Raw genomic sequence first — 57,266 nt, forward strand, 5'->3', positions numbered from 1 at the left:
TCCACCCCGAGGCGCTCGCCGCGGGCACCGAACGCATGCGCGTCGATTTCGGCCTCGAAACCAACCCCGGCCGCCGCTTTGCCTTGTGGGCGTTGATGCACATGCTCGGCGTCGCGCCCGACCTCGATGTCGCGTTCAAGGACGCGGGCGAGCGCGATCTGGCCCGCGATTTCATGGATATGGTCGACCGGGCGGGTGAGGATGACGGCTGACCACCGGTTGCGGGCATAAATCCTCCCTGCGGCGAAGCCGTGGGGAGGGGGACCGCCGCGAAGCGGTGGTGGAGGGGCCGCGGCCGCGCGCCAGTCTTTGACGGCGTCGGCCCCTCCGTCAGCCCTACGGGCTGCCACCTCCCCATCGCTGCGCGACAGGGAGGATCGGCAAGGTCCGCTTCCCACCCCAATCCCCAACGCCGCGTTAACCATATTCCAACCCCGATCTGCGCAAATTCGTGGCACCGACCGCTTTTCCCTTGCAGGCTGGCGGCGGCGTCGCCACCTTGTGTCTATCGGGCGGGCCTCTCCCCGGCTTGTCCCCAAGGAGATAAGCCTATGCCGTCCTTTTCGGAGAGCCTCGAAAAGACCCTGCACAATGCGCTGAAGGCGGCTTCCGAGCGCCATCACGAATATGCGACGCTCGAGCATCTGCTCTACGCGCTGATCGACGACGATCATGCCGCCGAAGTGATGCGCGCCTGCGGCGTCGCGCTCGACGACCTGCAATCGGCGGTCGTCCATTATCTCGACACCGAACTCGACAGCCTGAAGGTCGAAGGACACAGCGACCCGTCGCCGACGAGCGGATTCCAGCGCGTCGTCCAGCGCGCGATCCTGCACGTCCAGTCGTCGGGCAAGGATGAGGTGACCGGCGCCAACGTCCTCGTCGCGCTCTTCTCCGAACGCGAAAGCTATGCCGTCTATTTCCTGCAGCAGCAGGATTTGACGCGCCTCGACGCGGTCTCCTACCTCAGCCACGGCGTCGGCAAGGGCGGCAAGCCCTCGCCGCAGGCCGAGCCCGAGGAAAAGGAAGAAACGAAGGACAAGGCAGACGCGAAGAACAAAAAAGAGACCGCGCTCGACCAGTTCACCGTCAACCTCAACGAAAAGGCCAAGGTCGGCAAGGTCGATCCGCTGATCGGCCGCACCGCCGAGGTCGATCGCACGATCCAGATCCTTTGCCGCCGGTCGAAGAACAACCCGCTTTATGTGGGTGATCCCGGCGTCGGCAAGACCGCGATCGCCGAAGGTCTCGCGCGCAAGATCATCGAAGGCGACGTGCCCGAGGTGCTGCTGCCCGCGGTCATCTATTCGCTCGACATGGGCGCCTTGCTCGCGGGCACGCGCTACCGCGGCGATTTCGAGGAACGGCTGAAACAGGTCGTGACCGAACTCGAAGGGCTGCCGCACGCGATCCTGTTCATCGACGAGATCCACACGGTGATCGGTGCAGGTGCCACTTCGGGTGGCGCGATGGATGCGTCGAACCTCTTGAAGCCTGCCCTCTCGGGCGGCGTGATCCGCTGCATCGGCTCGACGACCTACAAGGAGTTCCGCAATCACTTCGAAAAGGATCGCGCGCTGCTGCGCCGCTTCCAGAAGATCGACGTGATCGAGCCGAGCCTCGAGGATACCAAGAAGATCCTCGCCGGGCTGCGCAGCGCGTTCGAGGCGCATCACCAGGTGCGTTATACGCAAGATGCGATCAACGCCGCGGTCGACCTGTCGGCGCGCTACATCAACGACCGCAAATTGCCCGACAAGGCGATCGACGTGATCGACGAGGTCGGCGCGATGCAGATGCTCGTCGCTCCGTCGAAGCGCAAAAAGACGATTACGGCGAAGGAGATCGAGCAGGTCATCGCGACGATGGCGCGCATCCCGCCCAAATCGGTGTCGAGCGACGACAAGGCGACGCTCGCCAATCTCGAAACCGACCTGAAGCGCGTCGTCTTCGGTCAGAACACCGCGATCGAGGTGCTGTCGTCGGCGATCAAGCTGAGCCGCGCGGGCCTGCGCGATCCCGAAAAGCCGATCGGCAACTATCTGTTCAGCGGCCCCACCGGCGTCGGCAAGACCGAGGTCGCCAAGCAGCTCGCATCGATCATGGGCATCCCGCTCCAGCGTTTCGACATGTCCGAATATATGGAGCGCCACAGTGTGTCGCGCCTGATCGGTGCGCCCCCGGGCTATGTCGGTTATGATCAGGGCGGGCTGCTCACCGATGCGATCGACCAGAACCCGCATTGCGTGCTGCTGCTCGACGAGATCGAAAAGGCGCATCCCGACCTGTTCAACATATTGTTGCAGGTGATGGATCATGGCCGGCTGACCGATCACCACGGGAAGACCGTCGACTTCCGCAACGTCATCCTGATCATGACGACCAATGCGGGCGCCAGCGACATGGCGCGCGAAGGCATCGGCTTCGGCGCCTTCACCCGCGAGGATGTCCAGGAGGAAGCGGTGAAGAATCTCTTCACTCCCGAATTCCGCAACCGCCTCGATGCGATCGTGCCGTTCGGCTATCTGCCGCCCGAAGTGGTCGCGCGCGTCGTCGACAAGTTCATCCTCCAGCTCGAAATGCAGCTCGCCGACCGCAACGTCCATATCCAGCTCGACGAAGCGGCGCGCGAATGGCTGACCGGCAAGGGCTATGACAAGCTGTACGGCGCGCGTCCGATGGGCCGCCTGATCCAGGAAAAGATCAAGCAGCCGCTCGCCGAGGAGCTATTGTTCGGCAAGCTCGTCCATGGCGGCGAGGTCAAGGTGAAGATGAAGACCGGCGACGATGCCAAGGTCGGCAACCCGCTGACCTTCGAAATCGTCTCGGCGCCCCCCAAGGCGAGCAAGGCGAAAGCCAAGCCTAAAGCCGACAAGGCGAAGAAGGAAGCCGAATAGCGACCGAAAACGCCCTCCCCTCAGGGGAGGGCAGCGAGACTTGGACCGGCGTAGCCGGGCCGTAGTAGCAGTGAGTGGGGGCCATCGACCTTGCACAAGGCCGCTGGCCTCCACCCCAACCCCTCCCCTGCAGGGGAGGCGCTTGATGCTTGGTTCGCGTTAAACGGATCGCAACCCCCTGCTGCTATGCCCGCCGCTCCTGACAATGGGGGACCGGGGCAGACGATGACGACACAATTGCAGCAATGGCTGGGCGAAGCGAATATGCTCCGCGAATTCGACCGCTGGTTCGACAGCGTGATGCGCAGCGGCAATTTCGACGAGCTCGACGCCTTCCTGACCGAAGAGCTGCTCGCGCATGTCCATCCGATCACCTCGCTCTGCCTCGCGCGGCCGCTGTCGGCGGTGCGGGTCACCGGCTGGGACGAACTCGCCGCCGATGTGCTGCGCGACGAGGAACGCCACGCCGCCGCCGGCCCCGTCACCGCGATCGGTGTCGACCTGTCGGCGCACTGCGAACCCGACGACGACGCCTGGCCGCTCGAAGTCAATTTCTACGACGATGAGGCCTTCCCGTTCGGCGACGGCGACCTTACCGACATCAACGCCGCCGCCGCCGACACCAGCACGCCCTGGCAGGGCGAGTTTCGCGACATCGTCAACAGCCTGACCGTCGTCGGGCTCGGCCGCATCTATCGCGCGATCTCGGCCAATGCCCCCGGCCGCATCCCCTTCGGCGAACCCGCGCCGGTCGATGTCGTCGCCGATCGCCTCGGCCGCTATTTCATCACCCTGCGTTTCCATCAGGCGCTCGTCCGCGACGCGACGAACGAGGGCCTGCCCCGCCCGATGGTGCTGCTCGGCGGCGCGCACGACGTCGATCCCTGGTATGAGGCCGGCTATTGGTGCGAAACCGCGCACGCCGGCGACGACAAGATCGCCTCGATCCTCGACGCGCGCGACGAGGCGAACCGGGCGCGCTTCCAAGCCGAAACCGAAATGAAAATCGCCGAATGGCGCGACCGCCGCAACGTGATCACGCGCCGCCAGCTCCGCGCCGACAAGCAGCAGGCGTTCATCGATCTCAGCATCGCGCAGGACGCGATGTTCCACAGCATGACCGGCCTCGGCGACGGCCGCCCGTCGCACGAACTGTCGGACCATGAATATGAGATGCTGCTCTATGCCTGGCAGCGCCAGCGCGCCGAAAAGATCGGCGACGACCCCGACGCGATCGCAATTCCGGAAGCACCGCGCGGCGGACTGTTCGGGCTGTTCAGCCGGGCGTCTTGACGCGGGGAGGCGGCTCTCGCATTTCGGCGCCGCATCGCCTATATCGCTCCCATGTACGACTATGTCTCCGTGACCACCCGCGAGCCCGGCGCGACCACCCCCGTGCGCGACGGCACGATCAAGCTGCACGATGCGGCGGGCTTCGACGGGATGCGCAAGGCGGGGCGGCTGTCGGCCGAAATCCTCGACGCGCTCGTCCCCTTCGTCCAGCCCGGGGTGACCACCGGTGCGATCGACGACCTCGTTCGCACGATGATGCTCGACGGTGGCGGTATTCCGGCGACGCTCGGATACCGCGGCTTCACCCACAGCTGCTGCACCAGCATCAACCATGTTGTCTGCCACGGCATCCCCGACGACAAGCCGGTGCGCGACGGCGACATCGTCAACATCGACGTCACCAGCATCATCGACGGCTGGCACGGCGACACCAGCCGCATGTATCTGGTCGGCGATGTCCCGATCAAGGCGAAGCGGCTGGTCGAGGTCACCTATGAATGCCTGATGCTCGGCATCGAGCAGGCGAAGCCCGGCAACCGCATGGGCGACGTCGCGCACGCGATCCAGACCCACGCCGAAAAGCATCGCTATTCGGTCGTCCGCGATTTCTGCGGCCATGGGCTGGGACAGATGTTCCACGACGCGCCCGAAGTCGTCCACGCCGGCCGCCCCGGCACCGGCCCCGAACTGCGCCCCGGCATGTTCTTCACCATCGAACCGATGATCAACACCGGCAAATATGCGGTGAAGATGCTCGCCGACGGCTGGACCGCGGTGACCCGCGACCGCTCGCTGTCGGCACAGTTCGAGCACAGCATCGGGATTACCGAGACGGGGTGCGAGATTTTCACCGCCAGCCCGACGGGCCTGAACGCCCCGCCCTGGCAAAGCTGAACAGCCCGGCGATCTGTATTTCGTCATCCCGGACTTGATCCGCGATCCATGACTTCCAGCGTCGCTCCGGCCTTCGTGGACCCCGGATCAAGCCCGGGGTGACGACAAGAGGCCGCCCACCCCCTCCGCCCCCCATTTTCCCGCTTGCACGCTACGCCCTTCGGGCGCAGTCTTGACGTTAACGTCAAGCATAGGCGTCGAACGGGAGAGCATGGGATGGCGAAACGGGTCTTTTCGGTCGCGCTGCTGGGCAGCGCGCTGCTGGCACTGGCGGCATGCAACGCATCGAAGAATGAGAGCGCAAGCGGCGGCGGATCGCTCGACGCGGCGGAACAGGCCAGCGAGACCCTGCTCAAAACCGGCGGCAATGGCGACGACTGGGGCGCCATCGGCTTCAGCTACGACGAACAGCGCTTCAGCCCGCTCACCGACATCAACGACAAGAATGTCGGCCAGCTCGGCGTCGCCTGGACCGCCGACCTCGACGATGCGCGCGGGCAGGAAGCCACGCCGGTCGTCGTCGATGGCGTGATGTATGTGACCCACGCCTGGTCGAAGGTGAGCGCCTGGGACGCCGCGACCGGAAAATTGCTGTGGAAATTCGACCCCAAGGTTCCCGGCGAACGCGCGGTTTCGGCCTGCTGCGACGTCGTCAATCGCGGCGTCGCGGTCTGGGGCGACAAGCTGTTCGTCGGCGCGCTCGACGGCCGCCTGATCGCGCTCGACCGCAAGACCGGCAAGGAATTATGGTCGACGCAGACCTTCGACACGTCAAAGCCTTACACCATCACCGGCGCCCCTCGCGTCGTGAAGGACATGGTACTGATCGGCAACGGCGGCGCCGAATTCGGGGTGCGCGGCTATGTCACCGCTTATGACGCCGACACCGGCAAGGAACGCTGGCGCTTCTACACCGCACCGAACCCCGAGAAGAAGGCGGACGGCGCGGTCAGCGACGACATTTTCGCGAGCAAGGCCAACGCGACCTGGCCCGACAAGGGCGAGTGGAAGGTGTCGGGCGGCGGCGGCACCGTGTGGGACGCGATCGTCTACGACAAGGATCTCGACCAGATCTACCTCGGCGTCGGCAACGGCAATCCATGGAACCACGGCGAGCGCTCGAACGGCGAAGGCGACAACTGGTTCCTCTCCTCGGTCGTCGCGCTCGACGCCTCGACCGGCAAATATAAATGGCATTATCAGGAAACCCCGGCCGAAACCTGGGACTATACCGCGACCCAGCCGATCATCCTCGCCGAGCAGGCGGTGGGCGGCAAACCGACCAAGGTGCTGTACCATGCGCCGAAGAACGGCTTTTTCTTCACCATCGACCGCACCAGCGGCAAGCTGATCGATGCGAAGCCTTTCGTCGACGGGATCAACTGGGCGACCGGCTACGACATGGCGACGGGCCGCCCGATCGAGAATCCCGAGGCGCGCTTCTACAAGACCGGCAAGCCCTTCATCGCGATCCCCGGGGCGCTCGGCGCGCACAACTGGCACCCGATGAGCTACAACCCGGCGACGGGTCTCGTCTACATCCCGGCGCAGCAGATTCCGCAGGGCTATCTCCAGGACATGGACGAGCTCGACAAGCGCAAGGTGCTCGGCTTCAACGTCGGCACCTCGCTCAACAAGACGATGCTGCCCGACGACAAGGCCGCCTTCCGCGCCGCAATCGCCGCGACCACCGGCCGCCTCGTCGCCTTCGACCCGCGCACCGGCAAGGTCGCCTGGGCGGTCGATTATCCGGCGGCGTGGAACGGCGGCACGATGACCACCGCGGGCAACCTCGTCTTCCAGGGCACCAGCACCGGCCGCTTCCGCGCCTACACCGCCGACACCGGCAAGCAGTTGCTCGACCTCGACATGCAGTCGGGGATCGTCAGCGCGCCTTCGACCTTCCGCGTCGGCGGCGTCCAATATGTGGCGTTCATGACCAGCAAGGGCGGCGCCTTCCCGCTCGTCGCCGGGGTTGCCGGCGGCGTCACGCGCAAGGTGCCGAACATCCCGCGCCTCGTCGTCATGAAGATCGGCGGCACCGCAAAGCTCCCCGCCCTGCCCGCGGCGGCGGCGCTCGCCTGGAACCCGCCGGCGCAGTTCGGCACCGCGGCGCAGGTCGCGGCGGGCAAGGCGCATTTCGGGCGCTATTGCATGGTCTGCCATGGCGACAGCGCGATCGGCAACGGCTTCACCCCCGACCTGCGCGTCTCGGGCCTGCTGGGCAATGCCGATGCGTGGAAGGGCGTGATCATCGACGGGGCGCTCAAGGACAACGGCATGGTCAGCTTCGCCAAGGTGCTCACGCCCGCCGATGCCGAGGCGATCCGCGCCTATGTCGTCGACCGCTCGATCTGGACCAAGGCCAACCTCGCCGACACCGCGGCGCCGATGGGACGCTGATCTGCCGCTTTTTTAGGCAGCAAGATTGCGCCGCTGCCCACCCCTTGGGCAGCGGCGCAATATGCTTTCAAAATTCTTGCTGAAACCCTGCGATTCGCCAATTGGCACGGCTTTTGATTGGTGCAAGATGGCGGGACACCGCACCGACTCGACGGCGAACCGGACAGGCCGACCTGATCCGGCTCGATGCGCAAGGGGCGGCGGCCAGCCCAAAGGGGGACGAGAAGCGTGAAGAAGATTGAGGCGATCATCAAGCCGTTCAAGCTCGACGAAGTGAAGGAAGCGCTGCACGAAGTCGGTGTCAGCGGCATCACCGTCACCGAGGCCAAGGGCTTCGGTCGGCAGAAGGGTCACACCGAGCTGTATCGCGGCGCCGAATATGTCGTCGACTTTCTGCCCAAGGTGAAGCTCGAGGTCATCGTCGAGGATTCGATGGCCGAACGCGTGGTGGAGGCGATCGCCGCCGCCGCGCAGACCGGCCGCATCGGCGATGGCAAAATCTTCGTCATCCCGGTCGAGACCGCGCTGCGGATCCGGACCGGCGAACGCAACGAGGACGCGCTCTAAATTCTCCGCACTTTTCGAAAACCCGAAAACCCCCGGCACGCCGGACCATTTCGCAAGAAGGAAGCATAGACGATGGCTACGAAGCCCAAGGATATCATCGCGCGGATCAAGGAAAACGACATCGAGTGGGTCGACCTGCGCTTCACCGACCCCAAGGGCAAGTGGCAGCACCTCACCATGGTCGCCTCGGTCCTCGGCGAGGACGAACTCGAAGACGGGCTGATGTTCGACGGCTCGTCGATCGAAGGCTGGAAGGCGATCAACGAATCCGACATGATCCTGATGCCCGACCTCGACGCGGTCTATGACGATCCCTTTTCGGCGACCCCGATGCTCGTGATCTTCTGCGACATCGTCGAGCCGTCGACCGGCGAAGGCTATGCCCGCGACCCGCGCACCACCGCGAAGCGCGCCGAGGCCTATGTCGCCTCGACCGGCATCGGCGACACCGTCTATGTCGGCCCCGAAGCCGAATTCTTCATGTTCGACGACGTCCGTTTCGAAACCGGCTACAACAAGTCGGGCTTCGAGATCGACGACATCGAACTGCCGACCAACACCGGCCGCAGCTATGAAGGCGGCAACCTCGGCCACCGTCCGCGCGCCAAGGGCGGCTATTTCCCCGTCGCGCCGGTCGACAGCGCCGTCGACATCCGCGCCGAGATGGTCTCGACCATGCTCGAACTCGGCCTGCCGTGCGACAAGCATCACCATGAGGTCGCCGCGGCGCAGCACGAACTCGGCCTGACCTTCGGCACGCTGACCGAAACCGCCGACCGCATGCAGATTTACAAATATGTCGTCCACCAGGTCGCCCATGCCTATGGCAAGACCGCAACCTTCATGCCCAAGCCGATCAAGGACGACAATGGCAGCGGCATGCACACCCACATCTCGATCTGGGAAAAGGGCAAGCCGCTCTTCGCCGGCAACGGCTATGCGGGCCTCAGCGACATGTGCCTCTATTTCATCGGCGGCGTCGTCAAGCACGCCAAGGCCTTGAACGCCTTCACCAACCCGACGACGAACAGCTACAAACGCCTCGTCCCCGGCTTCGAAGCCCCGGTGCTGCTCGCTTATTCGAGCCGCAACCGTTCGGCCTCGTGCCGCATCCCCTATGGTGCGGGCGCCAAGTCGAAGCGCGTCGAATTCCGCTTCCCCGACGCGATGGCCAACCCCTATCTCTGCTATTCGGCGCTGCTGATGGCGGGCCTCGACGGCATCCAGAACAAGATCCACCCGGGCGACCCGATGGACAAGAATCTCTACGACCTGCCGCCCGAGGAACTGGCCGAAGTCCCGACCGTCTGCGGAAGCTTGCGCGAAGCGCTCGACGCGCTGCTCGCCGACCATGACTTCCTGCTCAAGGGCGACGTCTTCACCAAGGACCAGATCGAAGCCTATGTCGAACTGAAGTGGGACGAGGTCTATCGCGTCGAACAGACCCCGAGCCCGGTCGAGTTCGACATGTACTACAGCGCCTGATCCACGCGATCAGCGTTGCCAAGGGGGGCGCCCGGTTCGGGGGGACCGGGCGCCCTTATTGTTCGTGGTGCGAGCGGCGCAACGGAGAATGTCGGCGTTGGGGTGGGAAGCGGACATTGCAGCTTTCTTACTTTGTCATCCCCGCGAAAGCGGGGACCCAGAGCGTCCGTTAGCTGGCCCATCCCTGGCTTCCCGCTTTCGCGGGAATGACAATGTGAGAGATGAGGCAGCAATCGATCGCTCGCTACCGTTCCAAAAGGGCCAAGCCGACAGCCCCGACCTTATTTGGTTCACCTAAAGGCGCAAAGGCACGAAGAGGCTGGCCCGCGGCCGCCCGCTCCCCGAAATCCTATTTCGTCACGCAACCCGCCCTACCCCCTTTCCTAATTTACCCCGCCATGCTTCAAACTGGCAGATGACCGACCCGACTCGCCCAACCACCATTCTCGAGGGCACTATCCTCGCCTTCGCCCCCGTGCCGCAGCAACGGCGCCGCGCCGATGGCTGGACCCCGCTGACGCAGGAACGCTTCATCCGCGCGCTCGAGGCGATGGGGTCCATCGGCGCCGCCGCGAAAGCCGTCGGGATGAGCCGCCGTTCGGCCTATAAATTGCGTGATCGCGACGGTGCCGACGGCTTCGCGCACGCCTGGGACCAGGCGCTCGATCTCGGGCGCGGGCGGATGTTCGACTATGCGATGGACCGCGCGCTGAACGGCATCACCACGGTACGCATCCTTCGCGGCGGCGCCGTCGATGTGACCGGCGGCCCCGACATGGCGCTCGTCCACGCCGCGCTGCGCGAACCCGCCGCACCCGTTAAGGGCACAAAGGGCACAGAATGAAGCCGCCGACCGGGGGCCTTTGTGACCTTAAGGAGGCGCAGAGTTCATCCCGCCGTTTCTTTTCCCGCCGCCCGTCATTGCAAAGACATTGGTAACCGCCATGATCCAAGCTAGATGAACGCGATCAGGGGGAGTATTGTTCGTGCGTTCGATTGCCGTTTTTCTTGCTGGGACCTGTCTGGCGCTCGCCGCGCCCGCTTTCGCGGCGGACGCGCCGCTCTATTCGGCGCCCGCCGAATGGGTGGTGCAAAACGGCGGACCGTTGCCCGCGGGCGATGCCGCGACGCCCTGGCTGCTCAGCGACCAGCAGATATTGATCGAGGCCGACAAGCGCTCGACCTTCAGCGACCATGCCTTTCGCATCCAGTCGGCCGACGCGCTGCGCAACTGGAATGACCTGCAGTTCGTCTGGCACCCCGACCGCGACGACCTGATCGTCCACAGGCTCCAGATCGTGCGTGGCGGCGCGACGATCGACCTGCTCGCGCAGGGCCTCAAGCTCACCGTGCTGCGCCGCGAAAAGGATTTCGAGCAGAAGACGATCGACGGGCTGCTGACCGGCACCGCGGCGATCGAGGATCTGCGCGTCGGCGACATCGTCCGTTTCTCGGCGACGATCGTCGAGCGCAGCGACGTGCTGGCCGGCAACAGCGAGGCGATGGTCGACGTCGAGGCGAAGCCGGCGTCGATCGCGCAAGGGTCGGTGCGCGTACTGTGGCCGCAGGGCCTGCCGATCAAATGGAAGGCGTTCGGCAAGGGCATCGCCCCGGTCGAACAGGACCAGGGCGGCTATCATAGCCTCACCCAGGCGCAGCCGGTGATCAAGCAGGACGAGATGCCCGAAGATGCGCCGCTGCGCTTCAAACGGTCGCCGGGCCTGGAATTTTCGACCTTCGCCACGTGGAACGACCTGTCGCGCACCACCGCGCCGCTCTATGCGACAAAGGGCACGATCAAGGAGGGCGGCACGCTCGCCGCCGAGATCGACAAGATCGCCCGGGCGAACCGCGACCCGAAGGCGCGGACCGCCGCCGCGCTCGCTTTCGTCCAGAACGAAATCCGCTATCTCTACAACGGCCTCGCCAACGGCAATTATGTGCCACAGACGCCCGAGCAGACCTGGACGCTGCGCTACGGCGACTGCAAGGCCAAGACGCTGCTGCTGCTCGCAGTTCTCGACCGGCTCGGCATCGACGCGCAGCCCGCGTTCGTCAGTTCGCAGCTCGGCAACCTCCTACCCACCCGCCTGCCCGCGCTCGGCGCCTTCGACCATGTCGTCGTCCAGGCGCGGATCGACGGCACCGACTATTGGCTCGACGGCACGACCGCTGGCGTCCATATCGACGACCTCGCCGACGTGCCGCCCTTCGGCTACGTCCTGCCGGTCGCGGCGGCGGGGCACGACCTGCTGCCCTTGCCTGTGCGGAAACCGGCGCGGCCCGATTTTTCGTTGAGCCTGACCTATGACCAGTCGGCGGGCCTCGCCTTTCCGCCGCTTTTCGACCTCTCCTTCACGATGCGCGGCGAACTCGCGGCGCGGATCGGCGGCATGAAGGATCAGACGACGCCGGAACAACTGCGCAGCCTTACCCGCCGGGCGCTCGGCAGCTTCATCGAGGGCGGCACCATCCATACCCGGTCGATCGAATTCGACGAGGCGCGGGGGATCGCGACCATCCGAGCGTCGGGTATCGGCAGCCAGCCATGGTCCCGCGACGAGCCGCGCGCCTATGTCAATCTCGACGGGCTGGTCGCCGATTTCGAGATCAAGGCCGACCGCACCCGCGCCGCATGGCGCGACATCCCGCTCGCCGGGGCCGCGCCGAGCCTCATCGTGCAGAAACTCACGCTAAAGCTGCCGCCGCGCCCCGGCTATACGATCGAAGGCGATACCGCCGCCGACCTGACGATCGCCGGCATCGGCATGCGGCGCGAGGCGAAGCTGGCCGGCAACCGGCTCGATCAGACCGAGACGATCTGGAACAGCGGTGCCGAGATCGCGGCGAACCAGTTGCCCGCCGCACGCGCGCAGGTCGCCGCCGCCAAGCAGCGCGAATTCATCCTCCGCGCCCCCGCAGGCTTCCCTTCGCCCGCCGAGGAAATCGCCGCCGCCAAGAAGGACAAGCGCCTCGGGCCGCTGCTCGCCGCCTATCAAAAGGCGATCGACGACGATCCCGACGCGGTCGCCGGCTATCTGAATCGCGCCACCTTCAACATCGACATTTTCGAACCGCGCGCCGCGCTGGCCGACCTTGACGAGGCGATCCGGCGCGAGGGCGACGCGAGTGCCTATCTCAGCCGCTCGAGCGTTCATTTCCAGCTCGGCGAATTCGAAAAGGCGCTCGTCGACGTCGACGAGGCGCTGGCACTCGACCCGGCGTCCGAAGACGCGCTGGGGTGGAAGGTGGCGACTTTGGGGGAGATGGAGCGCTTCGACGAAGCCATCGCGCTCGCCGATGATCAGATGTCGCTCGCCAAGGACAAACGCGGCTGGACGACGACCAAGGCCGACCTGCTCGGCAAGGCCGGCCGCGCCGAGGAGGGGATATCGCTGCTCACCGCCGCGCTCGCCGACCGGCCCGGCGATTCGAGCCTGCTCAACCAGATGTGCTGGCTCAAGGGCACGCGGTCGATCCAGCTCGACACCGCGCTCAAGGATTGCACACGTGCGATCGAACTCACCGACACGCCGGCATCGGTGCTCGATAGCCGCGCGATGGTCTTCTATCGCCTCGGGCGGATGGAGGAGGCGCGCGCCGACCTCGATGCCGCGCTCAAGATCAGCCCCGACCTGCCCGCCTCGCTGTTCATGCGCGCGATTGTCCGGTTGCGGGACAACGACCGCGAAGGCGCGCAGGCGGATCTGGCGCTGGCCCGGCTACAGCATGTGCGGATCGACGCCGAATATGCGGGCTATGGGATCAAGCCCTGACGGAGCGCGCCTCAGCGGACCATCATCCCCCGCCGCCCGATCGCGACGAACGATCCGAGCAACAGCGCGGCGGCGGGTATGGTCACCACGTCGACCGACGTCAGCCGCACGCCGAGACCCAGGAAATCAGCGGCGCCCCACAGCGACAGGACGATCCAGCTCAGATAAAAGGCCCAGGATGCACCCTCGAGCCCGAGTTGACGGCCGAGTTCGTCGAACCGGTCGCGCCACAGCCAGCTGACCAGCGCGCCGCCCGCCAGCATCAGCGCCAGCACCGCGAAGGCGACGCCGGCGGGGACGAGGCCGGCCGCGAAATCGGGGCCGCGGGCGACCGCGAGCAGCACCAGCGTCGCGCCGAGCAGCGCCATGACGATGGTCGAAAAGAGCAGGTTGGTGCGATCGTCGTGCAGCTCGTCGGCATCGGCGACATTGAGCACTTTGGCCCCGGCGCGCGGCGCCGCGACGCCGAACCCCACCATCGCCGCCATCAGCAAATAGACGAGCCCGACCCCGGCGAGCGCGATTCGCGACGGCCCCATCGCGTCGAGCAGGTCGGTGCCCGCCAGCGCCAGCACGCCCGACATCGCCGCCGCGCCGACCAGCGCGCCCATCGCCGTGCTCATGGCCGTCTTGCGCCACTTGCCGTGTCCATCCTTTGCCAGGGCCATCGTCATCATTCCTTCTCCGGCGTCCAGTGATCGATAAACAACACCCGCACCTCGACCCCGAACAGGGTCGCCATGCGCAGCGCGAGCGGCAGGCTGGGGTCATATTTGTCGGTCTCGACCGCGTTGATCGTCTGCCGCGAAACCTGCAGCCGGCGTGCCAGCTCGCCCTGGCTCCACCCCGCCGCTTCGCGATGATCGCGCACCCGATTTTCCAACGACCATCCTCTCGCCTGTCAAGAGCTCTTTACAGCGATCAACACCAGCCTGTCAAACACTCTTTACAGGCCACGCTTACGCTTTCCTAACCCGCCGCTGCTACATCGGGCGCAGGGCGAACAGGGGGCACAGGCCATGATGCGGAAAATCACGGTGATCGCGGCGATGCTGCTGCTCGCGGGCTGCGGCAAGGCGCTCGAGCTGGTCAACCAGACACGAGTCGTCGCGGCGCCGCGCGAAGAAGTGTTCAAGAAGATGTTCGGCGACGGCACCGACACCGGGCTGCCGCTGGTCACCAATGGCGGTTCGACCAAGCTCTACGAGCTGGTGGTCGAAAAGGGCGATCCCGAATGGTCGGCGGTCGTCCCCAAACAGCGCCCCGACGCCTATAAGATCAAATATGCGGTCGCGATGGAAATCCCACGCGAAATGCACATCCTCTACAGCATCGACGACGGTGCAGTGACCACCGGCCTCAAATTCACCCTTGAGGAACTGGCGCCCGACAAGACGCGGGTCGTCTTCCACGTCGACGAGCTGAAGGGCCATGATACCGAGGGCCTCGCGGTCAACACCGCAAAGCTGCACGCGATCGCCTATGAGGCGCTGAAAAAGCTCAAGGATTTCGACGAGGTCAAGGAACCCGCCTGACGCGGACTTGCGGCGCGGGACATCGCACGCCACTATGCGGCTCCCCCCTCAGGAGCCTCCTTCATGAAATCCTTGCCGCTTGCCGCCTTCCTCGCCGCGTCGCTCGTGCTCGCCCCTGCGGCACAGGCGAAATTGTCGAAGGCCGAAGCGGCCATGGCGAAGACGGTCACCGCCGAGCAGGAACGCTCGATCGCGTTGCTCGAAATGCTCGTCAACCAGAACAGCGGCTCGCTGAACCTCGAAGGCGTCGAGAAAGTCGGCGTCATGATGCGCGCCGAACTCGAGCCGCTGGGTTTCACCGTCACCTGGAAACCGACGCCGGAGACCAAGCGCGCCGGCCATCTGATCGCGGTCCACAAGGGCAAGGAAGGCAATAAGCGCCTGCTGCTCATCGCGCATCTCGATACCGTGTTCGAACCCGATTCGCCGTTCCAAACCTTCACCCGCAAGGGCGACAAGGGAGAGGGGCCCGGCGCGGGCGACGACAAGGGCGGCATGGTCGTCATCGTCGCGGCGCTGCGCGCGATGAAGGCGGCGGGGACGCTGAAGGACGCGAATATCGAAATCCATATGACCGGCGACGAGGAAGACGCCGGCGATCCGATCGAGAAGGCGCGCGCCGACCTGATCGAGGCGGGCAAGCGCAGCGACGTCGCGCTCGATTTCGAGGGGCTGGCGCGCGACAATGGTGCCGACATGGGATCGGTCGCGCGGCGCTCTTCGGAAAGCTGGACCGTCACCGCTACCGGCAAGTCGGCGCACAGCTCGGGCATTTTCAGCGCCGGGGCGGGCGACGGCGCCATCTATGAACTCGCCCGGATCATCGCACGCTTCCGCGCGGAGCTGCCCGAACCCAATCTGACCTTCAACGTCGGCTTGATCGCGGGCGGGCAGGACGCGACCCTCGACGCGGGCGGCATCCGCGCCACCGCCAGCGGCAAGACCAACATCATTCCGCCAATCGCTATCGCGCGCGGCGACCTACGCACGCTGTCGGGCGAACAGGCGGCGCGCGTGAAAGCAAAGATGGCGGCGATCGTCGCCGAACATGCGCCGCTGACCGACGCCAAGCTCGCCTTCGACCCCGGCGGCTATCCGCCGATGGCGCCGACCGAAGGCAACCGCGTACTGCTGACCAAGCTCAACACCGTGAACCGCGATCTCGGACTTGCCGAAATGGCGGCGCTCGATCCGCTGAAGCGCGGCGCCGGCGACATCAGCTTCGTCGCCGCCGATGTCGACGGGCTCGCGGGCCTCGGCCCCTATTCGACCGGCGACCATGCGCCGGGCGAGGCCGTCGACCTGCCGAGCATCGAGCGGCAGGCGACCCGCGCCGCGATCCTGATGTCGCGCCTCGCCGCCGAAAAGCGCTGACCGCGCCAAATTTAGCGCCAGACCGCGCTTGATTCATTCGCCGCCGTCATTAGGTAGCAATCCGATACGTATCCGGAACCGCCGATGGGAGAGAGAAAATGAGCAACTTCGAAACGCACCTGAAACAAAATTACATCGGCGGCCAGTGGGTCGACAGCCAGGGCGGCAAGGAACATCAGGTCATCAGCCCTTCGACCGAGGAAGCCACGACGACGATCGTGCTCGGCACCGCCGCCGACGTCGACGCCGCGGTCGAAGCCGCGAAAAAGGCCTTCGTCAGCTTCTCGCAGACCAGCCGCGAGGAACGGCTCGAGCTGCTCGGCCGCATCGTCGAGGAATATAAGAAGCGCATCCCCGACCTCGCCAAGTCGATGGCCGCCGAAATGGGCGCCCCGGTCAGCTTCGCCGCCGCCGCGCAGGCGCCCGCCGGGCTCGGCGGTTTCCTCGGCACCATCGCGGCGCTCAAGGACTTCCAGTTCAAGGAACAGCATGGCGCCAACACCGTCGTCTATGAACCGATGGGCGTCGTCGGCATGATCACCCCGTGGAACTGGCCGCTCAACCAGATCGCGCTCAAGGTCGCCCCGGCGCTCGCCGGCGGCAACTGCATGGTGCTCAAGCCCTCGGAAGAATGCCCGGGCAATGCCACCATCTTCGCCGAAATCCTCGACGCCGCGGGCGTGCCGCCGGGCGTGTTCAACCTGGTGCAGGGTGACGGCCCGACCGTGGGCAATGCGATCTCGTCGCACCCCGGCATCGAAATGGTCAGCTTCACCGGCTCGACCCGCGCCGGCATCCTCGTGGCGAAGGCAGCCGCCGACACCGTCAAGCGCGTCCATCAGGAACTCGGCGGCAAGTCGCCGAACCTCGTCCTGCCCGACGCCGACCTCGCCGCCGTGCTGCCCCCGACGGTGCAGGGCGTGCTGATCAACACCGGCCAGAGCTGCATCGCCCCGACTCGCATCCTCGTCCAGAAGGAGCGCGAGGCCGAAGCGATCGGGGTCATCAAGGCGATGTTCGACGGCACCTCGGTCGGCGATCCGATGACCGAAGGCGGTCACATCGGCCCCGTCGTCAACAAGGCGCAATTCGACAAGATCCAGGGCCTGATCCAGTCGGCGATCGACGAGGGCGCGACGCTCGAAACCGGTGGCACCGGCCTGCCCGCCAACGTCAACCGCGGCTATTATATCAAGCCCACTGTCTTCTCGGGCGTCACCCCGAACATGCGCATCGCCAACGAGGAAGTGTTCGGCCCCGTCGCCACCGTCATGGCCTATGACACGCTCGACGAAGCGATCGCGGTCGCCAACGACACCGAATATGGCCTGTCGGCGGTGATCTCGGGCGACCCGGCCAAAGCCGCCGACGTCGCACCGAAGCTGCGCGCCGGCATGGTCGCGGTGAACAATTGGGGGCCCGCGCCGGGCGCGCCGTTCGGCGGTTACAAGGCTTCCGGCAACGGCCGCGAAGGCGGGCTGTTCGGCCTCAAGGATTTCATGGAAATCAAGGCGATCAGCGGCATTCCGGCGTAAGTCGAAAAATCCTCCCTGCGGCGAAGCCGTGGGGAGGGGGGACCGCCGCGAAGCGGTGGTGGAGGGGCCAGCGACGCCTGCGCCAAGGCCCCTCCGTCAGCCGCTACGCGACTGCCACCTCCCCATCGCTTCGCGACAGGGAGGATTGAAGACCCCTCCCTGTCAGGGAGGGGTTTTTCTTTGCCTCCCGGAAAGCTACACGCACCCCCATCATGACCACCCGCTCCCCGCTCGCCCCCGCCGCCTTTCCCGCGCTCCCCGACATCGCCGGCGTCACCCTTCGCGTCGCGCGCGCGCAGTACAAGAATTGGGACCGCTGCGACCTCACTTATGTCGAACTCACGCCGGGCACGACCGTCGCGGGCGTCTTCACGCGCAATGTCTGCTGCTCGTCCGAAGTCGAACTCGGCCGCGAACAGGTCAAGGATGGTTCGGCCCGCGCCCTTATCGTCAACGCCGGCAACAGCAACGCCTTCACCGGCTATCGCGGGCGCGAGGCGGTTGAACAGATCATGGGCCAGGTCGCCGACCATCTCGGCTGCGCACCGACCGACGTCTTCGTCAGCTCGACCGGCGTCATCGGCGTCCCGCTCCCCAAGGACAAGGCGCGCACCGGGGTCGCGGCCGCGCTCACCGCCGAACCCTGTTCGTGGGAAGCCGCCGCCGAGACCATCGGCACCACCGACACCTTCGCCAAGGGATCGGCCGCGAGCGCGGTGATCGGCGAGCGCACCGTACAGGTCGCGGGCATCGTCAAGGGATCGGGGATGATCGCCCCCGACATGGCGACGATGCTCGGTTACATCTTCACCGACGCCGCGGTCGCGCCGTCGCTGCTGCAGGCGATGCTGAGCGAGGCGACCAGCCCCAGCTTCAACAGCATCACCGTCGACAGCGACACCTCGACCAGCGACACCGTGCTGCTCTTCGCCACCGGCCAGGCGGGCAACGCCCCGCTCGAATCGTGGGACGACACCGGCGCCGACGCGCTCTACGCGGCGATCCGACAGGTTTCACTCGACCTCGCGCACCAGGTCGTGCGCGACGGCGAGGGCGCATCGAAATTCATCGAGATCGAGGTCAGCGGCGCGGCCGACGACCACAGCGCGAAGCGCGTTGCGCTCGCCATCGCCAATTCGCCTTTGGTCAAGACCGCGATCGCGGGCGAGGACGCGAACTGGGGCCGCGTCGTCATGGCAGTGGGCAAGGCGGGTGAACCCGCCGACCGCGACCGCCTCGCGATCCGCTTCGGCGACCATTGGGTCGCGAAGCAGGGCCTGCCTGTCGACGGCTATGACGAGGCGCCCGTCGCGGCGCATCTGAAGGGGCTGGAAGTGCGCATCGGCGCCGACCTCGGCCTCGGCGACGGCCGCGCCACGGTGTGGACCTGCGACCTGACGCACGGCTACATCAGCATCAACGCTGATTACCGGAGCTGAGGCCATGCTGGCGATCTGGGGCCGTCTCAATTCGCACAATGTGAAAAAGGTCGCCTGGTTCGCGGTCGAACTCGGCATCGATTTCGTTCGCCACGATGTCGGCGGCGCGTTCGGCATGGACGCAGCCTATCGCGCCAAAAATCCCAACGCGCTGATCCCGACGATCAACGACGGCGAGATGACGCTGTGGGAATCGAACGCGATCCTGCGCTACCTCGCGGCAAAGCATGGCGGGACGCGCTTCTGGCCGGCCGATCCTGCCGCCCGCGCGGTGGGCGACAAATGGATGGACTGGCAGATCGGCTATGCCGACGCCCAGCGTGACGCCTTCTTCAATCTTGTCCGCCGCACGCCTGCCGAGCGTGACGCCGCAGCCATTGCCGCAAGCGCCGCTCGCTGCGCGAAACAGATGGCGATATTGGAGGATGCGCTGGCGCGGTCGCCTTGGCTGTCCGGCGACGACTTCGGCGTCGGCGACATTCCGATGGGCGTCTACACCCACACCTGGTTTTCGCTCGCCATCGAGCGGCCCTCGCTACCGCATGTCGAGGACTGGTACGCGCGCATCAGGGAACGCCCGGGCTATGCCGAACAGGTGATGATTCCGCTGACCTGAGGATATTTACACTCGTCATTGCGAGCGACGCGAAGCAATCCAGGGCGATTTACGCCGACTCTGGATTGCCGCGTCGCTTCGCTCCTCGCAATGACGGAAAAGGTCTAGAGCGCGCTTTCGAGCCAGCCCTTGAGGGCGCTCTTCGGCGCCGCGCCGACCTTCGTGTCGGCGATCTCGCCATTCTTGAACAGGATCATCGTCGGGATGCCGCGCACGCCATATTTGCCCGGCGCATCGGGATGATCGTCGATGTTGAGCTTGGCGATCACCACCTTGCCCGCGAGTTCGTCCGAAATTTCTTCGAGCGAAGGGCCGATCATCTTGCACGGGCCGCACCATTCGGCCCAGAAATCGACGAGCACGGGGGTGTCGCTGTCGAGGACGTCGGCCTGGAAGCTCGCGTCGGTAATCGCTTTGGTACCCATCTAAGGTCTCCTGAAAATCTGCTTGGTCCCAAGCTAGGCAGTCGGCGCGTCCGGCTCAAGTCCTCAACCCGGCAAATTCGCCTTGGTTGCCAGCAAGCCCGGCTTGTGTGGCGCCAGCACCGCCTCGTCGAGCGAGATCAGCGTCGGCCCCGCGGTGTAGAGCAGGGCCGCCGCAACCCGCCGCCCAGGGAAGATCACCGCGAGCGCATCGCGATAGGCCGCCATCTGCCGAAGGTACGCCGGCGCGACCTCGCCCGCCGACGCCGGCACATGCCGCCCGGTCTTGTAATCGACAACCGTCACCAGATCGCCCGTCACCAGCAGCCGGTCGACGATCCCCGCCACCACCGCTCCGTCGACCACCGCCGACAGCGGCACTTCGGCGAGCGATCCGGTTCCGAAGATCGCGGCATGCTCCGGATCCTCAATCACCGCCAGCACCTCGTCGATCAGCGCCTCATGCGCCGCCGCATCGAGGTCGGGCGCCTGCACGCCCAGCCAGTGCAGCGCCGCCGCGCGCCGCCGCGCCGGCGTCACCGGTGGCAACCGCTCGAACAGCGCGTGGAGCAATAGCCCGCGCGACACCGCATCGGCGCGCGCCGTTCCCTGCGGCGGCACTGCGACATCGTCGTCGCCCAGCGCCGACGGCGCCAGCGGCCGCGGCGGCCGCGCCTCCTCGGGGGCGGGCTTATGCGCCCACTCGGGCACGACCACCGGCGCCGCGACCGGCCCCTTCGCCTTTGCCGCGCGCGCCCATTTCTTCGCATGCACCGCATGGACACGCTTCTGCCCCCATCGCGGCCCGGCGTCCTCCCAGCCGAGCCCCATATCCGCCATCACCGCATCGACCGCGCCGTGCCAATTGTCGGCGGGCAGCGTCCGGTCGGCGGTCTTGGTGATGCCCGCGACGATCAGCAATTCCTCGGCGCGCGTCATCGCGACATACAGCAGCCGCCAATGTTCCTGCAGCTCGGCGCGCGCCTTGGCGTCATGCGCCTCGGCGACCTTGCCGTGGCGCTCCTCCTTGCCCAGCGCGAAGGCAGGCAATTTGTCCCAGCCGCCGAGCGACAGGTCGAAGCTCGACCGCTTCGACGCCGGATCGTCGGTCGCATCTGCAAGGATGACGATCGGCGCCTGCAAGCCCTTCGACCCATGCACCGTCATCACGCGCACGACATCGCTGCGCGCCTCGGTCTGGCGCTTGATGTCGGCGGTGCTCGCGTCGATCCGCGTCAGGAAGCCGAGCAGCGACGGCACCTCGAGCCGCTCGAAGGCCAGCGTCTGCGCGAGCAGTTCGTCGATCGGGTCGCGCGCCTCGCGCCCCAGCCGCGCATAGAGTTTGCGCCGCCCGTCGATCGGCCCCGACAGGACCCGATCGAGGAAGCGGAAGGGCGTGGTGAAATCGGCCATGCCGAGCAGCTCGCCAAGCGCCGTCATCGTTTCTGCCGGAACCTCGTCGCGGCGGTCCCGCAAGGCCGCCAATAAAGACGACGTCCGCCCATGGGCAAAACCGAACAAGGCCTCCTGCGACCAGCCAAACAAAGGCGAGACGAGCAAAGCCGAAAGGTTGAGGTCGTCGAGCGGCTGTACCGCAAAGCGCATCGCCGCGAGCAGGTCCTGCACGGCGAGCGGCTGGGTCAGCGCGAAGCGGTCGACGCCCGCCACCGGCACATGGCGCGACTGGAGCCGCGCGACGATCCGCGCCGCAAGGTCGCGCCGCCGCCGCACGAGGATCAGCACATCGCCCGGCGCGACGCTGCGCCCGTCCTTGCCATTGGCGATCCAGTCCCGCACCTCGTCGGCGATCGCGCGGGACAGCCGCAGGCTGGCGGGATCGCTCGCGGCGGCAAGGCTGTCGCTGGGCGGCGCGCCCTCGCCGTCCTCACTCTCGGCCTCGACCGCCTCCTCCTCGTCGGCGATATCGAGCGCCTTGCCCACCGGCAGCGGCTGCCACAGCTCGACCCGCCCCGGATGCGCACTCTTGAAAGGCAGCGGCTGTTTTTCACCGCTGTCGAGCCCCATCAATTCGGTCGCGCCTGCTGCGATCCATTGGTCCACCACGTCGAGCACGGCGGGACTCGATCGGTAATTGGTGACCAGATCAACACCCTTGAAGGGCCGCTCGCCCTCAGCCGCGCGCTGACTGAAGCGCAGCCGCGCCGCCTCGAACGCCGCGGGCTCGGTGCCCTGGAAACCAAAAATCGCCTGCTTGCGGTCGCCGACGGTGAACATCGTGCGGACTCGTTCGTCCTTGGCGCCCTGCCCGGCAAAAAATTCCTCGGCCAATGACAGGATGATCGCCCACTGCCGCGCATTGGTGTCCTGCGCCTCGTCGACCAAAATATGGTCGGTACGCTGGTCGAGCTTGAACCGCACCCAGTCGCCGAAATCGCCGCGCCCGAGCAGGTGCAGCGCGATGCCGATCAGATCGTCGAAATCGGCGAGCCCCGCTGCGCGCTTGGCGAGCGCATAGGCCTCGGCAAAGCGGCTCCCCAAATCCCAGGCGGCGGTGAGGTCGTCGGCGACCTCCATGGCGAGCTTTGTAGCGCTCAGCCGACTGATCGTGTCAAATAACCGTTCGGCGCTAGCCTGCGCGCCGCCGATTTCCTTCTCATTGGAGAAACAGGCTCGAAGAAGCCACGCCGACTTATTTTTCGTGGCAATACTCGCCCACAGCTCACTCAACATCTGACTGGGGTTTGCCAGATCACTACCCAGCCAGCCATTCATCGCCGCCAATATTGGCTCCGCGCGGCTGTGCAACGTCCCCTTTTTCGTGATCCAACCCGCCGCAGAATCTCTAATCGCCACCACATCTCGATGATCGATTATCCCATCCGAGAGTGCGCTAGCCAACCAAGCATCAGGATCACCCTGCGGCAGACCCAACGCGTCGCGTACGTCGCCCGGCTTGGGCGATATCCGCGGCTGGTCGGCGCCGCCGAAGCGCCCCGCGCAGCGGACGAGGAAGGCGATCGCCGCATCCTGCCCCATCCGCCGCGACAGCATCGCCGCGACTCTGCGCATGGCGTCGCCGTCGGCATCCTTCTGCCCGAGCAATTTGCCCAGCACCTCGCGCTGCAACGCGCTTGCTTCGCTGTCCTCCAGCGGACGGAAGCCCGGCAATATCTTGGCTTCGAGCGGAAAGCTCGCGAGCAGGGTCTGGCAGAAGCTGTGGATCGTCTGGACGCGGATCGCGCCGCCCGGGCTGTCGATCACGGTGGCGAACAGCGACCGGGCGCGGTCGATGATGCCGGGGGTGTCCCAGTCGGCGCCCAAAGCACGCAGGTCGAGCCGCAAATCGCCGTCGTCCATCCGCACCCACAGGGCGAGGCGCTCGTGGATGCGGTGCGCCATTTCGGCCGCGCCCGCCTTGGTGAAGGTGATGCAGAGGATCGCCTCGGGCGAGACCCCGCCGAGCATCAGCCGCAGCACGCGCGCCGACAGCACCTGCGTCTTGCCCGTGCCCGCCGACGCGCCGAGCCAGACATGGTCGTCGGGGTTTGCCGCCGCGCTCTGCCCGGGGTCGAGATCGAACAGCCGCGTCATGCCGCGCCGCCGTCGTCGAGCGCAACGCCGTCGCCGCGCCCGAACCATTCGTCGCGACGCATCAACTGGTCGAAGTCGGTGTAGCGCCGCGCCGCATCGCCCGGCACGAAGGGCTCCTGCCCGAGCAGGAAGCGCGCGCTCAAATCGGCAAGCGCCTCGGCCGCGCGTTCGACCGCTTCCTCGGCACTCTTCAGCTCGCGCCGCGAACCATGCGTCGCCGACACCTTGCCCTCTTCGCCCTTCGCGCGGTCGCGCTTCAGGCTCCAATATTCAAGGGCTCCGACCGGCGCCGCGTCGAGTCCGTCGGCCTGCCCCGCCTCGGCGATCAGCCCGAGCAGGCCGAGCTGGTTGTCGAGCCCCGCCGCCGCCGCGGTGCCCGACGGCGCCGAACCGCTCTTATAATCGACAATCGCGAGGCTGCCGTCGGCGAGCTGGTCGATGCGGTCGGCCTTGCCGTGCAGCCGGATGCCATCGACGACAATCGCGCCCTTCACCTCGCTTGCGACCGGCCAGCGCTTGTCGCGTTCGGCCCAGACGCGCTCCGCCGCCCAGCGCAGCGACGGTATTATGCGCGGCAACCAGAAGGCGCGCGCCAGCGCGTCGAGCGCGGGGTCGGCGGCGAGCGCCGCCAGTTCGGTCTCCAGCGCGGCCTCGGTCATCCCGGCGCGCTGCCAATCCTCGAGCAGCTTGTGCACCCGCGTCCCGAACCATTTGGCGTCGGGGCCCTGGCTCAGCGCATCGAGCGCGCTCAGCCGCAGGATTTTCGCCGCGTAAAAGGCAAAGGGATCGCGCGCGAGCTGGTCGACCCCGGTGACGCTGATCTTATCGGGCCGCGCCTCGGGCGGCGGCGCGACCGCGGGGCGCGGCGCGGGCAGCGGATCGCCCGGTGGGACGTCGAGCAGCGCGGCCAGTCCCGCGACCGGCTGGCCGCCGATTTGCGCGGCGGGCAATTCGCCCGCCAGCGCGCTCAACCGCAGCCAGAAACGCGACGCGACCGCGGGGTCGCCGCCGCTGCGCAAAGCGCGCGTCACCACCACCTTGGCCGCGGCGAGCGCCCCGGCGAAATCGTGCGCCGCCATGCCCTGCTGCCGCTCGGGCGCCCCGAGGCCGAGCAGACGGCGGATGCCCGGCGCGAGCCAGGGATCGGGGGTGACCGCCGGCGGCCAGCGCCCTTCGTCGAGCCCGCCCAATATCATCACATCGGCGCGCTGCAGCCGCGCCTCGAGCAGCCCCCAGATAAACAGCCGGGGATGCCCGCCATAGGGCGGCCTTACGCTCTCGCCGCCGAGCAGGTCGGCGAGCATCGCGGGAAAATCGCTCGGCGCGACGAGCGCCAGCCCCGCTCCTTTTGCCAGCACCCACCGGTCGAACAGGTCGGCGAGCTGACGCCCCGCCGGACCCGCCCACACCGCGTCGCCGGTCAGCCAGCCGAGCGCCGCCTGCAGCGCAGCGAGCAGGGTCGTCGGCGGCACCGCGGTTCCGGCGCTGAGCGGTGCAAGATGCACACCCAGCCCCGCGACCAGTTCGCCCCACCAGTCGTGCAGCGCCGCCGCCGCGCCATGCCCGCGCGCCTTGCTGTCGGCGGCGAGCAGCGCGAGGCGCACCGACACCCCGTCCCAGCCCGGGGTCAGCCCCGGCTCGCGCAGCAGCAGGTCGAGCCGCCGCACCTGGTCGAGCCAGGCCAAGCGCGCCTCGCCCTTGCGCACCAGCGGGTGGCCGAGCACCGTGAGCAGCCGCACGGGGTCGAAGCGCGCCGCCAGCTCGGCGAGCCCGAGCAGCAAGGTTCCCGGCGGCAGCTTCGCCAGCGGCCGCCCCGCGCTGTCGTCGACCGCAATGTCCCAGCGCGCCAGCGCGCTCGCGACGCGTTCGGCCAGCGCGCGGTCGGGGGTGACCAGCGCCGCGGTGCGCCCCGGCGTCTCGACCGCGGCGCGCATCATCAGCGCGATGCCCTGCGCCTCCTGCCCGTCGTCGGCGAACACCGCGCCCGACAGCCCAGCGATCTCGGCGCCAAGGTCGGTCTTGTCCTGCCAGCGCGCGGTGTAGGCGGCGGGCGCGAAGAGCAAGGACACGAAACCGGCGCGCGCCTCGGGTCCGTCGAACGCCGACACGCCCTCCCATGTCCGCACCTCGCCGCGCGCGACGCCCATGCGCCCGAGCAGCAGTTTCAGATGATATTGCGGATGCGTCTCGAGCGGCCGCGCCGGATTTTCGGGGTCGGCGGCGACGGGCCCCAGCGCCTCCCATTCCTCCTCCGCCATGCCGAGGTCGAGCCCCGGCAGCACGACCATGCCGCGCTCCATATCGGCGACCGTGCGTAGCAGCCGCGCGATTGCGGGCGCGGCGGTGGTGACCCCCGCCGCGACGACGAAGCGCGCCGGCGGCACCACGCGCCAGCCTTGGCTCACCCGGTCGAGCAAGCGGTTGCGCCGCTCGGCGCGGTCGATCATCCCCGCGCGCTTAAGCTCGGCGGGCCAATGCTCGACGAGCAGGCGCAGCCGCGCCCACGACGCCTGCCAATGCTGCGCGAGGTCACCCAGCACCGCTTCGATCTCGCCCAGCCGCGCAGGCGCGACCTCCTCATAATGAAGCTGGTCGATCACCCGCCCCAGCCCTTCGGCGAGCTGGAACGCCGCCGCGCCGGTGATCGCCTCCTCGCCCGCCGGCTGGTGCTTCTCGATCAGCGCCGCGAGCATCAGTCGCCGTCGCAGCGGGTCGATCGCGGGCGGCAGGATCCCGCTCTCGTCGATCGGGTCGAGCGCCAGCGCAACCTCTTCGTCGAGGTCGGCATCGCCGATCACGACAAGCCGCGGCATCAGCAGGCCTTGCCCGCCCGCGCGCACGAACGCCGCCTGCACCGCGCTGCGCGCGCGATTGCTCGGCAGCAGGACCAACCCCTCGGCGAGACCCAGCGCTCCATCGGCGAAACGCGCGATCAGCCCGGCGGCGAGCGCATCGGCGAACGCCCGGTGGACCGGGATCGAGAAGATGGTGGGCTTGGCATCAGCCATCAGAGTCAAAACCCGTCATTGCGCACGCAGCGAAGCAATCCAGAGCGGTTTATGCAACTCTGGATTGCTTCGCCGTGCGCGCTATGACGAAAGCGGGAACGGACGGTGGTCAAACCTCCGTCAGCGCGGCTTCGGTCGGCGCGATGCTCGCCGGGGTGCCGACGTCGAACCATCGGCCCATGTGCGACAGGCCGAACAGGCGCCCCGCCGCGATTGCGCGGTCCCAGAAAATGTTGGTCGAAAACGGCCCCACAGGGGCATCGACGAGCAGCCGCCGCGACACCAGTTGGATGCCGGTATAGACGAAGGGCGCAATCCGCGCCGGCCTGCGCCGCGACAGCATGCCATTGGGGTCCATATGGAAATCACCGCGCCCGCCATGCCCCGTCGCGCTCGCCTGCCGGATCACCAGCAACAGCGCGTCCATCCGCGCCTCGTCCCAGTGGCGCGCGAGTTGCGCAATGCTGTCCTGCGGCCCGTCGGTCCAGATATTGTCGCTGTTGACGATCAGGATCGGGTCGCCGGTCAGTTGCGGCAGCGCCTTCATCATGCCGCCACCGGTTTCGAGCAGCCGGTCGCGTTCGTCCGAAATCGCGATGGTGAACTTGCGCTTCTGCGCCGCGAGATGCGCTTCGAGGGCGTCGGCTAGATAATGGACGTTGACCACTACGTGGGGAATCCCGGCGGCTTCGATCCGGTCGAGGCTGTGGTCGATCAGCGGCTTGCCCGCGACGCGCACCAGCGGCTTGGGCCGGGTGGCGGTGAGGGGGCGCATGCGTTTGCCCAACCCCGCCGCCATCACCATCGCGCTCTCGATTTTCGTGGTCATGCCTCGAATTCTTCCCACGCCGCCGCGCGCTTGTCGGCGGGGATATTCTCGTCGAACCATGCCCGCACCGGGGCGAGCGCCGGGTGCGCGAGGTCGCGTTCGAGCAGCCCCCACATGCGCGGCTGGAACTGGCGATACCCCGGCTTGCCGTCGCGTTTCCACAGCCGCACGAACACCCCCAGGATGCGCGTGTTGCGCTGCGCAGCGAGCGCCCAATAGGCGCTTTCGATGCCCGTCCCGGTGGCGCCCTGGTAGTGCGCGAGCATCGCCGCCTCGACCGCCGGGCTCACGTCGCGACGCGCATCCTCCAGCACCGACGCCAGATCATAGGCGGGATGACCGATCAGCGCGTCCTGGAAATCGAGCAGGCCATAATGTTCGACCCCCGTCTTGCCGCCGACCAGCATGATATTCTCGGCATGGAAATCGCGCAGCACGGTAACACGCGGCAGGCCGTCGTTCTCGACCGGCAGCAGTGCGGCTTCCCACGCCGCGCGAAACGCGTCGCGGTCGACGTCGAGGTCCAGCGCCGGGCAATACCAGTCGGCGAACAGCATGACCTCGTCGAGCCATTGATCGAGCCCATGCACCGGCAGGCCCGCCATCGGCGGCCGCGCGTGCAAATGGACGAGCAAATCGGTCACCCCGGCATAATGCGCCATCTCGTCCTGCGGCGCGGCGTCGATCGTCTCGCGCAGCCGGACGTCGCCGAAATCCTCGATCAGCAGCAATCCCTGCTCCAGGTCGCGCGCGATGATCGTCGGCGCACTCAACCCCTGCTCACACAGATATTCGGCGATCGCGATGAACGGGCGCGAGTCTTCCTGTTGTGGCGGCGCGTCCATCAGCACCGCTTGGCGGCCTTCGCCGACGACGCGGAAATAGCGCCGGAACGACGCATCGCCCGCAAGCGGCAATATCTGCGCGTCGCCCCAGCCATGCGCGGCGAGGAAGGCGGGCGCATGGGGGGGCGGAATCATCGGAGCGGCCATCGGCTCCCCCAAGACGTCGGCACCGCGGCTGTCAAGACGCGCGCGTCGCCGCTTCCGGAAATCGTCAGTGCCAGCGCACCGGCCCAGCCCGTTTGGCCCAGCCGGTCGGGCCATTCGATCAGCAACGCGCCGTCATGAACATAGTCGTCGAGGCCGAGTTCGATCAGCTCGTCCTCGTCCTCGATCCGGTAGAGATCGACATGCGCGATCGGCAAGTCGACCTCGGGCGGCGCATAGGGCTGGACGATCGCAAAGGTCGGGCTCGGCGCCTCGCCAGCCAGCCCGCGCGCCTTGAGCATCGCGCGCGCCAGCGTCGTCTTGCCCGCGCCGAGATCGCCCGACAACAGCACGACGTCGCCGGGGATCAGCGCCAATCCGATCGCCGCACCGATCCGCTCGGCTTCGGCGAGGCTGTAGTCGGTACGGAAGCTCATGCGCCGCGCGGCAGACTTACGCGGACCAGCGTCCCCTGGCCCTTTTCGCTCACGACCTCCATCGTGCCGCCGTGCGCGGCGACGAGTTGGCGTGCGAGCGCGAGCCCGATGCCGCCGCTCTGGGTCCCCGCCTGCTGGCCCTTGGTCACCGCCGCGACCGCATCGGGCATGCCCGGACCATTGTCGGAGACGATGATATCGACACCCTTCGCATCGCCATCGGCGTGAAGGAGTACGCGTCCGCCCTTCTTGCGGCTCGGCGCGGTATAGCGCACCGCATTGTCGAGCAGCCCCGCGACGAGCCGCGACAGCCGCGCGGCGTCGCCTTCGATGCTGCCGAGCGCCGCCGAGATATTGCCGACCAGTTCGACCCCTTCGGCCGCGGCAAAGGGTTTGGCCTCAGCCAGCGCGCCAGCGAGCAGCGCCGCGACGTCGACCGGCGCGCGCTCGACCGCGAGCGTGCCCGCCTCACCTTGCGCGAGGTCGAGCACATTGTCGATCTGGCGCCCGAGAACGCCAACCGATTCCATGATCGCATCGACATAGGCCTGCTGCCCTTCGGCGAGCTTGCCGGCATAACCCGCCTGCAACATCTCGCCAAAGCCGCCGATCGAGGTCAGCGGCGTGCGCAGCTCGTAACTCATCCGCGACAGGAAGGCGGTCTTGACCTTGTCGGCGGCCTCGAGCGCTTCATTGCGTTCGCGCAGCGCCGATTCCATCTTCCGGTTGTCGCTGACGTCGAGCATGATCAGCAAGGCATTGCCGTCGGGCAGCGGGATCGCCGCGAAGTCGAAATGGCGCCCGTCCTTGAACCGGATCTCACCGACGCGCTGCGTCCGCTCCAGCGTCGCGGCACGGATCACCTCCTGCACGATGCTGATCTGGTTCGGCTTGGCCAGCCGGTCGGCCAGTCCACCCATCAGCGTATCGACGCGCGGATGCGCCGCCAGCGTCGGCTCGTCGACCCCCCACAGGCGGCGGAATCGTTGGTTCCACAGGTGCAGCCGCCCATCAGGGGCGAACACCGCCACCGCCTCGAACAGATTGTCGAAGGTCGCGGTGCGCACGCGCAGCAAGGTGTCGCGCGCCCCGGCGAGCTGGACCTGCTCGGTGCGGTCCTCGGCGATCAGCAACAACCCGCCATCGGGGGTCGGCTGGGCGACGACGCGCAGATGCGTCCCGTCGCGCAGCAGCCACTCCTCTTCGCTCGCCTCCGCCTGCGCGAACCAGTCGACATGCGCCTGCCGCCATTCGGGATAATCGCGCACCTCGGGGGTCCGCCCGGCGTCGCGCCAGGCGTCGAGCAGCCGCGCGAGGGCCGGCGTTTCGGCGATCGCGTCGGCGTCGAGGTCGAACATGCGGCGGAACGGCTGGTTCGCGAAGATCAGGCCCTGGTCGGGGCCGAACTGCGCGACCGCCGCCGACAACCGATCGAGCAATTCGCGCTGTGTCTCGGCAAAGCGGCGGTGCGCGCCGCGCTCGCTCTCCAGTTCCTGCACGTCGATCGCATAGCCCGCGACCCCGATCGGCTTGCCGCCCGCCGGGGTCAGCGGCACGTCGACGACGCGCATGATCCGCCGCTCGCCCGCGATCGTCACCGGCACGGTGCGCATTTGCGCCGCCCCGGCGGTACGCGCCGCCTGCGCCGCTTCGCCCGCGCTCACCCCGGCGACGGGTTCGAGCAGTTCGATCCCCTGGTCGATCACGACATCGGCGCTCTTCGCCTCGACCGCATTCACATAGGCCTGGTTGACCAGCGCCAGTTCGAGCCGCGGGTCGCGGAACCACATCGGAAAGGGCGCGACCTCGATCAGCCCCGACAGCGCCTCGAAGGCCGCCATCGCCTCGTCGCGTTCGGACTTGAGTGCGATCTGCGACGACAGGCTTTCGGTCGCATCATCGAGCCACAGCAGCACGCTGCCCGACCCGCCGATCGCCGCCGGAGCCGGACCGCCATGGACCAGAATCGTGCGCGAGCCGCCTTGCGGGCGCAGGCTCATCGTGAAGGGTTTGGCGCCGCGCTGCGCACCGAGGATCGCCTGCCGCAGCGCGTCATGGTCGGGGGTTTCGAGGCCCGCGCCCAGCCCGCACAATTCGTCGAAATTGCGGGGGCCGCGTTCGAGCCCCAGCCAGCGGCCGAGCCGCTCGCTCGCCTCGATGCGCCAGTCGCCGCGCACGACGACGGGCAGATAGGGCGAGGCTTCGATCAGGCTCGCCAGCCGTTCGGTCTGCGCCGCGGCAAAGGCCGAGCGTCGCTGCATCGCCAGCCCGCGCCCCGCCGCCCAGATGCCGAGCAACAGCCACAGCGCCGCGAAGCCGCCGAGTGCGAACGTCAGGGTCGGGGACAGCGCGCCGCTCATCCTCCGTCACGCTCCCGCTTTTCCGCCACCGACGCCCTTGCCATGATAGCCAGCCCTAAAGGCGATGGGTGCATGTTTCAATCGCATGTCACAGCGGAACGGCGCGTCCCACCTTCCGATGGGCGCGCCGTCCACAGTTTTCGTCTCATCACGTCGTCATTGCGAGCGGAGCGAAGCGATCCAGGGCGGTTACCGCCCACTCTGGATTGCCGCGTCGCCCCCGGCTCCTCGCAATGACGAGGATTGCCCGAACGGCAGGGCGCATGCCCCGTCTTCGATCAATAGCGATAATGATCGGGCTTGAACGGACCTTCGACCGGCACGCCGATATAGTCGGCCTGCTTCTGGCTCAGCTGGCTGAGCTTCACGCCCAGCTTTTCGAGGTGCAGCGCCGCGACCTTTTCGTCGAGATGCTTGGGCAGGACATAGACGTCGTTCTTATACTGCTCGCTGCGCGTCCACAGTTCGATCTGCGCCAGCGTCTGGTTGGTGAAGCTCGCCGACATCACGAACGACGGGTGGCCGGTCGCATTGCCGAGGTTCACGAGGCGCCCCTTCGACAGGATGATGATCTGCTTGCCGTCGGGGAATTCGACGAGGTCGACCTGCGGCTTGACTTCGGTCCACTTGTAGTTGGCGAGCGCCGCGATCTGGATCTCGCTGTCGAAGTGGCCGATGTTGCAGACGATCGCCATATTCTTCATGCCCGCCATATGCTCGGCGGTGATGACGTCGGCGTTGCCGGTCGCGGTGACGAAGATGTCCGAACGCTTGACGGCTTCGTCCATCGTCACGACCTCGAAACCTTCCATCGCCGCCTGCAGCGCGCAGATCGGGTCGATTTCGGTGACGAGGACGCGCGCGCCGCCGTTGCGGAGCGACTGCGCCGAGCCCTTGCCGACGTCGCCGAAGCCGGCGACGGTCGCGACCTTGCCCGCGAGCATCACGTCGGTGCCGCGACGGATCGCGTCGACCAGCGATTCCTTGCAGCCATAGAGGTTGTCGAACTTCGACTTGGTGACGCTGTCGTTGACGTTGATCGCGGGGAAGGGCAGCTCGCCCTTCTTGGCGATGTGGTACAGGCGATGGACGCCGGTCGTCGTTTCTTCCGACACGCCCTTGATCGCCTTGACCGTCTTCGTCAGGTAGCCCGGGTTGGCGGCAACGAACGCCTTCAGCGCGCGCTGCATTTCAATCTCTTCTTCATTCTCCGGCGCCGGCATCGCCTGCCCGGCTTCGAGCTTCGCGCCCCACAGCGCGAACATCGTGGCGTCGCCGCCATCGTCGAGGATCAGATTGCAGGTCGTGCCGTCTTCCACGCCCCAGTCGAAGATGCGGCCGACATAGTCCCAATAGTCGGCGAGGCTTTCGCCCTTCACCGCGAACACCGGCACGCCCGACGCGGCGATCGCGGCGGCGGCATGGTCCTGGGTCGAGAAGATGTTGCACGTCGCCCAGCGGACCTCGGCGCCGAGCGCGGTCAGCGTCTCGATCAGCACTGCGGTCTGGATCGTCATGTGCAGCGACCCGACGATTTTCGCACCCTTCAGCGGCTGCGACGCGCCGAATTCGCTGCGCAGCGCCATCAGGCCCGGCATTTCGGTTTCGGCGATGTTGATTTCCTTGCGCCCGAAATCGGCAAGGCCGATGTCGGCGACCACATAGTCACGGGTGTCGGCGGCGAGAGTGGCCATGGGTATTTCTCCTGTCAGATGGGGTGCGCCCGCTCGCAAACGACCGCGTAATTATGTTGCGCGCCCTAGCCCAAAGCGCCGCCCGGATCAAATATAAACTTTTCTTTATATCGCAAGTCCGGGGCCATCCACCGGCGACGTGCGGACGCGAATCAGGACGCGCGGAATCGCACGGCCTCGCGAAAAAAATTTCGACCGGCGCAATTGTGACAATCGCCCCGCCGCCTATGTGACAGCGCGTCGCAAAGCCCAAGATTCTGAAAATTCTGACTTATAATGCGCCTTGCGTTCAGCATAATCGGACTTTGTGACAGCTATGTTACAAATGGCTGAAAATATTGACTTTTGTGCGAAGCAGGCAGAAAATCATCCCAAGTTACGGGGAGATACAAAGATGAAAAAAATTCTGCTGCCGCTCGTCGCTCTTGCTTTCGCGACCCCTGCCGCCGCCCAGTCGATCATCGTCGTCACCGGCCCGCAGGCTGATTCGCAAGTCTTGCCGGTAGCCTATGCCGAACTCAAGGCCGGCGACAATCGCGCCGCGGTCGCCAAGCTGACCGACGAAACGACGGTCGATGCGCGCGACCCGTCGCGGCTGATCAATCTCGGCACGGCTTATGCCCGCCTGGGTCGCACCGCAGACGCCTCGACCGCCTATAGCGCGGCGATCGACAGCCCGATCCGTTACGATCTGGAACTCGCCAACGGCCGCTATGTCGATTCGCGCTGGGCCGCCCGCACCGCGCTCGCCAATCTCAACGAAGGGCGCCCGCTGCTCGCGCTGGCACGCTGAAACAAATCCGTCGCCCCCGCGAAGGCGGGGGCCGCTGGCAGCCTTGTGCAATGCCGATAGCGGCCCCGCCTTCGCGGGGGCGACGTGTTTTTGGCGTTGTCGTGTTACGCCTCGCCGCCCTCGGTCGTCAGCAGGCGTGCATCGATCCCGGCCTCCGCAAAGGCCGCCTGCCAGCGCTTTTCGGGCGGCGTGTCGAACAGCAAGGCGTCGCTGCCCGGCGTCACATGCCAGCCGTGGCGCACCATCTCGTCCTCGAGCTGGCCGCCAGCCCATCCGGCATAGCCCAGCGCGACCAGCCAGCGCGACGGACCGCGGCCTTCGCCGATCGCGCGCAAAATGTCGTGCGAGCTCGATATCGTCCAGCGCCCCGCGACCTCGACGGCGCCCTCGCCGCCCCAGTCCTTGCTGTGCAGCACGAAGCCGCGCGACTGTTCGACCGGGCCGCCGAGGAACACCGGCTGGTCGAGCGGGTCGCCGTCGTGCGCGATCTCGAGCTGGTCGAGCACCGCGCCCACCGTCATGCCCGCGATCGGGTCCGATATGCCGATACCCATCGCGCCCTCTTCGTCATGGCTGATCATCGCGATCACCATATGCTCGAAGCGGGGGTCGCCGATACCGGGGAGCGCGAGGAGCAGCTGGCCGGTGAACCAGGGGGGAGCCGTTTCCATGGCCGCACCATGCCCGCCCGCGCCGGCCCGGTCCAGCGCGCGCGTGAATTTATCCGCCGCGCTTGACTCGGGCCGGTCGCCACCCAATGTCTGCGCTCCCGATTCCCCCCGCTGAGAGGACGAAAACATGACGATCCAGACCGGAGACAAGCTGCCCGAAACGACGCTGGTCAAGGTGACCGAAGGCGGACCCGAACGGGTCAGCACCGCCGATTATTTCAAGGGCCGCAAGGTCGCGCTCTTCTCGGTACCCGGCGCCTTCACCCCGACCTGTTCGGCCAAGCACCTGCCGGGCTTCGTCGAAAAGGCCGAGGAACTGAAGGCCAAGGGCATCGACGAGATCGTCTGTACCGCGGTCAACGATGCCTTCGTCATGGGCGCCTGGGGCAAGAATGGCGACGCCGGCGGCTCCGTCACCATGCTCGCCGACGGCAATGGCGATTTCGCCGAAGCGGTCGGCCTCACCATGGACGGCCAGGCCTTTGGCATGGGCAAGCGCGGCCAGCGCTTCTCGATGATCGTCAACGACGGCGTCGTCGAACAGCTCAACGTCGAAGCCCCCGGCGAATTCAAGGTGTCGAGCGCCGACCATATGCTCGAGCAGCTCTGAGAAAATACGGGAGGGCGGCCTGTTCGCGGGCCGCCCCTTCCCTTTTGTCACATTTTCGTGCAACAGCGTCGCGATGACATCCTCATCGCAAAACCAGAACATCGCCGATCCCGCCGCCCTCGTCGAAGGGATCATCGCCGAGCTCCAGGACAAGTTCCGCACCTCGGTCTCCAATCTCAAATCGGCGATCGCCGCCTATGTCCGCGACGGCACACTGCCGCCGGCCGATGCCGCCGCGACCGGGCTGTTCGACTATCCGGCGCTCCGCCTCGTCACGACCGGCGAACAGCGCGAGGGGCAGACCGCCCATAATCTCGCCTTCGGCCAGTTCGAGCGCGCGGGCGAGTTCGTCACCACGGTCACCCGCCCCGACCTGTTCGCCGATTATCTGCGCGACCAGCTCAACCTGCTCGTCCGCCATTATGACGTCGAGTTGTCGGTGACGCGCACCGGGCAGCAAATCCCCTTTCCCTATGTGCTCGACGCCAGCGACGGGTCGGACATGGGGCGCGTCACCCCGCTCGAACTCGCACGTCACTTCCCGACCACCGAGCTCGCCGACATCGGCGACGAGCTTGCCGACGGGCTGTTCGGCAGCGACCCCGCGGCGCCGCAGGCGCTCGCGCTGTTCGACGCGCTACGCACCGACTTCTCCCTCGCGCGCCTCCGCCATTACACCGGCACCGCGCCCGAGCATTTCCAGCGCTACATCCTGTTCACCAACTACCACCGCTATGTCGACGAGTTCGTCTCCTGGGCGGGGGCGCAGGTCGGCCAGGGGCGCTACACCGCGCTCGCCGGCGCCGCGGGCCTCTATGTCGACCAGCCCGGGGTCAACGCGAGCGCGCTCGTCGCCGACAGCGCCTGGCGCCGGCACCAGATGCCCGCCTATCATTTGATCGCGCCCGACGGCGGCGGCATCACCCTCGTCAACATCGGCGTCGGCCCGTCGAACGCCAAGACGATCTGCGACCATCTCGCGGTGCTGCGCCCCGAGGCCTGGCTGATGATCGGCCATTGCGGCGGGCTGCGCCCCAGCCAGCGCATCGGCGACTATGTCCTCGCCCACGCCTATCTGCGCGACGATCATATCCTCGACGCGGTCCTGCCCCCCGAAATCCCGATTCCGCCGATCGCCGAAGTACAGCAAGCGCTCGCCAGCGCCGCCGAAGCCGTATCCGGCACCAGCGGCGCCGACCTGAAAAAACGCATGCGCACCGGCACAGTCGTCACCACCGACGACCGCAACTGGGAGCTGCGCTACACCGACAGCGCGCTGCGCTTTTCGCAGTCGCGCGCGATTGGTATCGACATGGAAAGCGCGACGATCGCGGCGCAGGGCTACCGCTTCCGCGTCCCCTATGGCACCCTGCTGTGCGTCAGCGACAAGCCCCTCCACGGCGAGCTCAAGCTGCCCGGCCAGGCGAACCGCTTCTATGAAGAAGCGATCGCCGCGCATCTCCAGATCGGTATCCGCGCCTGCGAGACGATGCGCGACGAGGGCGCCAAGCTCCACAGCCGCAAACTCCGCGCCTTCAACGAACCGCCCTTCCGGTGAGCGCGGCTCCGAACCGCTCGCGCTCGGTCGCCGGCCGCGTCGCAATCGTTACCGGCGCGGCGAGCGGTATGGGCCGCGCTACCGCGCTGCTGCTCGCGAGCGAAGGCGCCAAGGTCGCGGTCACCGACCTCGATCTCGCCGCGTGCGAGGCGGTGGCGGCCGAGGCGGGCGGGAACGCCAAAGCCTTCGCGCTCGACGTGTCCAATGCCGACGCGATCAGGATCGTCGTCGCCGACATCGCCGCGCATTTCGGCGGCATCGACATCTTGATCAACAATGCCGGCATCTCGGCCTTCTGCCCGCTCGACGCCGACGATTATGACGGCATCTGGCACCGCGCCGTGGCAATCCTGCTCACCGCGCACCAGCGCATGGTTCGCGCCGCCCTGCCCTGGCTGCGCCAGAGCGATGCCGCACGCATCGTCAACATTGCCTCGACCGAAGGCCTCGGCGCGACACCCGGCGACACGCCCTATGTGGCCGCCAAGACCGGCGTCACCGGACTGACGCGCGGCCTCGCGGTCGATCTCGGCAAGGAGGGCATCACGGTCAACTGCATCTGCCCGGGTCCGATCCACACCGGCATGACCGACAAGGTGGCCGAAGCCGACAAGCTGGTCTTCGCCAAACGCCGCACCGCGCTGCGCCGATATGGCGACCCCGAGGAAGTCGCGCATATGACGCTCAGCCTCGTCCTCCCCGCCGCCAGCTACATCACCGGCGCGGTGATCCCGGTCGACGGCGGGCTGATGGCACGCAATGCGTGACAGTCGGCTTTGGAGCAGGAAGCGGACCTTGCCCTTGGCCTTTCAGGGGAAAGGATGGCGCCGCTTGCTCCACAAGGCAGGTTAGCGGAAGAAGCAGTTCATCCCCGCGAACAGCGCGTCGATCTTCGCCGCTTCGCCGGGCGCGGCGAACATACCGCCAACGCTGTCCTGACCCGCGCCAAGGGTGAACTCCTCGCCAAGCGTGCTGTCCTCGATCGCGACGAGCTTGACCGACTCTGCGGCCTTGGCGCGGGTGGTGCCGATGGCGATGCCGCTCATCGTCGAATATAGGTCGGCGCCGGGTTCGTTACCGAGGAACCAGCCGACGAACTTGCCGTCCTGGAAATTGAGGGTCATCGCGTCGTAGCGGGTGAACTCCATCGTGCCGGCGCCGCATTCCTCGTTGGTGCTGCGGTCGTCGAGGGTACCCGCGACGCGCGCCAGTGCTTCTTCAGCCTGCGCGCGTGGCACACCGAAGGCGAGCAGGCTGGTCTTGCCATTATTCTTGTCGATGAAGCGCAGGCCCTCTCCATCGAGGCTGATCGCGGTGGTCGCAGCGTTCGGCCCATCGGCCTTTGCCTCGGGGACCGCAGGCGCGACGGGGTCGGCATCCACCGGCGCCTTGTCGGCGGCGGGTTTGCACGCGGCGAGCAGGCCGATCATGACGAGGGTGGTGACGTTGCGCATCGCTCAATTCCTGCCGCGGGAGGGGATGACGAGAACCAGTATCGCACCGAGGGTGGCGAGCGCCATATCCTTTTGCGCGTCCCAGATGTCGCCCTGTTGCCCGTTGTATCGATCAGCGGTCGCGCCCGCCGCGACGATGGTGAGCAGCCATTCGAACATTTCGTAGAGGCACGAGATGGCGAGCACCCAGCCAAGCACGGCGAGGATGGCTCCGCGCGGGGTCAGTCCGCCCCAGCGGCGAGCGATCTCGGCGACGGGGACGACCGACAGCGCGCCGAAGGCGAGATGGACGAGGCGGTCATAATGGTTGCGGGTCCAGCCGAAGGCGTCCGACAGGGTGGTGCCGGTGAGCGCGCGCGCCCAATCGTCATAGGGAACGTTGCTGTAGGCATAGCGGCCGCCGAGGGTGTGGAGCGCGAGGAAGGCGATGATGCAGGCGAGCGCCGCGGTCGACAGTGGCCAGCGGCGGAGCAGCCAGGGCGACGCGAGCAGGAAGACCAGCGTCGGGATATGCTGGAGCAGCGCGACCTCGGGATAGGGCTGCGCGATCTGGGCAAGGAGGAGCAGCGCAGCGAGAAGGGCCAGGAGCTGTTTCTGGGCGCGCGGGAGGGTAGTGATCATCCCCTTATCCGTTCGCATCGAGCGAAGTCGAGATGCCCATCGTTCGTGCGCGCCTGCGGGGTGTCTCGACTTCGCTCGACACGAACGGAAACTGGTGGGTGGGCCTGGGCCCCATCACCAGCGCAGCGACATGCAGCTGAGGCCCGCGTCGATGCGTGCGATCTGGGTCGTCGGAAGCGGACGGATCGCGTGACCGCGCGCGGCGAGCAGCGCGTGGGTGGCGGTCCAGCGATCGCCGACGAGAATGGTGTCGTTGATGCGGAGAAGGTTCGCCGCCTCCTCCTCGCCCGGCGGGGTCACGACGACCTCCAGTCCCGCGAATTGCGGGCAGTCGGCGAGCGCGGGGACGGCGAGGATGGTACCCGCGTCGATCAGCGAGCAGCCGGTCTTGAAATGCAGGACGCCGGGCGGGGTGTCGGCGATTTCGGCGCTGTAGCCGAGGTCGGCGAGAAGCGTCGCCAGTTCCTCGGCGCCCGCGCGGTCGGTGCGCGCCGAGAGGCCGATGACGACGCGGTCGGCGAGGCGGAGCACGTCGCCGCCATCGACATGACCGGCGGTCATGGAGAGGCGTCGGGGATGATGCGCGGCGAGCGCGTCGCCAATAAACGCGACCTCGCCCGCGCGGGTGGCCGCACCGGGGCGGAGCAGGATCGCGCCCTCGGGGAAGGTCAGCGCGACATCCTCGACGAACAGGGCATCGGGGAAGGCGTCGAGCGCGGGCAGGATGGTGACGGCGAGGCCGAGATCCCGGAGCGTCGCGACATAGGCGTCATGCTCGGCGGCGAGCGCCGGAAAGTCCGGGTCGGGGCCGCCGTCGGCACGGATGCCGTGGATCGCCGAGGGGGCGGGGGTGCGGACAATGGCGTGGGTGAAGCGATAAGGGGTGGTCATGGCAGCGGCATAGCTTGAATGCTTCACCGACGCCAAGTCGATCCTCCCTGTGCCGCAGGCATGGGGAGGTGGCAGCGCGAAGCGCTGACGGAGGGGCTTTAACGTGACGTCGTAGCCCCTCCACCATGCTTCGCATGGTCCCCCTCCCCATCGCTTCGCGACAGGGAGGATTGTCCTTACCCCTTTTTGAGGTGGCGGCGGCCGAGCAGTTCGGCGATCTGCACCGCGTTCAGCGCCGCGCCCTTCCGGAGGTTGTCGCTGACGCACCAGAGGTTCAGGCCGTTATCCACCGTCGGATCATCGCGAACCCGTGACACGAAGGTCGCGAAGTCGCCAACGCATTCGACGGGGGTGATATAGCCGCCGTCCTCGCGCTTGTCGTGAAGGACGACGCCGGGGGCTTCGCGCAGGATGCGCTGGGCATCCTCGGCCGACAGTTCATTCTCCATCTCGATGTTGATCGCCTCGCTGTGGCCGACGAACACCGGCACGCGGACGCAGGTCGCCGTCACCTTGATCTTGGGATCGAGAATCTTCTTGGTCTCGACGACCATCTTCCACTCTTCCTTGGTCTGGCCGTCGTCGAGGAAGCTGTCGATGTGCGGGATGACGTTGAAGGCGATCTGCTTGGTGAACTTCTGGATGTCCTTTTCGTCGCCGACGAAGATCTGGCGCGTCTGGTTCCACAGTTCGTCCATGCCCGCCTTGCCTGCGCCCGATACCGATTGATAGGTCGAGACGACGACGCGCTTGATGGTGGCGGCATCGTGGAGCGGCTTGAGCGCGACGACCATCTGCGCAGTCGAGCAGTTCGGGTTCGCGATGATGTTGCGCTTGGTATAGCCGTCGATCGCGTCCGGATTCACCTCGGGCACGATCAGCGGCACGTCGGGGTCCATGCGATAGAGCGACGAGTTGTCGATCACGACGCAGCCCGCCGCCGCCGCCTTCGGCGCGTGGACCTTGGTCGCGTCGCTGCCGATCGCGAAGATCGCCATGTCCCAGCCGGCCCAGTCGAAATTGTCGATATTCTGGCATTTGGCGGTCTTGCCGGTATCGCCAAGTTCGATGTCGAGGCCCTGACTGCGCGACGAGGCAACCAGCGCCAGTTCGTCGATCGGGAATTCGCGTTCGAACAGGATGGCGAGCACCTCACGCCCGACATTGCCCGTCGCGCCCGCGACAACGATACGATAACCCATGAAAACACTCCTCAGCGTAAAACTCGAAATATGGTCAGACCTTCCAGCGGAAATGGCCGGTCAGCGGGTGGTCGAACAAGGCATCCTCTTCGCGGGCGCCGCGTCCGATATTGTGGATGATCAGCGGGCGGCCCGCTGCGTTAGTTCGGTCGGAAACGATGCCGGTGTGCGGAAAGCGCCCGCCAGTCATCGCGGTAAAGATATCGCCCGGCCGCCAGCCGGCGGGATCGGTCGAGACGGGCAGCCGCGCGCGCTGGCGCGTCCAAAAGGTCGCGAGGTTCGGCACGCGGCGGTGGTCGATGTTGCGGTCGGGACGGCGCAGCCCCCAGTTTTTCGGATAGGCCCCGAAGTCGGCCTTCATGTCGGCGTTTACAAGGGCCTGCAGATCGACCCCCAGCGCGTCGCGATAGGCGCGGATCAGGACGTCGGTGCACACGCCCTTGGCGCGCGCCACGTCGCCGTTCGGGAAGGGCAGCACGGTGTAAGCGGGGTCATAGGCGAGCGTCACGCCAACCTGCTTGCGGGCGGCAGCAACCAGCCGCTCGGCGGTGGTCGCCGCCAGCGCCCCGCCCGACAGTCCGAACGCGCCAAAGCACAGCCCCGCGCCGATAAGAGCGCGCCGTGAAGGCTGAAAGGACGCGGACTGCTGCATGAATTTGCGTTGCCCAAATGAAAAACGACCGGCTCTGCGCTTTGGCGGAACCGGTCGTTTTGGAAAGCTGTTTTCGCTTGGGGTTGGGAAAGTCTCCCTTAGCCCTCGCTGGCTTCCGGCCGGTAATCGCGGCGCTCCGCAATACGCGCCGATTTGCCGGTGCGGCCACGAAGATAGTAAAGCTTCGCACGACGCACGGCACCCTTGCGGATGACGGTAATGCTGTCGATGTTGGGCGAATAGAGCGGGAACACGCGCTCGACACCCTCGCCGAACGACATTTTGCGCACGGTGAAGTTGGAGCCCATGCCCTTGTTCGAGCGTGCGATGCACACGCCTTCGAAATTCTGGACGCGGGTGCGTTCGCCTTCGACCACCTTGACGCCGACTTTCAGCGTGTCGCCGGGACGGAAGGTCGGAATGGTCTTTGCCGCCTTGGCAATTTCTTCGGCTTCGATCGTCTGGATGAGGTTCATGCCTCTATTCCTTCTTCTTCTGCCGCGCGCCAGAGGCAGGTCGGTCCCGAGCATCGACATGACGCTCCCAAAGGTCCGGCCTGCGTAACCGTGTGTGATCCTCCGCCTGTTGTTTCCGCCAGGCAGCGATCTTCGCATGATCCCCCGATCGCAGCACTTCGGGGATCGTGCGCCCTTCCCATTCGACAGGTCGGGTATAGTGGGGATATTCGAGCAAACCGTTCTCGAACGATTCGTCGTCCCCACTGGAAGTCGCGCCCATTACGCCGGGAATCAGGCGAATGCAAGCGTCGAGCAAAAGCAGCGCCGCCATCTCGCCGCCCGACAATATGATGTCGCCCATCGACACCTGTTCGATCGGGCGCGCGTCGAAGATGCGCTCGTCGAATCCCTCGAACCGCCCGCACAGGATGATCGCGCCGGGACCCGCCGCGAGGCTGCGCACCCGCGCCTGGGTGACCGGTGCGCCGCGCGGGGTCATCGCAAGGATCGGCAGGCCCGGGTTCGCCGCCACCGCATGGTCGAGCGCGGCGGCCAATATGTCGGCCTTCAGCACCATGCCGGCGCCGCCACCCGACGGCGTATCGTCGACGGTGCGGTGCCGGTCGGTCGCGAAGTCGCGGATCTGGACGGGCGCACACGACCACACGCCGGCCTCAAGCGCGCGACCCGCCATGCTGTGCCCGAGCGGGCCGGGGAACATGTCGGGATAGAGGGTCAGGGGGACGGCGGCGAAGGTCATGGCAACGGCTGCCATAGCGCCTCGGGCAGCAGGTGGCGATCCATCTCCATCTCTTCGTGCAGCCATTCGCGGAAGCGTTCGATCTTGCGCACCCCGACGCGGTTGTCGCGGTGGACGAGAAAGTTGGCGCCGCCGGGCTGGTAGAGCGTGTCGAACGGCGCGACCATGCGGCCGCTGGCGAGTTCGAGTTGCCACAGCAGCGGGGTCATCAGCGCGATGCCATAGCCGCCCTGCACCGCGCTCGCCTCCTGCAACTGGCTGTCGAGTTCGATACCGCGGCGTTCCTGCGGCGGGGTGCCGACCCCGGCGGCGGCGAGCCAGCCCGCCCACCACGGATCGTTGGGGGCGAGGCGATCGACGCGGAGCAGGTCTTCGGGCGCCGCGATCGCGTTGGTGTCGCGAAACGCCGGCGAGCAGATCGGCGTCACATGGCTTCGGAACAGAAAGTCGGCGCGTAGCCCCGGCCAGGCGCCGCCGCCGACGCGGATCGCGACATCGACGTTCGAAGCGTCGAAATCGACCATTTCGTTGGTCATCGACATACGGACCGCGAGATCGGGGTGGCGAAGCTGGAAGCGGCCGATGCGCGCGCTGAGCCAGGTGCCGCCGAAAGTCGTCGCGGCGCTGATCGTCAGCACCTCGGCCTCGTCGTCATCCAAAGCGGCAAAGGCGTCGCCCATCGCGGCGAAGGCGCCCGAGACAGTGGGGAGCAGTCGCTGCCCTGTTTCGGACAGCCGCACCCGCCCCTTTTCACGCACGAACAGCGCGCGGCCGAGCCGGTCCTCCAATTGGCGGACCTGATAGCTGACCGCGGCCTGCGTCATTCCCAGTTCCTCTGCAGCGCGCGAGAAGTTCTGCAGACGGCCGGCGGCTTCGAAGGTGCGGACGGCGGCGAGGGGCGGCAGCTTGGGCATCGCGTCACATAAGGTGTCCTTATGAGATGATGCAAAGCTTTTGTTGGCGACGGAGCGGCCAAAGGCGCATCTAGAGAACATCGAAACACAGGAGACGAACGATGCAGGACGAACTCTGGATGCGGAACTGGAACGACGCGCAGCCGCGTTTCAGCGCCGATATCGATCGCGGCTTTGCGTCGCTGGCAGGCGCGATCGCGCGGCTGCGCCGGCGCCGCGACGACCGCACTGCGAGCCTTCGCGCCCGGATCGGGATCGGCTGACGGTCCTGTTTTACCAGGCCATGCCCATGAACGCGCCCGGTGGTCCCTCGCCGGGCGCGTTCATGGGCATGGATGGTAGCGGGCGGCTGCCGTCGTAGCGCTCGCAACCCCGTCCCCTCCCTCCGCAAATCACCAAAATCCAACCCTCCGTTAACCAAAAATCAGCGGCTTGACGCCTAATTTCCTCCCACTCGGACCAGGGGGACAAGATGGCGCGATGGGCGCGGGCGTTAGGGGTTGGCGCGGTGCTGTTGGGCACCGCGGTGCCCGCGCACGCGCAATCCTCGTTCGCCGACGCGACGGTGATGACATGGGACGGGGTGCTGACCGGCATCTTCCTCGGGCTTCTGCTGTTCTCACTCGCCTATAATGCCGCTTTCCATGCGCTGCTCCGCGAGCGGTTTCTGATCTGGCAGAGCGTTCGCGCCTTTGCCTATTTCGCGCTCGCGATCGGGCTGTCGCCGCTGGCGATGGGGGGCTTTTTCACCCCCGACAGCTTTGCCCGGCAGGTGTGGATCACTTTGTTCTTCGATCTGGGCGTCGCGGTATCGGGGCCGTTCCTGCGCGCCTATCTGGAGCCGGGGACGATCCCGAAGCGGCTCTATCGGCTGCTGGGATGGCCGCCCTTCCTGATCCTGCTGACGACGCCGGTGACGGTGATGGCCGATCCGCCGGGGCTGTATTTCACGCTGCGCAGCCTGTTGCTGGTGACGATGCTGACGCTCGGCGTCACGACGGTGGCGATCGCGCTGCTGCGCGGCAGCCGCACCGCGCGGTATCAAGCGGCGGCGTGGAGCGGCATCGGCGGCGTCTATGGCGTCAGCCTGTTCCACGACATCGTGCTGCAGACACCGTTCGAATCCTTCCTGTTCCTGCTGTTTCCCGCTTTGGGATTGGAAGTGATGCTCACCGCGCTGGGCATTCTCGACCGGCTGATCCGTCTGCGCCGCGAACGAACCGAAGCGCAGGCCCAGGCCGAAGCGATGCGCGTCATCGCGCACACCGACCCGCTGACCGGTCTGCCCAACCGGCGCGCGATCGAGGAGAGTTACGGACAGGAGACGCCGGTCGCGATCGCGATCGTCGACCTCGACCATTTCAAGGCGATCAACGACCGCCACGGCCATGACGTCGGCGATCGGGTGATCTTTGCCGCCGGGGTGGCGCTGGGGTCGGGCAGCGCGATGGCGGCGCGGATCGGCGGCGAGGAGTTCGCCTTGCTGTTCCGCTGCGAGGCGAGCGCGGTCGCGGGCGAGGCCGAACGGCTGCGCCAGCGCGTCGGCGCCTATATCGCGCAGATGGTGCCGACGCTGAAACGGCCGGTGACCGCATCGATGGGCCTTGTCCATATCGCGCGCGAGACGAGTTTCGGCGCGGCGATGAAGTCGGCCGACATCAACCTGTACGCCGCCAAGGAAAGCGGGCGCGACCGGGTCGTGTTCATCGAGGCGGCCTAACCGGACGTCATTCCGAACGCCGGGCCGGGATTTGGAGCGCCGCGAGAGTCAGCAAGACGACCAGCGCCGCCGCGCCAATCGCGATCTTCTGGAACAGCAACGGATCGGGATCGTCGTTTGCGCCCGCGCTGCCAAGGAGAGCATTTGTGAAGAAGATGGCAGGGGCAACGCCCGTAAGCATGCCGGCCAGCCAGACCAGCGGCGGCGACAACCGGCGCAGCAGCCACCAACTCACGACCGCCCCGGCGATCGGGACCAACACGACAAAGGTCAGGATGAAGATCATGGGTGGTCGCCGGGCACGACCCGCAGACGCCACGCCTGGATCAGGACCGGGCTGGTCGGGGCGAGGAGCAGGGTGCCGTCGAGTTTGCCCTTTTCGCAATTGAGGCGGAAAGCGGTCGACATCGCGCCCAGCGGCGCGAGCGGCTCGGCGGTCGGACAAGCGCCGACCTGATCCTTCAACTTCGCCAGTTCGGCGGTCCAGTTGTCGGCCGAGCGGTCGAGCAGGAAATTCATCGCGAGCTTGCCGTCCAGCGGTTTCAAACTGCCCGCGTCATAGGCAGCGCGCGTCGCGGCGAACATGTCGGCGACCGCGGGCGACACCGGCGTGTCGCGGCGGACGAGCAGTCCCGCCTTGTCCATCGCCACGGCCGTGTCCCACGCCGGACCCGACGGGCCGGCATAGGTGCGGTTGGCGAGCGCGAAAACCCCCGTGCCGGTGTCGGGCATCAGCATCACATGGCTGCCATAGCCGGGATAGCCACCGCCGTGCGCGAGCGTAAGGCCAAGGTCGCAGTCCTGCGCGACGCGCCAGCCCATGCCATAGGCGAGGCTTTGCTTGCACGCATCGGCGCCGCTCGCGCCGATACGATTGACGACCGAAGTGAAGTTCGATCCCTGCGCGATTTCGCGCACCGTCGACCGCCTGACTGGGCCGGTGTCGGGATCGTCGCGCGCGGGCCAGGCCGAGAGCAGGAAGGCGACCCATTTGGCATAGTCGTTGGCGCTGACCTGCAGGCCGCCCATGGCGTTGAAGGCACCATCGACCATTTCGGGTTCGGGCGCCCAGGCGTCATTCTCCCAGCGATAGCCGAGAGCATATTTGTCTTTCGGCGCATGGGGCGCGTCGAAACCGCTCGCGGTCATGCCGAGCGGGGTCAGGATCGTTTTGCGGACATAGTCGGTATAGGCCATGCCCGAGGCCTTGGCCACGATGCGGCCGAGCAGCGCATAGCCGAAGTTCGAATATTCATGTTGGCTCTGCGGCGCGCGGCTGAAAGGCACGCCCGCAGCGATCATTTTGGTGAATTCGGCTTGCGGCAACACCTGTTGCCGGTCGCCCCAGGGATCGTCGGTGACGAAACCACCGACATGCTGGAGCAGGTCGCGGATCCGGATGCGCGGGCTGTCCTTCGTCGGATAGGTCCAGCCCTTCATCTGGGGCACATAGGTTTCGGCGAGGTCGTCGAGGCGGAGTTTGCCATCGTCGCGCAATTTCAGGATCGACAGCGCGGTGAACGCCTTGGTCATCGAGGCGATGCGAAACAGGCTGTCGGGGGTGACCGGGCGCCGCGCGTCGAGATCCTGCACGCCGAGGCCCTTCACATAGACGAGCTTGCCGTTCTGGACGACGCCATAGACGAGCCCGGGAATGTGGGCGTCGGTCTGAAACGTCGCAAAGCGCGCGTCGATGTCGGGAGCGAGTTGCTCGAGGGTCTTTGGGGCGGGGTCCTGCGCGGCGGCGGGCGACGCCACCGCGAACAGGGCGGCAAGGGCGATTCGCGATCTCGAACGCATGGCAGTCTCCCCCGTTTGTCGCGCCAAGCTTGCTTCAATCTCGCTTAAAGTCACAAAAGCCCCGCATGCAGCGCATGATTTTGTGCCCTTTGTGCCCTTTAGCGGGCGGTGCCGAAGGTTGCCGCGAACCGCGTTCCGACACGGCAAAAGCACCGAAAACGACGCTCGCACAGCGCGATAATGTAGGAAAGCGCAAAATGCGCCGCCGGGCCTATTCGACGAAGGCGGCGTCGACGGTCACGTTATCGGCATCCCATGCGGGCACCGCCCGCGCGTTCATCGGGACCATGAAGCGCTGCGGCTTCTTGCCTGCCTCAGCGGGCTTCTCGATCTCGAGAATGTCGCCGGCACCGAAATTATCGACCGCGACGACGGTGCCGATCGCGGCGCCGTCGGTCGAGACGCACGGCAGGCCGATGAGGTCATGATGGTAATATTCGCCCTCACCCAGCGGCGGCAGCGCCGAACGCGCGACCGTCAGCAACGTACCACGCAGCGCTTCGGCGCCGCTGCGGTCGGTGACCTCGGCAAACATCGCGACCGCGCCCTGATTGGCAGGACGGATCGATTTCAGGGTCAGGATGCGCTCGCCCGCGCTGAAGGCGGAAAAGGCGCGGAGGGTCTCCGCGCCTTCGCCGAACAGTTTGAGCCGCACCTCGCCCCGCACCCCATGCGCGCCGGCAATGGCGGCGAGGGTGACGGGGCGGTTCGCGTCAGCCAAGATCAGGCCTTGGCTTCTTCTTCGCCGGCTTCTTCTGCGGGCGCTTCCTCAGCGACCGGAGCAGCCGGAGCTTCTTCGGCCGGTCCGCCTTCGGCGGCCTGTTCGGCCATCGCGGCGGCATCGTCGGCGGTCGCGTCGGCGGGGACATCTTCGGCCACCGCGTCGGCGACGGCTTCGGCGGTCGCTTCGCTCTTCACCGAACCGGTCGCGTCCGATTCAGCAGCCTCGGGAGCGGCGGCTTCTTCAGCGGCGGGCGCTTCTTCAGCAGCCGGAGCGGCTTCTTCGACGACTTCGGGCTCGGGAGCCGGAGCAGCAGCAGCGGCGGCGGCTGCTTCCTCGGCGTCAGCGATCTTCTGAGCCTTTTCCTCGGCGCGTTCCTTGGCCTTTTCGCCCGGGACCGCCTTGTTCGGATTGTTGCGCGCGGCGCGTTCCTGGACACCCGCGGCGTCGAGGAAGCGGGCGACGCGGTCGCTCGGCTGGGCGCCGACGCTCAGCCAATGCTTGGCGCGCTCGGCGTCAAGCTTGACGCGCTCGGGATTGTCCTTGGCGAGCAGCGGGTTGTAGCTGCCGATGCGCTCGATGAAGCGGCCGTCGCGCGGGGCGCGCGAATCGGCGACGACGATCTTGTAATAAGGGCGCTTCTTGGAGCCGCCGCGCGACAGGCGAATGGAGGTAGCCATGATGTAATTCCTTCTTTCTGATTCAAATTCGGTTGTCGGTTAAAATCACTTCTTCTTGTTCATGAGATTGGCGAGTTCGGGCGGGATCGCCCCGCCGCCGAGGCCGGGCAGGCCGCCGAGGCCACCGCCTCCGCCCCCCATGCCGCCACCGCCCATGCCCGGGATGCCGCCCTTGCCGAACAGCGCGCCGAGGCCTTTCAGCCCGCCCATCTTGCGGATCTTCTTCATCGCGGTCGCCATTTCCTGGTGCATCTTGAGCACCTTGTTGACCATCTGGACATTGGTGCCCGAGCCGTTGGCGATGCGGATCTTGCGCTTCGCGGTCAGGATTTCGGGCTTCGCGCGCTCCTTGGGGGTCATCGAGCCCATGATCGCGTCGAAGTGGATGAGCATCTTGTCGTCGGCGCCGCCCTGCGCCATCGCGACCTGCGCCTTCTTGATCCCCGGGATCATCCCGGCGAGCGCGCCGAGGCCGCCCATGCGGCGCATCTGATTGAGCTGGGTCCGCAGGTCGTTGAGGTCGAAGACGCCCTTGGCCATCTTCGCCGCCATCGCCTCGGCCTCTTCGGCCTGGATCGTTTCGGCGGCGCGCTCGACGAGGCTGACGACGTCGCCCATGCCGAGGATGCGGCCGGCGATGCGCGAGGGCTGAAAGAGTTCGAGCCCGTCGAGTTTCTCACCCGTACCAGCGAATTTGATCGGCTTGCCGGTGACCGCGCGCATCGAGAGCGCGGCACCGCCGCGCGCGTCGCCGTCCATACGGGTCAAGACGACGCCGGTGAGCGGCACCTGATCGGTGAAGCGCTGCGCGACCTGCACCGCATCCTGCCCGGTCAGGCTGTCGACGACGAGCAGGGTTTCAGCCGGATTGGCGGTGCGCGACACCGCCTGCATCTCGTCCATCAGCTGCTGATCGACATGGAGGCGGCCCGCCGTATCGAGCATCAGCACGTCGAAACCCTGAAGCTTCGCGGCCTGCAGCGCGCGTTGCGCGATCTCGACCGGCTGCTGCCCCGCGACGATCGGCAGCGTTGCGACGTCGATCTGGGCGCCGAGGACGGCGAGCTGTTCCTGCGCGGCAGGGCGATTGACGTCGAGCGACGCCATCAGCACCTTCTTGCGCTCTTTTTCCTTGAGGCGCTTCGCGATCTTCGCGGTGGTCGTCGTCTTACCCGAACCCTGGAGGCCGACCATCATGATGACCGCGGGCGGCGTGACCGCAAGGTCGAGCTCGGCGGTTTCGGAGCCGAGCATTTCGGTCAGCGCGTCGCTGACGATCTTGACCACCTGCTGGCCCGGAGTGACCGAACGCAGGACATTGTGACCGATCGCGAGGTCGGTGACCTGGTCGACGAAGCTGCGCACGACGGGCAGCGCGACGTCGGCCTCGAGCAGGGCGATTCGCACTTCGCGCATCGCGGCGCGCACGTCGGCCTCGGTCAGCGCACCGCGACCGCGGAGCTTTCCGAAAACATCGCCAAGCCGGTTGCTCAGACTATCGAACACAGCCAAAATCCTTGCTACGACGCCCGCAACGCAAAACACGCCGGTGAGCGAAACCTCGCCAACCAGCGGTATCCGTGGACAGGTTTTCCGTCGCGGATGTCGTGTATGCCCCGCCGCAAAATGCGGTGGAACGGGGCGCCCTTACGGGAAAGGGCGGAGAAAGGCAAGCCAGCTCCTCCCTGTGGCGAAGCGATACCGAGGATTGGAATGACCCACACTTAACGCAAATTTCACCGCTTGGGGCGCAAAAGACCGGCTGTCTGTGGGGAAATGCGAATATGGCGACGGCCGCTGCGCCCAAACAACCCGACCGCGCCGACGGCGCGAAGCGCGATGTCGTCGCGGGCGGCATCGTCGTCGCCGCGATCATCCTGTTCGTCGGCACCGGCAGCAGCGTCATGCAATCGGTCGTTCGCGCGCTGTCGGGCATCGGCGGCGGCGCCGACCAGGTGCTCGCCGCGACCTTGATCCTCAACATCGCGCTGATCCTGTTCGGCTGGCGCCGTTACAACGACCTGCACCGCGAAATCCGCGAACGCACCGAGGCCGAACAGCGCGCCCGCTATCTGGCCGACACCGATCCGCTGACCAATTTCCTCAACCGCCGCGCGATGCTCGAACAGGGGCAGGCGCTGGTCGTCGAGGCCGCGGGCGAGCAGCGCCATGTCGCGCTGTTCCTGCTCGACCTCGACCATTTCAAGACGGTCAACGACATCCATGGCCACGCCGCGGGCGACCGCCTGTTGCAGGTCGCCGCCGAGCGCATCGCCAGCGTGCTGCCGCCGAGCGCGCTGATGGCGCGGCTGGGCGGTGACGAGTTCGTCGCGATGCTGATGTTCGATCCGGCGGGCAAGGCGCATATCGAGGCGCTGGCGGCGCAGCTCGTCACCGTGCTCGAAGAACCGGTGATCCACGATGCGCAGCAGATCCGCATCGGCGCGTCGATCGGGCTCGCGCTCGCGACCGAGGCGAGCGCGACGATGGACACGCTGGTCCGTCAGGCCGACATCGCCATGTATCATTGCAAGGACGAGGGACGGAACCGCTTCTGCTGGTTCGAGGCCGGCATGGAAATGGCGGTACAGGTCCGCAACCAGATCGAGACCGGCATCCGCAGCGGCATGCCGCGCGACGAATTCGTCCCCTTTTTCGAGCCGCAGGTCGACATCGCGACGGGCCGCCTGGTCGGATTCGAGATGCTGATGCGATGGGACTCACCCGAACATGGCATGATCGAGCCCGACCGCTTCATCCCGGTCGCCGAGGACAGCGGGCTGATCGGCGAGCTGTCGTTGCGCGTCGTGCGCCACGCGATGGAGATCGCCAAGGGGTGGGACCCGTCGATCACGCTGGCGGTCAATATCTCGCCGCAGCAATTGAAGGACCCCTGGTTCAGCCAGAAGCTGACCAAGCTGCTGGTCGAGACGGGATTCCCCGCGAGCCAGCTCGAGGTCGAGATCACCGAAAGTTCGCTGTTCGAGAATCTGCCGCTGGTGCGCTCGATCGTCACCAGCCTGAAGAACCAGGGCGTGTCGCTGAGCCTCGACGATTTCGGCACCGGCTACAGCTCGCTGTCGCACCTGCGCGCACTGCCGTTCGACCGGATCAAGATCGACCGCAGCTTTATCGCCGCGATGCAGGGCAGCCCCGATGCGCAGGCGATCGTCGTCGCGATCGTCCGGCTGGGCGAAAGCCTGGCGATGCCGATCACCGCCGAGGGGGTCGAGGACGAGGCGACCGCGATCGAACTGACCCGGCTCGGCTGCGCCAAGGCGCAGGGCTGGCATTATGGCAAGCCGGTGTCGGCAGCGGAAACGGCGAAGCTGCTCGCCGACCGCGGCCTGCTGCGTTCGCCGCTCGTGCCCGAACGGGATGGCGCGAGCGAGGAAGACGAACGGCGGAAGTCGGCGTAACGCCTCCATCACTCCCATCGTCATTGCGAGGAGCCGACGGCGACGCGGCAATCCAGAGTTGCGCAAGGGCGCCGTGGACTGCTTCGCTCCGCTCGCAATGACGAGGCTTTGGAATAGTCCCGCCTCGCTAGACTTCACGCCCCTGCCGCCTTACATGCGCGGGATATGGCGGATCGCTTCACCAAGATGCACGGACTGGGCAACGACTTTGTCGTGATCGACGCGCGCGCGGCGCCCGTCGCGATGACCCCGGCGCGCGCGCATGCGATCGCCGACCGGCGCCACGGCATCGGGTGCGACCAGTTGATCCTGCTCGAACCGTCGACCCATGCCGACGTGAGGATGCGCATCTTCAATGCCGACGGCGGCGAGGTCGAGGCGTGCGGCAATGCGACGCGCTGTGTCGCGACGCTGATCGGCCAACCCGCGGTGATCGAGACCCTGGGCGGCATGCTGCGCGTGACGCCGGCCGACGGCGGCGCCGAGGTGGTGCTGGGCGAACCCGAATTCGACTGGGAGCATATCCCGCTGGCGATGCCGATGGACACGCGCGACATGCCGGTGGCGTGGGACGAGCTGGAGCATGGCGCGGCGGTCAATGTCGGCAACCCGCACATCGTCTTTTTCGTGCCCGAGGCCGATGCGGTGGACCTGGGCGAGCTGGGGCCGCGGATCGAGACCGATCCGCTGTTCCCCGAACGCGTCAACGTCAATGTCGCGAGCCTCGACGGTCCCGACCGGCTGCAACTGCGCGTGTGGGAGCGCGGCGTCGGGCTGACGCAGGCGTGCGGCACCGGCGCCTGCGCAACGGCGGTCGCGGCGATCCGTGCCGGCAAGGTCCAGTCGCCCGTGACGGTGTCGCTGCCCGGCGGCGACCTGATCATCCGCTGGGGCCCCGGCGAGCCGATCGTGATGAGCGGCGCCGCAACGCGGGTGTTCGAGGGCGAGACCGACTGGGCCCAGTTCGGATGAGCACAGCGGTGATCGACGGCCCGACGGTCGTCAATTTCGGGTGCCGGCTGAACATCGCCGAGGGCGAAGCGGTTCGCAGCGCGGCGACGGCGGCCGGCGCGCGCGATACGATCATCTTCAACAGCTGCGCGGTGACCGACGAAGCGGTGCGGCAGGCACGGCAGGCGGTGCGGCGCGCGCTGCGCGAGCGGCCCGAGGCGAATGTGGTGGTGACCGGTTGCGCGGCGGAGCTGGAAGACGAACGCTTTGCGGCACTGGGTGCGCGGGTGGTGCGCAACGACGCCAAGGGGTTGACCGAGAGCTATGGCGCCGGGGCGCCGGTCGCGCGCAGCAAGAGCTATTCCCCTGCCCTGTCGGGCGCCGACCATGCCCGCGCCTTCCTCGGCGTGCAGACGGGTTGTTCGCACAGCTGCACCTTTTGCGCGACGGTGATCGCGCGCGGGGCGGCGCGATCGGCGAGCGTCGATGCCGTGGTCGAAAGCGCGAGCCTCGCGCTGGCGCGCGGGCAACGCGAGATCGTGCTGACCGGGGTCGACCTCGCGAGCTATGGCGACGACAGCGGCACCACGCTCGCCGCGCTGATCGAGGCGTTGCTGGCGCTGCCGATCGAACGGCTGCGGCTGTCGTCGCTCGACCCGAACCGGATCGACGATGCGCTGTTCGCGCTGCTGGGCGGCGAAACGCGGGTTATGCCGCATGTCCACCTGTCGTTGCAGGCGGGCGACGATATGGTGCTGGCACGGATGAAGCGGCGGCATCGGCGGGCCGAGGTCGTCAACCTCGTCGCGCGGCTCAAGGCGGCGCGACGGGAGATCGCGATCGGCGCCGACCTGATCGCGGGCTTCCCGACCGAGGATGACGCGATGTTCGCGAACAGCCTGGCGCTGATCGACGAATGCGACATCGTCTTTGGCCATATCTTTCCCTATAGCGCGCGCGCCGGGACCCCCGCCGCGCGGATGCCGCAGGTCGGACGGACCGTGGCACGCGAACGGGCGGCGATACTGCGCGAAGCCAATGCGCGGCGGCGGCATGACTGGATGGACGGACTGACAGGAATGAGGACGAATATGCTGGTCGAACGCGACGGGCGGAGCGGCCATGGCGAGAATTTTGCGGGGCTGATGCTGGACGCTGACGCGGTGCCGGGGAGCATCGTGCCGGTGCGGATCGGCGCGCGCGACGGCGACCGGCTGGCCGCGGAGATTGCAGCATGAGCGGCGCGAGCTGGAGCGAACGGCTGTTCGGCGGGCTCAAACGCACGTCGGAGAAGCTGGGCGAGAATCTGGCGGGGCTGACCGGCAAGGCGCGGCTCGACGAGGACGATCTCGACCGCATAGAAGAGGCGCTGATCACCGCCGACCTGGGGCCCGCGATGGCGGGACGCATCCGTGAGCGGCTGGCGGCGCGGCGTGACGCGGTCGCGAGCGGGACCGAGGAATTGCGCAAGATCGTCGCCGAAGAAATCGCGGCGGTGCTGCGCCCGGTCGCCGAACCGCTGGAAATCGACGCCTTTCCGCGCCCGCAGGTCATTTTGGTGATCGGGGTCAACGGATCGGGCAAGACCACGACCATCGCCAAGCTGGCGCATCTGTTCCAGGAACAGGATTATGGCGTGATGCTGGTTGCCGGCGACACCTTCCGCGCCGCCGCGATCGGCCAATTGAAGGTCTGGGCCGAACGCTTGGGCGTGCCGATCATGGCGGGTCCCGAGGGCGGCGACGCCGCGGGGATCGTGTTCGACGCGGTGAAGCAGGCGACCGCGACGGGTATCGACGTTTTGATCGTCGACACCGCCGGGCGATTACAGAACAAGCGCGAGCTGATGGACGAACTCGAGAAGATCAAGCGCGTGCTCGGCCGGCTGAACCCCGCGGCGCCGCACGATGTCGTGCTGGTACTCGATGCGACGACGGGGCAGAATGCGCTGGCGCAGATCGATGTGTTCCGCGAGGTCGCGGGGGTCACCGGCCTCGTCATGACCAAGCTCGACGGCACCGCGCGCGGCGGCGTGCTCGTCGCCGCGGCCGAGCGCCACGGGCTTCCCATTCACGCGATCGGCATCGGCGAAACCATCGACGATCTTCGTCCGTTCGATGCCGACGAGATCGCGGGCATCATTGCAGGAAATATCAGATGAGCGACACGCTCGAGCAACTGCCGACCGGCCCCGAGGCCATTCCCGCGCCGCCGCCCGCCAAGCATGGCTGGCTCAATTTCGTGATCGACTTTGCCCCGCTGCTGATCTTCTTCGCGGTCTACAAGCTGAGTTCGGGCGGCACCGGCGCCTTTGCCGCGACCACGGCGGCGATCAAGGGCACCGTCGCCTTCATGATCGCGATCGTTGCCGCGATGATCATATCGAAGTGGAAGCTGGGCAAGATTTCGCCGATGCTGTGGCTGTCGAGCATCCTCGTCATCGGTTTCGGCGCGCTGACCGTCTATTTCCACGACGAAAGCTTCATCGTGATGAAGCCGACGATCATCTACGGCGCCTTCGCCGCGCTGCTGCTCGGCGGTTATTTCGCTGGCAAGCCGATGCTCAAATATCTGCTTCAGTCGGCGCTCGACGGGATCACCGAGCGCGGCTGGATGCTGCTGTCGCGAAACTGGGGCCTGTTCTTCCTCGCGCTCGGCGTCGCCAATCACATCATGTATGTGCTGATCCAGCGGGGCCAGTTCAGCTTCGACACATGGCTGACGATCAAGGTGTGGGGGATCACCGCCCTCTCCTTCCTGTTCACGCTGACCCAGTTGCCAGTGATGATCAAGAACGGCCTCGCGCTGCCCGAGGAAGCGGCGACGGACAAGAGCTGACCAGCCTATCCTCCCTGTGGCGCAGCCATGGGGAGGTGGCAGCGGCGTAGCCGCTGACGGAGGGGCTATGGCGCAAGGTTGCCCGCCCCTCCACCCCTCGCTTCGCGAGCGCCCCCCTCCCCATCGCTTCGCGACAGGGAGGATCCTATGCAGCAAGCTTGAGCCTTGCCCCCGTCGCTGGCATAGCCTTGCCCGGGCACCGGGTCGCGCCGCGCCTCATAACAAGCGAGGGGGACTTTCATGGACAAATTTTTCGGTAATCTGCACGCCGTGCTGGGCGCGGGCCTGGTGCTCGCGATCATCCTGATGCTCGGCCTCAACGGCCAGAATTTCGAGGACGGCATCGCCGCGGGCAACGCGATCATGCGCTGGCTGCACACCTTCTTCGGCGTGCTGTGGATCGGGCTGCTCTATTACTTCAACTTCGTCCAGATCCCGACGATGCCCAAGATTCCGGCCGAACTGAAGCCCGGCGTGTCGAAGCATATCGCGCCGGCCGCACTGTTCTGGTTCCGCTGGGCAGCCGCCGCGACGGTGGTGCTGGGCCTCGCGATCGCGGGTCACGCCAAATATCTCGTTCCCGCGCTGACGCTGCAGGATCCGTACAAGCTGATCGGCGTCGGCATGTGGCTCGGCCTGATCATGGCGTTCAACGTCTGGTTCCTGATCTGGCCGAACCAGAAGAAGGCGCTGGGCATCGTCGCGGCCGACGATGCGACCAAGGCGGCCTCGGCGAAGACCGCGATGATCTTTTCGCGGACCAACACCCTGCTGTCGATCCCGATGCTGTATGCGATGGTGAACTTCAGCTGATCTTGATCCCCCTCCCGTTTGCGGGAGGGGCTAGGGGAGGGCATGTCGAGGGCCGTGGGCTTGTGCGAAACAGGCCCTCCCCCGACCCCTCCCGCAAGCGGGAGGGGAGATTATTCGCCCTCGACCGCCGCCTTGTGCATGCGGCCGTTGAGCACATAATGCGCGACGCCGGCCTGCATGCCCGCGGCCTGTTCGTCGCCGATCTCGCGCACGCGGCGCGCCGGCGAACCCGCCCACAGTTCACGGCCGGGGATTTCCTTATTCTCGGTGAGTAGCGCCCCCGCGGCAAGCATCGCATCGCTGCCGATCCGGCAACCATTCATCACCGTCGCTTTCAGCCCGACGAACGCCCGGTCTGCCAGCACGCAGCCATGGACCATCGCGAGATGGCCGATCAGAACATCCTCGCCGATGATCGTCGGATAGCCTTCCGGGCGGTGCGGCATCGGGCCGTCGCAATGGACGACGGTCCCGTCCTGGATGTTCGAGCGCGCGCCGACGACGATATGGCTGACATCGGCGCGCAGCACGCAATTATACCAGATGCTGACGTCGGGGCCGATCGTCACGTCGCCGATGATCCGGCAACCGGGCGCGATGAAGGCGCTGGGGTCGATCCGCGGCGTCTTGCCGTT

General features: G+C 66.8%; 50 protein-coding genes and 1 pseudogene (2 of these 51 cut by a window edge). 26 read left to right on the forward strand and 25 right to left on the reverse strand.

The features are described 5' to 3' along the window. From AC3WS4_RS18705 to AC3WS4_RS18745, 9 genes are all read left to right on the forward strand, one after another. Window positions 1–212 carry the 3' portion of a hypothetical protein gene (locus AC3WS4_RS18705; RefSeq protein WP_056345575.1) on the forward strand. Its footprint begins 55 nt before the window's first position, so only the last 212 of its 267 coding nucleotides appear in the window; its start codon lies beyond the left edge, outside the window; its stop codon occupies window positions 210–212. A 339-nt stretch (window positions 213–551) separates the two neighbouring features. Continuing rightward, entirely contained in the window at window positions 552–2,897 is a 2,346-nt protein-coding gene (clpA, locus tag AC3WS4_RS18710; RefSeq protein ID WP_492737308.1) for an ATP-dependent Clp protease ATP-binding subunit ClpA, read from the forward strand. Window positions 2,898–3,122: 225 nt separating this feature from the next. Further along, window positions 3,123–4,190 (forward strand): hypothetical protein, encoded by a 1,068-nt coding sequence (locus tag AC3WS4_RS18715; RefSeq protein ID WP_492737311.1) that lies wholly within the window; start codon window positions 3,123–3,125, stop codon window positions 4,188–4,190. A gap of 51 nt (window positions 4,191–4,241) precedes the next feature. Further along, window positions 4,242–5,084 carry a type I methionyl aminopeptidase gene (gene map / locus AC3WS4_RS18720; protein WP_492737314.1) on the forward strand — a complete coding sequence of 281 codons (843 nt, stop codon included), beginning with the start codon at window positions 4,242–4,244 and terminating at the stop codon, window positions 5,082–5,084. 216 nt (window positions 5,085–5,300) lie between these two features. After that, on the forward strand, window positions 5,301–7,487 hold the full coding sequence (locus tag AC3WS4_RS18725) for a PQQ-dependent dehydrogenase, methanol/ethanol family (protein ID WP_492737316.1): 2,187 nt from the start codon (window positions 5,301–5,303) through the stop codon (window positions 7,485–7,487). A 228-nt stretch (window positions 7,488–7,715) separates the two neighbouring features. Beyond that, window positions 7,716–8,054, forward strand: a complete 339-nt coding sequence (locus AC3WS4_RS18730) for a P-II family nitrogen regulator (protein WP_037518110.1) — start codon at window positions 7,716–7,718, stop codon at window positions 8,052–8,054. Window positions 8,055–8,126: 72 nt separating this feature from the next. Further along, a complete protein-coding gene (gene glnA, locus AC3WS4_RS18735; RefSeq protein ID WP_187140990.1) occupies window positions 8,127–9,539 on the forward strand; it encodes a type I glutamate--ammonia ligase in 1,413 nt (470 codons plus the stop codon). A gap of 415 nt (window positions 9,540–9,954) precedes the next feature. Further along, window positions 9,955–10,383, forward strand: coding sequence for a hypothetical protein (locus AC3WS4_RS18740; RefSeq protein ID WP_187140989.1), 429 nt, complete (start codon window positions 9,955–9,957; stop codon window positions 10,381–10,383). A gap of 142 nt (window positions 10,384–10,525) precedes the next feature. Continuing rightward, complete coding sequence (locus AC3WS4_RS18745) at window positions 10,526–13,315, forward strand: DUF3857 domain-containing protein (RefSeq protein WP_492737319.1); 2,790 nt, start codon at window positions 10,526–10,528, stop codon at window positions 13,313–13,315. A gap of 11 nt (window positions 13,316–13,326) precedes the next feature. Here the strand turns inward: AC3WS4_RS18745 and AC3WS4_RS18750 are convergent, their stop codons facing one another. Both AC3WS4_RS18750 and AC3WS4_RS18755 read right to left on the reverse strand, forming a co-directional pair. Further along, window positions 13,327–13,983, reverse strand: a complete 657-nt coding sequence (locus AC3WS4_RS18750; RefSeq protein WP_492737321.1) for a hypothetical protein — start codon at window positions 13,981–13,983, stop codon at window positions 13,327–13,329. 5 nt (window positions 13,984–13,988) lie between these two features. Further along, entirely contained in the window at window positions 13,989–14,198 is a 210-nt protein-coding gene (locus AC3WS4_RS18755; protein ID WP_056345548.1) for a helix-turn-helix transcriptional regulator, read from the reverse strand. Window positions 14,199–14,334: 136 nt separating this feature from the next. On the opposite strand from AC3WS4_RS18755, the gene AC3WS4_RS18760 reads away from it, so the two are divergent. From AC3WS4_RS18760 to AC3WS4_RS18780, 5 genes are all read left to right on the forward strand, one after another. Beyond that, window positions 14,335–14,850 carry a hypothetical protein gene (locus tag AC3WS4_RS18760; protein ID WP_492737323.1) on the forward strand — a complete coding sequence of 172 codons (516 nt, stop codon included), beginning with the start codon at window positions 14,335–14,337 and terminating at the stop codon, window positions 14,848–14,850. Window positions 14,851–14,913: 63 nt separating this feature from the next. Beyond that, window positions 14,914–16,224 carry a M20/M25/M40 family metallo-hydrolase gene (locus tag AC3WS4_RS18765; RefSeq protein ID WP_492737324.1) on the forward strand — a complete coding sequence of 437 codons (1,311 nt, stop codon included), beginning with the start codon at window positions 14,914–14,916 and terminating at the stop codon, window positions 16,222–16,224. Between the two features lie 98 nt (window positions 16,225–16,322). Continuing rightward, on the forward strand, window positions 16,323–17,759 hold the full coding sequence (locus tag AC3WS4_RS18770) for an aldehyde dehydrogenase family protein (protein ID WP_492737326.1): 1,437 nt from the start codon (window positions 16,323–16,325) through the stop codon (window positions 17,757–17,759). 212 nt (window positions 17,760–17,971) lie between these two features. Then, window positions 17,972–19,198, forward strand: a complete 1,227-nt coding sequence (gene argJ / locus AC3WS4_RS18775) for a bifunctional glutamate N-acetyltransferase/amino-acid acetyltransferase ArgJ (protein WP_492737328.1) — start codon at window positions 17,972–17,974, stop codon at window positions 19,196–19,198. Between the two features lie 4 nt (window positions 19,199–19,202). Further along, on the forward strand, window positions 19,203–19,814 hold the full coding sequence (locus AC3WS4_RS18780; protein WP_492737330.1) for a glutathione S-transferase family protein: 612 nt from the start codon (window positions 19,203–19,205) through the stop codon (window positions 19,812–19,814). A 104-nt stretch (window positions 19,815–19,918) separates the two neighbouring features. Here AC3WS4_RS18780 and trxA read toward each other — a convergent pair whose 3' ends face one another. The 8 genes from trxA to ahcY all read right to left on the reverse strand — a co-directional run bounded on the left by trxA (window position 19,919) and on the right by ahcY (window position 33,105). Then, window positions 19,919–20,239, reverse strand: coding sequence for a thioredoxin TrxA (gene trxA / locus AC3WS4_RS18785; RefSeq protein WP_056345532.1), 321 nt, complete (start codon window positions 20,237–20,239; stop codon window positions 19,919–19,921). Window positions 20,240–20,302: 63 nt separating this feature from the next. After that, entirely contained in the window at window positions 20,303–23,788 is a 3,486-nt protein-coding gene (addA, locus tag AC3WS4_RS18790) for a double-strand break repair helicase AddA (RefSeq protein WP_492737332.1), read from the reverse strand. Then, the gene (addB, locus tag AC3WS4_RS18795; protein ID WP_492737334.1) at window positions 23,785–26,796 is read right to left on the reverse strand and encodes a double-strand break repair protein AddB; all 3,012 of its coding nucleotides are present in this window, start codon (window positions 26,794–26,796) and stop codon (window positions 23,785–23,787) included. The genes addA and addB overlap by 4 nt, the downstream gene beginning before the upstream one ends. Window positions 26,797–26,905: 109 nt before the next feature. Further along, complete coding sequence (locus AC3WS4_RS18800) at window positions 26,906–27,625, reverse strand: nucleotidyltransferase family protein (RefSeq protein ID WP_492737336.1); 720 nt, start codon at window positions 27,623–27,625, stop codon at window positions 26,906–26,908. Then, window positions 27,622–28,617 (reverse strand): aminoglycoside phosphotransferase family protein, encoded by a 996-nt coding sequence (locus AC3WS4_RS18805; RefSeq protein WP_492742926.1) that lies wholly within the window; start codon window positions 28,615–28,617, stop codon window positions 27,622–27,624. The genes AC3WS4_RS18800 and AC3WS4_RS18805 overlap by 4 nt, the downstream gene beginning before the upstream one ends. Next, window positions 28,602–29,051, reverse strand: a complete 450-nt coding sequence (tsaE, locus tag AC3WS4_RS18810) for a tRNA (adenosine(37)-N6)-threonylcarbamoyltransferase complex ATPase subunit type 1 TsaE (protein ID WP_056345519.1) — start codon at window positions 29,049–29,051, stop codon at window positions 28,602–28,604. The genes AC3WS4_RS18805 and tsaE overlap by 16 nt, the downstream gene beginning before the upstream one ends. Further along, entirely contained in the window at window positions 29,048–31,411 is a 2,364-nt protein-coding gene (locus tag AC3WS4_RS18815; RefSeq protein ID WP_492737341.1) for a PAS domain-containing sensor histidine kinase, read from the reverse strand. Before AC3WS4_RS18815 ends, tsaE begins: the two co-directional genes overlap by 4 nt. A gap of 278 nt (window positions 31,412–31,689) precedes the next feature. Continuing rightward, the gene (gene ahcY, locus AC3WS4_RS18820; RefSeq protein WP_492737343.1) at window positions 31,690–33,105 is read right to left on the reverse strand and encodes an adenosylhomocysteinase; all 1,416 of its coding nucleotides are present in this window, start codon (window positions 33,103–33,105) and stop codon (window positions 31,690–31,692) included. 394 nt (window positions 33,106–33,499) lie between these two features. Between ahcY and AC3WS4_RS18825 the strand changes: the two genes are divergently transcribed. Beyond that, window positions 33,500–33,898: a hypothetical protein gene (locus AC3WS4_RS18825; RefSeq protein WP_492737345.1), complete on the forward strand. Its 399-nt coding sequence runs from the start codon at window positions 33,500–33,502 to the stop codon at window positions 33,896–33,898. A 104-nt stretch (window positions 33,899–34,002) separates the two neighbouring features. On the opposite strand, the gene AC3WS4_RS18830 is transcribed toward AC3WS4_RS18825, so the two are convergent. Continuing rightward, window positions 34,003–34,569, reverse strand: a complete 567-nt coding sequence (locus AC3WS4_RS18830; RefSeq protein WP_492737347.1) for a YqgE/AlgH family protein — start codon at window positions 34,567–34,569, stop codon at window positions 34,003–34,005. A gap of 127 nt (window positions 34,570–34,696) precedes the next feature. Here AC3WS4_RS18830 and AC3WS4_RS18835 point away from each other — a divergent pair, with 127 nt between their 5' ends. From AC3WS4_RS18835 to AC3WS4_RS18845, 3 genes are all read left to right on the forward strand, one after another. Further along, window positions 34,697–35,179, forward strand: a complete 483-nt coding sequence (locus AC3WS4_RS18835; RefSeq protein ID WP_056345507.1) for a peroxiredoxin — start codon at window positions 34,697–34,699, stop codon at window positions 35,177–35,179. Between the two features lie 73 nt (window positions 35,180–35,252). After that, the gene (locus AC3WS4_RS18840; RefSeq protein ID WP_056345504.1) at window positions 35,253–36,737 is read left to right on the forward strand and encodes an AMP nucleosidase; all 1,485 of its coding nucleotides are present in this window, start codon (window positions 35,253–35,255) and stop codon (window positions 36,735–36,737) included. Beyond that, window positions 36,734–37,504, forward strand: a complete 771-nt coding sequence (locus AC3WS4_RS18845) for an SDR family NAD(P)-dependent oxidoreductase (protein ID WP_492737350.1) — start codon at window positions 36,734–36,736, stop codon at window positions 37,502–37,504. Before AC3WS4_RS18840 ends, AC3WS4_RS18845 begins: the two co-directional genes overlap by 4 nt. Window positions 37,505–37,585: 81 nt before the next feature. On the opposite strand, the gene AC3WS4_RS18850 is transcribed toward AC3WS4_RS18845, so the two are convergent. The 8 genes from AC3WS4_RS18850 to AC3WS4_RS18885 form a co-directional block, all read right to left on the reverse strand. Beyond that, complete coding sequence (locus AC3WS4_RS18850) at window positions 37,586–38,191, reverse strand: hypothetical protein (protein ID WP_492737352.1); 606 nt, start codon at window positions 38,189–38,191, stop codon at window positions 37,586–37,588. 3 nt (window positions 38,192–38,194) lie between these two features. Next, a complete protein-coding gene (locus tag AC3WS4_RS18855; protein ID WP_492737353.1) occupies window positions 38,195–38,812 on the reverse strand; it encodes a DUF2238 domain-containing protein in 618 nt (205 codons plus the stop codon). Between the two features lie 114 nt (window positions 38,813–38,926). After that, window positions 38,927–39,703, reverse strand: a complete 777-nt coding sequence (locus tag AC3WS4_RS18860) for an arginine deiminase family protein (RefSeq protein ID WP_492737355.1) — start codon at window positions 39,701–39,703, stop codon at window positions 38,927–38,929. A 176-nt stretch (window positions 39,704–39,879) separates the two neighbouring features. Continuing rightward, window positions 39,880–40,905: an aspartate-semialdehyde dehydrogenase gene (locus AC3WS4_RS18865; RefSeq protein ID WP_492737357.1), complete on the reverse strand. Its 1,026-nt coding sequence runs from the start codon at window positions 40,903–40,905 to the stop codon at window positions 39,880–39,882. A 34-nt stretch (window positions 40,906–40,939) separates the two neighbouring features. Further along, window positions 40,940–41,557, reverse strand: coding sequence for a DUF1287 domain-containing protein (locus AC3WS4_RS18870; protein ID WP_492737359.1), 618 nt, complete (start codon window positions 41,555–41,557; stop codon window positions 40,940–40,942). A gap of 98 nt (window positions 41,558–41,655) precedes the next feature. After that, window positions 41,656–42,033, reverse strand: a complete 378-nt coding sequence (rplS, locus tag AC3WS4_RS18875) for a 50S ribosomal protein L19 (RefSeq protein ID WP_056345487.1) — start codon at window positions 42,031–42,033, stop codon at window positions 41,656–41,658. 4 nt (window positions 42,034–42,037) lie between these two features. Next, window positions 42,038–42,775, reverse strand: a complete 738-nt coding sequence (gene trmD, locus AC3WS4_RS18880) for a tRNA (guanosine(37)-N1)-methyltransferase TrmD (RefSeq protein WP_492737362.1) — start codon at window positions 42,773–42,775, stop codon at window positions 42,038–42,040. Continuing rightward, window positions 42,772–43,689: a LysR substrate-binding domain-containing protein gene (locus AC3WS4_RS18885; protein WP_492737364.1), complete on the reverse strand. Its 918-nt coding sequence runs from the start codon at window positions 43,687–43,689 to the stop codon at window positions 42,772–42,774. Before AC3WS4_RS18885 ends, trmD begins: the two co-directional genes overlap by 4 nt. 101 nt (window positions 43,690–43,790) lie before the next feature. Between AC3WS4_RS18885 and AC3WS4_RS18890 the strand changes: the two genes are divergently transcribed. Then, window positions 43,791–43,952, forward strand: a complete 162-nt coding sequence (locus AC3WS4_RS18890) for a hypothetical protein (RefSeq protein WP_187140969.1) — start codon at window positions 43,791–43,793, stop codon at window positions 43,950–43,952. 209 nt (window positions 43,953–44,161) lie between these two features. Then, window positions 44,162–45,409 (forward strand): sensor domain-containing diguanylate cyclase, encoded by a 1,248-nt coding sequence (locus AC3WS4_RS18895; protein WP_492737366.1) that lies wholly within the window; start codon window positions 44,162–44,164, stop codon window positions 45,407–45,409. Between the two features lie 7 nt (window positions 45,410–45,416). Here AC3WS4_RS18895 and AC3WS4_RS18900 read toward each other — a convergent pair whose 3' ends face one another. The 5 genes and pseudogenes from AC3WS4_RS18900 to ffh form a co-directional block, all read right to left on the reverse strand. Next, entirely contained in the window at window positions 45,417–45,695 is a 279-nt protein-coding gene (locus AC3WS4_RS18900; protein ID WP_492737368.1) for a hypothetical protein, read from the reverse strand. Further along, a complete protein-coding gene (locus tag AC3WS4_RS18905; protein ID WP_492737370.1) occupies window positions 45,692–47,209 on the reverse strand; it encodes a serine hydrolase domain-containing protein in 1,518 nt (505 codons plus the stop codon). Before AC3WS4_RS18905 ends, AC3WS4_RS18900 begins: the two co-directional genes overlap by 4 nt. A gap of 211 nt (window positions 47,210–47,420) precedes the next feature. Continuing rightward, window positions 47,421–47,930: a ribosome maturation factor RimM gene (rimM, locus tag AC3WS4_RS18910; protein ID WP_056345471.1), complete on the reverse strand. Its 510-nt coding sequence runs from the start codon at window positions 47,928–47,930 to the stop codon at window positions 47,421–47,423. 212 nt (window positions 47,931–48,142) lie between these two features. Next, window positions 48,143–48,610: pseudogene (rpsP, locus tag AC3WS4_RS18915) on the reverse strand (30S ribosomal protein S16); the annotation flags it as partial. 45 nt (window positions 48,611–48,655) lie between these two features. Next, entirely contained in the window at window positions 48,656–50,116 is a 1,461-nt protein-coding gene (gene ffh / locus AC3WS4_RS18920) for a signal recognition particle protein (protein ID WP_187140966.1), read from the reverse strand. A gap of 278 nt (window positions 50,117–50,394) precedes the next feature. Between ffh and AC3WS4_RS18925 the strand changes: the two genes are divergently transcribed. From AC3WS4_RS18925 to AC3WS4_RS18950, 6 genes are all read left to right on the forward strand, one after another. Next, window positions 50,395–52,029, forward strand: coding sequence for a putative bifunctional diguanylate cyclase/phosphodiesterase (locus AC3WS4_RS18925; RefSeq protein ID WP_492737373.1), 1,635 nt, complete (start codon window positions 50,395–50,397; stop codon window positions 52,027–52,029). Between the two features lie 165 nt (window positions 52,030–52,194). Further along, window positions 52,195–53,001 (forward strand): diaminopimelate epimerase, encoded by an 807-nt coding sequence (gene dapF, locus AC3WS4_RS18930; protein ID WP_492737375.1) that lies wholly within the window; start codon window positions 52,195–52,197, stop codon window positions 52,999–53,001. Beyond that, window positions 52,998–54,218 carry a MiaB/RimO family radical SAM methylthiotransferase gene (locus AC3WS4_RS18935; RefSeq protein WP_492737377.1) on the forward strand — a complete coding sequence of 407 codons (1,221 nt, stop codon included), beginning with the start codon at window positions 52,998–53,000 and terminating at the stop codon, window positions 54,216–54,218. The genes dapF and AC3WS4_RS18935 overlap by 4 nt, the downstream gene beginning before the upstream one ends. Further along, complete coding sequence (gene ftsY, locus AC3WS4_RS18940; protein ID WP_056345454.1) at window positions 54,215–55,141, forward strand: signal recognition particle-docking protein FtsY; 927 nt, start codon at window positions 54,215–54,217, stop codon at window positions 55,139–55,141. Before AC3WS4_RS18935 ends, ftsY begins: the two co-directional genes overlap by 4 nt. Next, window positions 55,138–55,818, forward strand: coding sequence for an inner membrane-spanning protein YciB (locus tag AC3WS4_RS18945; protein ID WP_492737379.1), 681 nt, complete (start codon window positions 55,138–55,140; stop codon window positions 55,816–55,818). The genes ftsY and AC3WS4_RS18945 overlap by 4 nt, the downstream gene beginning before the upstream one ends. Window positions 55,819–56,058: 240 nt before the next feature. Next, the gene (locus tag AC3WS4_RS18950; RefSeq protein ID WP_492737381.1) at window positions 56,059–56,631 is read left to right on the forward strand and encodes a urate hydroxylase PuuD; all 573 of its coding nucleotides are present in this window, start codon (window positions 56,059–56,061) and stop codon (window positions 56,629–56,631) included. A gap of 110 nt (window positions 56,632–56,741) precedes the next feature. On the opposite strand, the gene AC3WS4_RS18955 is transcribed toward AC3WS4_RS18950, so the two are convergent. Further along, on the reverse strand, window positions 56,742–57,266 hold the 3' portion of the coding sequence (locus AC3WS4_RS18955; protein WP_187142193.1) for a gamma carbonic anhydrase family protein. It continues 33 nt past the right edge of the window; only the last 525 of its 558 coding nucleotides appear in the window; its start codon lies beyond the right edge, outside the window — the gene reads right to left on this strand; the stop codon is at window positions 56,742–56,744.

The organism is Sphingopyxis sp. EU05-FHT14B03 (genome assembly GCF_058790875.1).

Bases quoted from the DNA above. Each gene is read 5' to 3' on its own strand.
- addB (WP_492737334.1), bottom strand. From the start codon at position 26,796: ATGGCTGATGCCAAGCCCACCATCTTCTCGATCCCGGTCCACCGGGCG.
- AC3WS4_RS18900 (WP_492737368.1), bottom strand. From the start codon at position 45,695: ATGATCTTCATCCTGACCTTTGTCGTGTTGGTCCCGATCGCCGGGGCG.
- AC3WS4_RS18870 (WP_492737359.1), bottom strand. From the start codon at position 41,557: ATGCAGCAGTCCGCGTCCTTTCAGCCTTCACGGCGCGCTCTTATCGGC.
- AC3WS4_RS18860 (WP_492737355.1), bottom strand. From the start codon at position 39,703: ATGACCACCCCTTATCGCTTCACCCACGCCATTGTCCGCACCCCCGCC.
- AC3WS4_RS18935 (WP_492737377.1), top strand. From the start codon at position 52,998: ATGAGCACAGCGGTGATCGACGGCCCGACGGTCGTCAATTTCGGGTGC.
- AC3WS4_RS18950 (WP_492737381.1), top strand. From the start codon at position 56,059: ATGGACAAATTTTTCGGTAATCTGCACGCCGTGCTGGGCGCGGGCCTG.
- AC3WS4_RS18760 (WP_492737323.1), top strand. From the start codon at position 14,335: ATGATGCGGAAAATCACGGTGATCGCGGCGATGCTGCTGCTCGCGGGC.
- ftsY (WP_056345454.1), top strand. From the start codon at position 54,215: ATGAGCGGCGCGAGCTGGAGCGAACGGCTGTTCGGCGGGCTCAAACGC.
- AC3WS4_RS18800 (WP_492737336.1), bottom strand. From the start codon at position 27,625: ATGACCACGAAAATCGAGAGCGCGATGGTGATGGCGGCGGGGTTGGGC.
- ahcY (WP_492737343.1), bottom strand. From the start codon at position 33,105: ATGGCCACTCTCGCCGCCGACACCCGTGACTATGTGGTCGCCGACATC.
- tsaE (WP_056345519.1), bottom strand. From the start codon at position 29,051: ATGAGCTTCCGTACCGACTACAGCCTCGCCGAAGCCGAGCGGATCGGT.
- AC3WS4_RS18835 (WP_056345507.1), top strand. From the start codon at position 34,697: ATGACGATCCAGACCGGAGACAAGCTGCCCGAAACGACGCTGGTCAAG.
- AC3WS4_RS18840 (WP_056345504.1), top strand. From the start codon at position 35,253: ATGACATCCTCATCGCAAAACCAGAACATCGCCGATCCCGCCGCCCTC.
- AC3WS4_RS18770 (WP_492737326.1), top strand. From the start codon at position 16,323: ATGAGCAACTTCGAAACGCACCTGAAACAAAATTACATCGGCGGCCAG.
- AC3WS4_RS18830 (WP_492737347.1), bottom strand. From the start codon at position 34,569: ATGGAAACGGCTCCCCCCTGGTTCACCGGCCAGCTGCTCCTCGCGCTC.
- AC3WS4_RS18815 (WP_492737341.1), bottom strand. From the start codon at position 31,411: ATGAGCGGCGCGCTGTCCCCGACCCTGACGTTCGCACTCGGCGGCTTC.
- AC3WS4_RS18850 (WP_492737352.1), bottom strand. From the start codon at position 38,191: ATGCGCAACGTCACCACCCTCGTCATGATCGGCCTGCTCGCCGCGTGC.
- AC3WS4_RS18865 (WP_492737357.1), bottom strand. From the start codon at position 40,905: ATGGGTTATCGTATCGTTGTCGCGGGCGCGACGGGCAATGTCGGGCGT.
- addA (WP_492737332.1), bottom strand. From the start codon at position 23,788: ATGACGCGGCTGTTCGATCTCGACCCCGGGCAGAGCGCGGCGGCAAAC.
- AC3WS4_RS18740 (WP_187140989.1), top strand. From the start codon at position 9,955: ATGACCGACCCGACTCGCCCAACCACCATTCTCGAGGGCACTATCCTC.
- AC3WS4_RS18765 (WP_492737324.1), top strand. From the start codon at position 14,914: ATGAAATCCTTGCCGCTTGCCGCCTTCCTCGCCGCGTCGCTCGTGCTC.
- rplS (WP_056345487.1), bottom strand. From the start codon at position 42,033: ATGAACCTCATCCAGACGATCGAAGCCGAAGAAATTGCCAAGGCGGCA.
- map (WP_492737314.1), top strand. From the start codon at position 4,242: ATGTACGACTATGTCTCCGTGACCACCCGCGAGCCCGGCGCGACCACC.
- AC3WS4_RS18725 (WP_492737316.1), top strand. From the start codon at position 5,301: ATGGCGAAACGGGTCTTTTCGGTCGCGCTGCTGGGCAGCGCGCTGCTG.
- AC3WS4_RS18855 (WP_492737353.1), bottom strand. From the start codon at position 38,812: ATGATCACTACCCTCCCGCGCGCCCAGAAACAGCTCCTGGCCCTTCTC.
- clpA (WP_492737308.1), top strand. From the start codon at position 552: ATGCCGTCCTTTTCGGAGAGCCTCGAAAAGACCCTGCACAATGCGCTG.
- AC3WS4_RS18905 (WP_492737370.1), bottom strand. From the start codon at position 47,209: ATGCGTTCGAGATCGCGAATCGCCCTTGCCGCCCTGTTCGCGGTGGCG.
- dapF (WP_492737375.1), top strand. From the start codon at position 52,195: ATGGCGGATCGCTTCACCAAGATGCACGGACTGGGCAACGACTTTGTC.
- trmD (WP_492737362.1), bottom strand. From the start codon at position 42,775: ATGACCTTCGCCGCCGTCCCCCTGACCCTCTATCCCGACATGTTCCCC.
- AC3WS4_RS18885 (WP_492737364.1), bottom strand. From the start codon at position 43,689: ATGCCCAAGCTGCCGCCCCTCGCCGCCGTCCGCACCTTCGAAGCCGCC.
- AC3WS4_RS18895 (WP_492737366.1), top strand. From the start codon at position 44,162: ATGGCGCGATGGGCGCGGGCGTTAGGGGTTGGCGCGGTGCTGTTGGGC.
- AC3WS4_RS18780 (WP_492737330.1), top strand. From the start codon at position 19,203: ATGCTGGCGATCTGGGGCCGTCTCAATTCGCACAATGTGAAAAAGGTC.
- argJ (WP_492737328.1), top strand. From the start codon at position 17,972: ATGACCACCCGCTCCCCGCTCGCCCCCGCCGCCTTTCCCGCGCTCCCC.
- AC3WS4_RS18805 (WP_492742926.1), bottom strand. From the start codon at position 28,617: ATGGCCGCTCCGATGATTCCGCCCCCCCATGCGCCCGCCTTCCTCGCC.
- AC3WS4_RS18825 (WP_492737345.1), top strand. From the start codon at position 33,500: ATGAAAAAAATTCTGCTGCCGCTCGTCGCTCTTGCTTTCGCGACCCCT.
- AC3WS4_RS18925 (WP_492737373.1), top strand. From the start codon at position 50,395: ATGGCGACGGCCGCTGCGCCCAAACAACCCGACCGCGCCGACGGCGCG.
- AC3WS4_RS18715 (WP_492737311.1), top strand. From the start codon at position 3,123: ATGACGACACAATTGCAGCAATGGCTGGGCGAAGCGAATATGCTCCGC.
- glnA (WP_187140990.1), top strand. From the start codon at position 8,127: ATGGCTACGAAGCCCAAGGATATCATCGCGCGGATCAAGGAAAACGAC.
- trxA (WP_056345532.1), bottom strand. From the start codon at position 20,239: ATGGGTACCAAAGCGATTACCGACGCGAGCTTCCAGGCCGACGTCCTC.
- AC3WS4_RS18890 (WP_187140969.1), top strand. From the start codon at position 43,791: ATGCAGGACGAACTCTGGATGCGGAACTGGAACGACGCGCAGCCGCGT.
- AC3WS4_RS18750 (WP_492737321.1), bottom strand. From the start codon at position 13,983: ATGGCCCTGGCAAAGGATGGACACGGCAAGTGGCGCAAGACGGCCATG.
- AC3WS4_RS18945 (WP_492737379.1), top strand. From the start codon at position 55,138: ATGAGCGACACGCTCGAGCAACTGCCGACCGGCCCCGAGGCCATTCCC.